Raw genomic sequence first — 55,886 nt, forward strand, 5'->3', positions numbered from 1 at the left:
GCAACCGCCTTGGCCATCTCCTGGTCGTCCATCACGGTGCGGGTGAAGGCGGTCAAGGGCGCGATCGCGGCGCGCTGGTCGGTGATCTCATGCAGGCGCCCGCGGCCCTTGCCGAGGTCGGGCTTCGCGTTGACGCTGCAAAGGACCAGGACGGGCACGGAATCCGAGAAGGCCTGGCCCAGCGGCGTCGCCGCGTTCATCAAACCGGGTCCCGTGATCAGGCAGCAGACCCCCGGCTTGCCGGAGGCGCGGGCATAGCCGTCGGCGATGAAACCCGCGCCTTGCTCATGGCGCACGCCGACATGGCGCATCCGCCGGTCGGCGATGCCGCGATAGAACTCCAGCGTGTGGACGCCGGGGATGCCGAATACCGTATCGACGCCATAGGTCTCGAGCAGGCTGATGATGGCGTGGCCGCCCAGCTGGTTGACCCGGGTTTGCGTCCCGGCGGTCTCTTGTGCAGTCATGTGCGATTTCCAACCCGAAGATTCTTGTTGCGGCGCCTGGAAAAGCGCGCGATTTGAGGCGGCATCTTAGCCCGGCCGGTTCAGCCCGGGCAAGGCGAGGGGGAATGCTCCAACAGCTTGCCGCGGTCATCCTGCCGGTCGTCGTCATCGCCGGGATCGGCTACGCCTGGTCTCGCCTGAAGCGGCCGTTCGACAACGCGCTGGTAACCCAGCTGGTCTCGATGATCGGCTCGCCCTGCCTGGTGGCGAGCGCGCTCACCAGCCTGCATGTCGAGCCGGAATCCCTCGGCGTCATGGCGCTGGCGACGATCCTGGTCTTCTCCGGGATGTTCGTGCTGGGCTTCGCCGTGCTGCGGTTCATGAAGCTGCCGATGCATTCCTATCTGCCCGCGGTGGTGTTCTCCAATGCCGGCAACATGGGGCTGCCGCTGGCGTTGTTCGCCTTCGGCGATTCCGGCCTCGCACTCGCCGTGGTCTACTTCGCCTTCTCCGCCACCCTGCAGTTCACCGCTGGAATGTCGATCGCCGCGGGCACCGCGAGCGTCAAGCATCTGGTGAAGATGCCGGTGATCTATGCCGTCGGTGCGTCTTTCGCGGTGATCGTCACCGGCATCGCGGTTCCGACCTTCATCGCCAACACCCTGCAGATCCTGGGCGGGCTCACCATTCCGCTGATGCTGCTGGCGCTCGGAGTCTCCCTGGGGAGCCTTCGGGTACGGTCCCTGCCGCGCAACCTCTTCCTGTCGCTGGTGCGGATGATCGGCGGTTTCGCCATCTCGTTCCTGGTCGCCTGGGCGCTCGATCTGTCGCCGATGGCGCGCGGCGTGCTGCTGATCCAGGCCTCGATGCCGGTTGCGGTCTTCAACTATCTCTTCGCGCAGTATTACAACCGCCGGCCGGAAGACGTGGCGGCGATGGTGATCATCTCGACCTTGCTGTCATTCGGAACGCTGCCGTTCCTGATCTACTACGTGCTCGCGACGGCACAGTAGCTATTGCACGGGAGCAGGCGTCACCGTCTTGCCGACCGCGCCGATCAGGGCGCCGATCATCTCGTTGCCGGCCTGCTCGACATCGAGATTGGGGTCGTTGCGCATCGCCGTGCCGCGCCAGACATAGAGACCGGTGTTGCGGTCGTAGATCGAAACATTGATCCGGTAGACCCGATCCGCCGAGCCGATCGGCTGCTGCGGGTTCAGCAGGCTGTTCTGGCTGGTCGAGAACAGCCGGGCCCGGACCTCGGCCTCGTCGTTGTTGGCGTGCGCCTGCCCGAAGGGATCGTCCTGCTTCTGGCCGCGGATCAGGTCGGATTCGATCACCATCACCAGCGGGGCCTGGTCCTGCGCGGCATAACCCTGATGGGCGAGTTCGGACTGCACCCGCTCGATCGCGCCCTGGCTGAGCTCGTCATCGGCCTGCACCTCGAAGATCGAGCCGGCGGGAATCGGCGCGTAGTCCACCGCCTGGATGCTCGGCCCGGGCGCGGGCTGCGATGCTGCGGCCTGGGCCAGGGCCTCGCCCGAGGCGAGGCTCACGGCTGCGGCCAGCGCAAAGGCGCCGACGAAAGGAAAACGGCGGGGTATCAGGGTCATGGGGGAGGCAAATCGCGACATGGGCCACCTACGCATTTCGCGATGACCGCGGGTTCAGCGGAAGCTACAGTAACCAATATGGAGTGGAGGCTGCGGTTCCACAACGGGCCTTTGGTGCACCATACCATTGTATAGGGAGTCCGGCATGGCGGATTCAACGGTACTCGAGCGCAATACAGCCACGCGACGGGCCCAAGACGGACCCCTGGGTGATGGTTTGCTGGTCAATCGTCAAAACCTGCCCTTCACCATGGACCAGGGCATCGCGCATCGCGCGGCCATCGGCGTGATCGTGCTGGCGACCGACCAGACGATCGAGCATGAATACCGCAAGATCTTCCAGATCGACGGCGTCGCGCTCTACCAGAGCCGGATCGCCAATGAAGCCGAGATCAACCCGACGACGCTGGCCCGGATGGAGGCCGGCATGACCGAGGCCGCGGCGGTGATCCGTCCCGGCGTGCCGATGGACGTCGTCGCCTATGGCTGCACCTCCGGCACCGTGGTGATCGGCGAGGAGAATGTGTTTCGGCGCATCCACGAGGCCTGGCCGCAGGCGAAATGCACCACGCCGATCACCGGCGCCATCGCCGGCTTCAAGGCGATGGGGGTGAAGCGCATCGCCCTGCTCACGCCCTATATCGATTCGGTGAACCGGCTGTTCCGCAAGTTCGTGCAGGATCGCGGCATCGAGGTGCCGGTGATCGGCTCGTTCAACCACGAGAACGACAACGAGGTGGCGAGGATCAGCGGCGATTCGATCCGCCGCGCCGCGCTGGAACTGGGCCGTCATCCTTCGGTCGATGCGGTCTTCGTCTCCTGCACCAGCATCCGCCTGGCGGAAACGGCGCGTGATCTGGAGGCCGAGCTCGGCAAGCCGGTGACTTCCTCCAACCACGCCATGGCCTGGCATGCCCTGCGCCTCGCCGGGATCAACGAGCCGATGCCGCAATGGGGCCGGCTCTACACGGTCTGACGGCTACTTGCTCTGAAAGCGGAAGCGGCAGACGTGCTGGCCGCGGGCCATGCATTCGACATGCTCGACCTTGGCGTTGGCGAATTTTTCCATGAAGCCGAGGTCGAACTCGCAGATCTCCGGATGCGCCGCCGCCAACTGGTGGAAGATGCAGTTATGCGCGACCAGCTCGCGGCCGCGGCCCTGCAGCGCGTCCTCCGTCTCGTAACCCAGGCCGCCCATCGCGCTGGCCAGTTCGCCGAGCCGTTCCTGCAGCGGGGCCGTCGCTGCCGAGCGCCGGTGCAGCGCGGTTGCCACCCCGGCGCCGACCGTGTGCAGCCTGGTCGCGAGCCCGTCCTTGCCGAGCTCTTCCTTCAGCAGGCCGACCAGCAGGTCGGCGAACCAGGAATAGCGCCGCGCGAACTGCTCCTGGCCCGCCTCGGTCAGCACATAGAGCACCTGTGGCCTTCCGCCAGTCGAGCGGGTGCCACCGCGCGCGACATGCCCGTCGCGCTCCAGGACGGCGAGGTGCTGGCGCACGGCGGTGCGCGTGACGTTCACCGCCTCGCCCAGGGCATCGATGGTCAGGCCGCCCTTGTTCTTCAGCAGGGCAGCCATCAGGCTCGATCGCGTATCGCCGAAATTGGCCATCATGGTCTTCTCGCTGCGCCGGACAGTTCGGAACATAGCCTCGCGCGGCGCCTGCGACGACTGATATCACAGTTTAGTGATTAAAAACATAAAAAGATGTCAAAAGTGATTTAACGATCTAGCCTCCAGGGGTCCGCTGCTTGAAGCGGATCCCACAGGAGGAACCGATGAAACACCACACTTCGCTCTTTGCCGCCTTTCTGACTGCCGGCCTGCTGGCCCTGTCCAGCGCCCAGGCCGAGACGATGCATATGGAAATGCCGACCCCGCCCGAGGGCTCGGCGAAGGTCGTCGCGACCGACGCCGCGCTACGCAATCTCTGGGTCAATCACATCTTCTGGGTCCGCAACGTCGTGACCGCGACCCTGGCGAAGAATGCGGCAGCGGCGAAGGTTGCCGAGGAAGAGGTGGTCGCCAATGCGCGTGGCATCGCCGACGCGATCAAGCCGTTCTACGGCGACCAGGCCGGCGACGCCCTGTTCGGGCTTCTTGCCGGCCATTACGGCGCGATCAAGACTTACCTCACCGCGACCGCCGCCGGCGACAGGGCCGGGCAGCAGAAGGCGACCGAGAATCTGCTCGCCAATGCCGACCAGATCGCGACCTTCCTGAGCGGCGCCAATCCCAACCTGCCGAGGGACGCAGTGCTCGGCCTGCTGCAGGCCCATGGCGGGCATCACATCGACCAGATCCAAGAGCTCAAGGCCAAGCAGTATGCCGAGGAGGCCAAGACCTGGGCCGAGATGCAGGCCCATATGTATGTCATCGCCGATGCGCTGGCCGGTGCCATCGCCAAGCAGTTTCCGGAGAAGTTCTGACGAGGGAACGGCCGGGCGCGAGGCCCGGCCGTTCTCAATACCGCGACAGCAGGAAGGGCGTGTCGTCGATCTCGGGCTGCTTGCCGAGCATGCGATCCACGACAAGCCGGCTGGAGCCGCAGGCCATGGTCCAGCCGATATGGCCGTGGCCGGTGTTGAGCCAGAGATTGGAAATCCCGCAGGGGCCCATGATCGGCGGACCGTCCGGTGTCATCGGGCGCAAGCAAGCCCAGTATTCCGGCCGGTCGAAGGCGGCGGCGCGCGGGAAGAGCTCGCGCGCCACTTTGAGCATGTGGACGAAGTCGCTCGGGCCGAAGCTGGTGTCATAGCCGGCGAAGTCCGCGGTCGCGGTCAGGCGCAGCCGGTCGCCCAGCCGGGCGAAGGCGACGAGATTGGCTTCATCGACGCCGAAATGCGCTGGGGCCGCCTCGCTGTCGGCGATCGGCAGGGTGACCGAATAGCCCTTCACCGGATAGATCGGCATCTTCAGGCCGATCGGACGGGTCAGCAGCGGGCTGTAGCTGCCGAGCGCCAGCACATAGGCGTCGCCCTGAACACGGCCCGCATCGGTCTCCACGCCGGTGATGCGGTCGCCGCTGCGCTCGATCCTCGTGATGGTCGCGCCGAGCTTGAAGGTGACCCCGCGCTGCTTGCAGGATTCGGCGAGGGCGAGGGTGAACTTCCGCGCGTCGCCGGATTCGTCATAGGGCGTGTGGATGGCGCCGGCGAAGCGGCCCTTCACATGGGCCAGCGACGGCTCGAAGCCCGCCAACTCCTCGGCCTCGAGTGTCTTGGCTTCGACGCCTTCATCGGCCAGCAGCTTGAAGTTCGCCTTGCCGGCGCGGAAGTGATCCGGATCGCGGTAGAGATAGAGGGCACCCGATTGCGAGCGATCCCAGGTAATGCCGGTCTCGGCGGTAACCTCGGCAGTCTGCGCCAGGCTGTAAGAGCAGAGCCGGACCTTGATCACGGTGCTCGCGCGGTTCTTCTCCGCGCTGCAATTGGCCAGGAACTTCAGGCCCCAGGCCCACATCCCGGGATCGAATTTAAGCCGCCAGCGCAGCGCGGTGTCGCTGCGCCAAAGCGATTTCAAGAGGATCATCGGCGCCCGCGGGCTGGCCCAGGCATAGGCATGGCCCGGCGTCAGCAGGCCAGCGTTGGCGAAAGAGGTCTCGCGTGCCGGCTCCTTCTGCCGGTCGATCACCGTGACCTGATGGCCTTCGCGCGCGAGGTAATGGGCGGTGGTGACGCCGAGCAGCCCGGCACCGAGGACGACGACATGCATGCGGGAACCTTGGGGAACTTCCGGGAACCAATGGGCTTGTTGACGGCTTCATAAGCTTGCCATAATTCGGGACGATTGAATATGCGGGGCAGGCCATTGGAGCGTTCGACGATGAAGAAGACCCTTCCTACTGCAACCGCGATTCTGCTGGCGACGCTGTTCCTATCGGGCGGCGCGGCCCAGGCGCAGTCGACGAGCACGCCGCTCTCGGTGCCGGAAATCCAGCAATGCCTCTGCCTGCAGCCCCGGCTGCAGCCGCTCCAGGATGCCTGGCTGGAGAAACAACGCGCCTATGACGAGCAACAGGCGCAGCTCGCCACGGTGGACAAGGAAGTGATCGCCCAGCGCCAGAAGCTCGACCCCAACGACGTGGTCGGGCAGCAGGTCCTGAAGGACCTGCTGGCGCAGCAGCAGGGCCTGCGCGATGCAATCAGCGCGCGCTACCTTCCGGAGGTCAACCAGGCGCGTGAGGCCTATAACGCGGCGGTGACGCAGTATAACGGCCTCTGCACCCGGCCGCGCTATTCCGGCGACGAAGCCGCGGCGCGGGCGACACCACTCGCTTGCCCGGCGCCGTAGTATTTTCGCGTCATGCCCGGGCTTGACCCGGGCATCTGCACCCAGGCGGTCTCGACCAGATGCGCGGATCAAGTCCGCGCATGACGATGAGGAATCAGGCTTCCTTGGACCACTGGCATTTGAGGTTCATCTGGCCGGCGGTGTTCGCCACGGTGGCGAGGCAGGCATCCGCCTTATCCGCTGGTACCCAGATCGCCATGCGCAGCAGGAAGCGGGCGCCGCTGGCGCCTTCGAGGCTCTCGGAATTCAGCCAGACGATGTTGGCGCCGAAGCCGGAGAAGGCTTCCGAGAGGCGGGCAATCAGGCCCGGGCTGTCGTCGCCGGTGATCTCGATGCGATGGGTGATGCGGGCGCGCTCGTCATGGCTGCCGCGATAGCCGAACGGCGTCACGGTCAGCTTCGCGTCCTTGAGCTCGGGCAGCGACTTCAATTCGCGCTCGAGCTCGGCGAGCGACAGGCGATCCGGCAGCTTCGCCAGCAAGGTGAGCTCGGCGCCGCCGCCCAATACTGCGAAGGCGGTGTCGCCGAGATTGATCTCCAGGTCGTAGAGACGGCCGGTGACGCCGGCAACCAGACCCGGCCGGTCCTCGCAAAGGATCGAGATCAGCGCGATCGACAACGGCGGTGTGACCCTCTGCTTAGACAACGTTGGCTTCCTTGATCAGCGCGCCGTTGAGCACGCGATTATAGGAAAGCCGGCTCAAGTCCAGCGTCCGGTACTGGCCGAACACGATCAGCTCGCTCAAGGCGCGGCCGATCGCCGGGCTCTGCTGGAGACCATGCCCGGAAAAGCCGTTGGCGAAGAAGAAGTTCGGGACCTGCGGCGCCGGCCCGATCAGCACGTTCTGATCGAGCACGTTGTAGTCATAATGCCCGGCCCAGGCCCGGATCAGCTTGATCGCCTCGAACATCGGGACTCTGTGCGCAAGCGTCGGCCAGATCAATTCTTCAAAAGGACGATAATCGAGCTCGAAATCCAGGCAGTCCGGGTCGTCCCAGTCCTCCGGCGAGACGCCGCAGATGAAGTTCGAGCCCTCGGGCCGGAACCAGACGCCCGAGGGATCGATGGTGAGCGGCATGGTCTCGTTTTCGACCTCCTCGCGGCAGTCGAAGACATAGACGTAACGCTTCCGGGGATGCACCGGCAGGTCGATCCCGGCATAGCCGGCGATGGTGCGGGCGTGATAGCCGGCGGAGTTGACCACGGCGGCGCAACTGATGCGGCCGCCTTCCTTCAGTTTCACCGCGGAGATCTTTGCGCCCGAGAAGTCGAAGCCGACCGCCTCATCCTGGATATAGGTGACGTCGAGCGACCGGGCCTTGCGCTTGAAGGCCTGCAGCAGGGAATAGGGATCGATCCAGCCTTCGTTCGCCGGGCCGAAGGTGGCGCCAGCGAGATCGGCGGTGTTGATCCAGGGGAAGCGGCTCTCCAACTCCTTCGGCGTCCACAGCAGGGTGCCGGCGCCCTGCTCGTGCTGCAGGCGGTGGTTGGCGACCAGCGTCTTCAACCCGGCATGGGTCGCGAGGAACAGATAGCCGTTCTCATGGAAATTGATCGCCGGCTTGTCGTTGCCGACCGCGAGATGCTGCTCGATCGACTTGTAGAACGAAGCCGCGAAGGCGGAGATCTGCACGTTCTCCGGCGTAGAGAATTGCTGGCGCACGCCGCCGGCCGAGCGCGGCGTCGCCGCGTCGGTATAGGTCGCGTCCTTTTCGATGACCGCGATCTTGCCGTCGAAATCCGGCTGGCTCGCCAGGAAATAGGCGGTCGAAGATCCGATCACGCCGCCGCCGACGATGACGACGTCAAATGTGCCTTCAGTCATGATCTAGCCGTTGAACTCCGCATCGAGCAGGCCTTTTACGCCAGGCTCGCATACAAACAGGCTTCCCGAGAGCGGCGCCTCGCGCAGCTGGTCGTCGGAGAGGCCGTCGCTGGCGCTGGTGATGAATAGCTGGTCCATGCGCGGGCCGCCGAAGCAGACCGAGGTCGGCCGCGGCACGGGGACTTTCAGCACCCGGTCGATCTCGCCGTTCTGGGCATAGCGGGTGACGCTCCAGCCGTCCCAGTTGCAGCACCAGAGATAGCCTTCGGAATCGACCGTCATGCCGTCCGGGAATCCCGCATCCGGGCTGCAGCGCACGAAGCTCTTGCGCTCGCCGATCAGGCCGGTGTCGAGGTCGACGTTGTAGCAATAGATTTCCTGGGCGAAGCTGTCGGTGAAATAGGCGGTACGCCCGTCGGGCGAGAAGGCGGGGCCGTTGGAGCAGATGATGCCGCTGTCGATCCGCCGGACCCGGCGCTGACCCTGGCCCTCGATCAGGTAGAGGCTGCCGCTCTGGCGGGTCTCGCCGATATCCGCGGTGCCGCTCCACAACCGCCCCTTGGGATCGCATTTCGCGTCGTTGAAGGCGTTGCCGGCGTCGGATTCCGGATTGACCAGCAGATTGCGATGGCCGGTGCTGCTGAGGTCGTGCACGCCCTCGGCGTCGACCACGATCATGCGGCCGTCGCGGGCAAAGACCATGCCGCCGATGGTCTTGCCGAGCGCCGCCGGGACCTGCCGGTTCTGCCGGGTGATGACGTCGAAGCAATAGATCGCCGGCGCCTTGAGGTCGATCCAATAGAGGGAATTTTCCCGCGGCCGCCAGATCGGTCCCTCGCCCAGGACCGACCGCTTCTCCAAAAGACATCGCACTTCGGTCATGGGAGCCCCCTCCGCCCCGAAAATTGACGCCTTTTCAAGGATTTGGTCGCGGGCGGATAACCTTTGACCTTGTCCTGGAATAAGGCAACTCTAAATAACAGAGGGAGGGAGTGAGCAGGATGAGCAGAGCTTTCGTCAAGGAAAACGAAGATCAGGTCCCGGAATTGCCGGAGCGGCCGCAAAGCCCGCATCCGAACTTCGTGACGCCGCGCGGTTTGGCCCAGCTCAAGCAGCAGCTGGCTGATCTGGAAGATGACCGTCACCGTCACCAAACCGAGCAGAACCTGCTCGACAAGGAAGCGCTGCAAGTCATCGAGCGCGACATTCGCTATGTCCAGGAGCGCATCACCCGCGCCATCCCCGTGGACTACGACCAGCAGCCGAAGGACCAGGTCGATTTCGGCGCCATCGTCGAGACCGAGGACGAGAACGGCACCAAGCGCAAGTTCGAGATCGTCGGCGAGGACGAGGCCGATCCCAATGTCGGGAAGCTCTCTTGGGTTTCGCCGCTCGCCCTGGCGCTCAAGGACGCCAAGGCCGGCGACACCGTGATCTGGAAGCGCCCGGCCGGCGACCTCGAGCTGGAGATCCGCTCGATCCGCTATCCGACGGAATAGAATTCTCCGACAATCGGTCGCGAAAGGTCGCCGCCGCGCAACCCAGGGACGCCGGCCGGCTTGCTGCTGAAACACAATCGCCACAAACTGGACTCATGGCGAAGGCGCAAAAGAAAACCAAGGTGAAGCGGGCCAAGTCGGCCAAGAAGAAGGTCGCAAAGCGCCCGGTGCGGCCTGGTGCGGCGCGGCCATTGCCGCGGCATCGCCAATATGGCGCCCTGGCCTTGCGCGTCGGCGCGCGCGACCAGCTCGAGGTCTTGCTTCTGACCTCGCGCGGGACCGGGCGATGGGTCATCCCCAAGGGCTGGCCGATGCGCAACCGCACCCCGGCGGGTACCGCGCGGCGCGAAGCCTTCGAGGAGGCCGGCGTCAAGGGCGAGCTCTGGTCGAAAAAGCCGATCGGCAGCTTCCGCTATATGAAGCGCGATGAGACTTTCACCGGCGAGATCCTGGTCCAGGTCTTCGTGCTCGGGGTGGAGCAGCAAAAGAAGAACTGGCCGGAAAAGGACCAGCGGCGGGTCCGCTGGTACTCGCTTCGGCAGGCCGCGGCCCTCGTCAAGGAGCGTGAGCTGGCGAGATTGCTGCGGAACATCCCCAAGCTTCTGTTCGGGCCGAAATCGGTGCGCGCCCGCCGGAAGAAGTGAGCGCGCCCTTCTCCAATTTCCAGGTTGTGAACCACTCACCAATAGCGGTATGGTTTTGGCCTGAAAATGGTTCCGCCAAGGGGTTGCCCCAATGACGGTTCTGCTGCCTAGACCGCGCTTCCGCGAGCCCGGCCTGCCGCGCCTCGACCCCGGGGTCGAGCGATACCGCCTGGCCGGCCTGGGCGGGCTCATCCTGCATCTCTCCGCCGGCGACCGGGTCGAGATTGTCGATCGCGAGGGACGGCAGGCCTGCGCTGTTGCCGCCTTCGGCCCCGGCGGGCGCCCCGATTTAGCAGCACTGGGCCTGAAGGCAGACGGCGATGCCCCGGAGATCACTGGCGGCATCAACCGTCTGCTGCAGGGTGACGGCGAGAATGGCGCCGAGATCGCGCGCAGCCTGCGGGCCCGCGGCATTCCGCTCGGCATCGACCAGGCGGCGCTCCTGCTCGGCGGAGGAAGACCCGGGGACAGCGCATCGCTCAGGGCCGAGCGCGATGTCGATGTGGTGTTCCATGCCCCGGGGCCGGAGCGGCTCGGCGAAAGCGATCTGCCGGCAACCGATCTTTCCGTCATCCTGCATCGCGCGCGCATCGTCGCCGGCGGCGAGATTCCGCTGCCCGAGCCCCTGGGCGACGTCGTCGCCGAGTTCCGGGTCAACCGCTGCACCGCGCTGTCCTACGAAGTGAAGGAAGGCCAGTTCATCCAGGTGATCGACGTCGCCGGGCGGCAATGCTCGGACTTCCTGGCCTTCGACGCCAAGCGCCTGCAACAGGGCGTCGAGCGCGGCCTCGACATGACGACGACGCGCACGCTGCTGGGCATGATCTATCCGGGACCGGGCCTCGCCTCGAAATTCTTCGATGTCGACATGCAGCCGCTGGTCGAGGTGGTGCGCGACACCGTCGGGCGGCATGACACCTTTGGCTTGGCCTGCACCAACCGCTTCTATGAAGACGCCGGCTATCCGGGCCATCCCAGCTGCTCCGACAACTTCAACAAGGCGCTGGAAAACTACGGCCTCGCCACGCGGCCGGGCTGGCAGGCGGTCAACCTCTTCTACAACACCGGCATCAGCGCGCAGAACGCGATCTTCCTGGACGATCCCTGGTCGCGGCCCGGCGACTACGTGCTGATGAAGGCGATGAAGGACCTGGTCTGCGGCTCCTCCGCTTGTCCCGACGACATCGACGCGACCAATGCCTGGAATCCGACCGACATCCATGTCCGCATCTACGCGGCCCAGAACAGCTTCTCAAGAGCGGTGGCCTTTCGCATGACACCCGATGCCGAACCGAGACTGACGCGCGAGAGCGGCTTCTATCCGCGCATGTCCGAGCTCACCCGCAACTTCACCGAATACCGCGGCTTCTGGCTGCCCAACCGCTTCAACAACGCCGGACCGGTTGCCGAATACTGGGCCTGCCGCGAGAAGGCGGCGGTGATGGACCTCTCGCCCTTGCGCAAGTTCGAGGTGCTGGGCGCCGATGCCGAGGATCTGCTGCAGGCCGCCTGCACCCGCAACATCCGCAAGCTCTCCGACGGGCAGGTGGTCTACACCGCCATGTGCTACGACCATGGCGGCATGCTGGACGACGCGACGGTGTTCCGCCTGGGCACCGACCGCTACCGATTGATCGGCGGCGACGAATATGACGGCGTCTGGCTGCGCGAACTCGCCGAGCGCCGCGGCTTGAAGCAGGTCTGGGTCAAATCCTCGACCGACCAGCTGCACAACATCGCGGTCCAGGGCCCGAAGAGCCGGGACATCCTGAAAGAGATCGTCTGGACGCCGCCGGCGCGGGCGCGGGTCGATGAGATCCAATGGTTCAACTTCACCGTGGGCCGGATCGGCGACTATAACGGCGTCGCCGTCGTGGTCTCGCGCACCGGCTACTCAGGAGAATTGGGCTACGAGATCTTCTGCCATCCGAAGGACGCGACGGCGGTCTGGGACGCGGTGATGAAGGCGGGCGAGCCGCACGGCCTGCAGCCGCTCGGTCTCGAAGCCCTCGACATGCTCCGCATCGAAGCCGGCCTGGTCTTCGCCAACTACGAGTTCAACGACCAGGTCGATCCCTTCGAAGCCGGGATCGGCTTTACCGTGGCCTTGAAGGGCAACGAGGACTTCGTCGGCCGCGAGGCCTTGCTGAAGCGCAAGGAGCATCCGCAACGGCAGCTGGTCGGCCTGGAGATCGAGGGCAAGGAGCCGGTCGGCCATGGCGCCTGCGTGCATCCCATTGGTTCGCAGGGCCGGGCGCAGGTCGGCGTCGTCACCAGCGGCTGCCGCTCGCCGCTCTTGCAGAAGAACATCGCGCTCTGCCGCATGGATGTGAGCGCCGCCGCGATCGGCACCGAGGTCGAGATCGGCAAGATCGACGGCCAGCAGAAGCGCCTGCCCGCCAAGGTCGTGCGCTTCCCCTTCTACGACCCGGACAAGCTGAAGCCGCGGAGCTGAACGCGGGAGCCGGGGCGCGTTAGTCCCTCTGCCGCAGCCATTGGATCGCGTTGTGAACGCCGGAGAACTGGCGGTGCTGCGACTTCGGGAACAGGACCGAGACCAGCTTCAGCAGCGCGGAGAACCAGGCGCTCTTGGTGACATAGGCGACCCGTGAAGGCCGGCCGGCTTCGCTCCCCCAGGGGATTAGGTCGGCGATCGCGTGGATCGCCGGCCACTCGACGCCGCCGGTGAAGTTCGAGAGATCGACCAGCGTCACCATGTTCGCCCGAACCGCGCCGGCCGCTATGGCCTCGCGGAAGCAGTCGACGATGCTTTCGTCGAGGGCTTCGCCGGCGACATCGACCCGCAGGAAGTTGCCGTCGATGCTGAGCGTCGCGCGGTTACCACCGTTCGAGCGGGTGAAGACGCGCACGGCCGCGGTGCTGTTGCTGTCAGCCTGCAATCTTAGAGTCTCCGCCCGCCCGCCGGTCCGAATATTGGGTTATGCTATGTCAGAATACTGACGCGGCGCGAACCGAACGGCAACCCGCTATTTCTTCTTGGCGACGTCGAGGGTCGATTGCAGGTCCTTGGTCAGATGCGTGATCTTCTCGGCCGATTCACCCGTGGCGGCGGCGAGCGACTTGATCTCCTGCGCGACCACGGCGAAGCCCTTGCCCATCTCGCCGGCCCGGGTCGCCTCGATGCGGGCGTTCAAGGCCAGCATCTTCAGGGCACCCAGCACCTTCAGGATATTGCCGGTGCTGGCAACGATCTGCTTGCTGACTTCGCCCAAGTGGTCGACCACTTGTCGGTTCTGCACTTCGAGCGCCTTGCGGTCGGCGATCGAGATGATGCAGCCTTCGAGGAACCTGAGCTCGCCGTTCTCGTCGAACACGCCGCCGCCGATCTCGTTGATCCAGACCGGCTTGCCGCCGCGGCTGACCAGCCGATAGTCGATGTCCCAGTTGGTCTTGCTCTCGAGCGCGGCCCCTACGGCCTTGTCCACCACCGAGAGATCGTCGGGATGGCAGATCGAGGTGAAGGCCCGGACGCGGTTGCCGATGAAGTCGCCGGCCGGATAGTCGGTCAGCGGCGTGATGCCATCGGTCATGTAGAGCATGGTGTAGGAGGCGTCGTTCTGGCAGCGGTAGAGGAAGCCGTTCATGCGCCGCGTGATGGAGAGCAGCGCGCCGAGCTCGGCTTCGGCGGCCGATTCGGGTATGGCGGTCTCCGGTGAGACGAAATTCATAGGCTCAGGGCTCCGCTGGTTGCGGGCGAAAGCCGCAACCGCGGCCTCGGCCGTCAAGTCTGCGAGAATCTATCGGCGCTCGATTAATAAAACCTTGCGCGCTAGCAACCCAAAGTTCGCGAACCGGCGTCCGGCTCCTTCACTTCGCAGCGGTCATCTTTCCAGCCGGCGAGCCGGACTCGTTGAGGTAGCTCTCCAGCGAGTCATCCATCGCCTTCAGCCAGGGCGTATGGTGCTTCGGCGACATCTTGCCGGTCATGATCGACTTATAGGCATTGTCGCGGAAGCCCATGATGTTCTCGGCCTTGTGGTGCTCCCATTCCATGAAGGTCTTGTTCACCGCCTCGACGTCGAAGCTCGGGTAGTCGGTGAGGTCGATCAGCTCCTTCACGTAGTCGCCCTGGAACCAGATGCAGGCCTCGGCGTCGGCCAGCGTTTCCTCGCGGGCGCGCCAGGCGGCGCTGTTCTTCTGCATCTCCTCGCGCGAGGGCAGCTGCTGGCGGCCGAGGATGACATCGCGCGAGTACCAGGCCTGGGCGTCGAACATGTTGAAGGTGTAGAACTGGTCCTGCATGCCGATGTAGTGCAGTTTCGGGTTGGCCTCCCAGACCACGCCGCGATAGAGGTCGAGCGGCCACATCCGGTTCGCGGTCTTGAGCCGGAGCGAATCCGGCAGGAACGGGAAGTGGTGCAGGTAGCCGGTGCACAGGATGATCGCATCGACGTCCTTCGAGCTCCCGTCCTTGAAATAGGCGGTCTTGTTCTCGACCCGCTGCAGGAGGGGCTTCTCCTCCCAGTTCGCCGGCCACTTGAAGCCCATCGGCTTCGAGCGGTAGGAGCTGGTGATCGACTTGGCGCCATACTTGTAGCATTGCGAGCCGACATCTTCCGCCGAGTAGGAGCGGCCGATGATCAGGATGTCCTTGCCCTTGAACTCGACCGCGTCGCGGAAGTCGTGGCTGTGCAGGATGCGGCCGTTGAAGGTCTTGAAGCCGGGGAACTCGGGCACGTTCGGCACCGAGAAATGCCCGCTGGCGACCACGACATGGTCGAACTCCTCCGAGGAGAGCTTGTCGTTGACCAGATCGTGGGCGGTGACGGTGAAGCGGCCGGTCTTCTCGCTGTAATCGACCTCGCGCACCGGGGTGCGGAAGCGGACCCAGCCGCGCACACCGGCCTTCTCGACCCGGCCCTTGATGTAGTCCCAGAGCACCGCGCGCGGCGGATAGGAGGCGATCGGCCGGCCGAAATGCTCGTCGAAGGTATAGTCGGCGAATTCCAGGCATTCCTTCGGACCGTTGGACCAGAGGTAGCGGTACATCGAGCAATGGACCGGCTCGCCGAACTCGTCGAGGCCGGTGCGCCAGGAATAGTTCCAGAGCCCGCCCCAATCGTCCTGCTTCTCGTAGCAGACGACCTCCGGAATCTCGGCGCCCTTGGCGGCGGCGGAGGCGAAGGCACGGAGGACGGCGGTGCCCGACGGGCCGGCACCGATGACGGCAACTCGCTTCTTCATGACGGCTCTCCCTGTATGCGTTCGTGACCGAAACGACACCGACCGGGTTTCGTTGGCCCTACATCGCGGGAGAGGGCGGACCGCTCTGGCAGCGCTCGGCCTAAGCCTTGAAAAAACACTATCGGAGCAAAGCCGCGTTGTCCATGCGGATAAGGCCCAAAGCTGGGCAATTTACGACCAATTCTGTACCTTTCGGAGGTCGTCATTGCCGGGCTTGACCCGGCAATCTCGTGCAGGCCGGAGCCAGATGCCCGGATCAAGTCCGGGCATGACGATTGAATTTGAACGGGGCAGTTACGGATGCACTTTGCCGTAGTTGCCGCGGAAGTAGAGCAGGGGCTTGCCCTGGGGGTCGTGCATGAAGCGCAGCACCCGGCCGACGAAGATCAGGTGGTCGCCGCCGTCATGCACCGCGTGTGTGGCGCAGTCGAACACCGCCAGCGCATGCGAGAAGATCGGCGCGCCGCTTTCCCAGGTTTCGAAGGCGAGGCCCTGCCACTTGTCGGTCACGGCCTGGGCGAAGACCTGGCTGATGTCCTGCTGGTCGTCGCGCAGCACGTTGATCGCGAAGTTCCCGGCCTCCTCGAAGGAGCGCAGGCTGTAGGCTTGGCGGTTCAGGCTGAACAACACCAGCGGCGGATCGAGCGAGACCGAGTTGAAGGAGTTGGCGGTGAGGCCGAGCGGCTCTCCCGTTCGGCTGCGCGCGGTCACGATGGTGACGCCGGTGGCGAAATTGCCGAGGGCGTTGCGGAATTCGCGGGAGTCGAAGGCCATTCACCGGCTCTGCTGGGCGTCGATCAATCGGGTGGAATCGGCGGCGATGTTAGCCGGTTCGCCCTCTGTGACCAAGGGCGGTGCGCCAAGCGTGATGGAGTTGCGACGCAGTCGAGCGGCGCTTGCCGCGAGGAACGGCAAACGCCGCTTTCAAGCTGTTACGGGATCAGTGATCGTCGTGGCGCGAGCCGTGATCGCGGCGCGGACCGCCGCCGCCGCCGCCGAAGGGCCGGCGGTTGGTTGCGCGCGGCGTCGCCGTGCTGGTGTCCAGCGTGATCACTTTCAGAACCTGGATCCCCTTGCGGCCCTGCCCAACCTGGCAATGGATCGTGGAGCCTTCCGGCGCGTCCTGAAGGCCGGCTTCCTTCAGCGCGGAGATGTGCAGGAACACATCAGCCGTTCCGTCCGCCGGCGAAACAAAGCCAAAGCCCTTTTCCGGATTGAACCATTTGATCCGCCCCCGGAGCTCAGTACCACCCTGTTGGTCGTTCATTGTATTCACTCTACTCCCTGTCGATCCTCAGGCGCCTTCAGCATTGGCCCGATTTTTGTTGCGTTCGCCGAATGTGGAGTTGCCACAGGTCAGCATGGGCGTCGAACTGCGGAAAAGCAAGGGTCGGTTGACTTACGCAAATGGAACCCGACCCGCCCCCAGCCGGAGATCAGCGCCGCGCGCACAGAACCTGCGGCCTATCGATAGTTGCGATCACACTCAATAGTTTGATGTGGGATCCAGCGCAGCGAACAAGGTCTAGTAGGCGGCGCAGCCATCCCGGATCCAGAATGATGCTAAGATCGGGGCGAGGCACTTAACTTTCGGCCGGACCAGGGCAATGGCTGAGGCGCAAGCTCCCGAACGCTGTCGCGGCTCCTCCCAAAGGAGGTTCCACGCTTTGGCCTGTGCCGGCCTCGCCGGGTTGCTGCTGGCGGGAACGGCCGCGGCCGAGGAAAGCAAGTACCAGAAAGCCCGGCGCGAGCATCCGGAACTGTTCAAGCTCTATTACGACGAAACCGTGATGGCCTATTGCGGCCTCCTGACCCCGGAATCCGAGGCCGGCTTCCGGCTGGAGCGCGATGCGCTGCTGCAGGCGGATCCGCTGGGCGGGGAGGCGTTGCGCACCCTGCGCGTTGCCAGCGACATGGCCGCCGACTATGCCTACCAGGACTACGGGCTCAATGGGCAGAAGCGCTGGTGCAAGAGCGAAGGGCTCGAAGCGTATAATCGCTTCGTCACCCGCTACCGCGCGCAGCCCCCCGAGACGCAGAGCGAATAGAAGACCATGTGGACCGCGTTCCTGATCGTTCTTGTCGGCGTCTATCTCCTGCTTCTGCTGCTCCTCTTCGTCAAGCAGCGCGGCATCGTGTTCCGCCCGGATCCGGCCCCGGCCGATCTCGCCGCTGCCGGCCTGGCGGAGCAGATGCGCGAGGTCGCGATCAAGACGCGCGACGGGCTGACGCTCACCTCCTGGTGGGCGCCGCCGCTGCGCCCCGATCGCCGGGTCATCGTCTACCTGCACGGCAATGCCGGGCATCGCGGCGGCCGCGCCGACCGGGTCCGCGACTATCTCGCGGCGGGCTATGGCGTGCTGCTGGTCGGCTATCGCGGCTATGGCGGCAATCCCGGCCAGCCCACCGAGGCCGGCCTCTATGAGGATGCGCGCGCCAATCTCGCCTTCCTCGCGCAGGAGAAGGTTCGCCCCGAGCAGACCGTGCTGCTCGGCGAATCCCTCGGCACCGCGGTGGCGATCCAGATGGCGACCGAGTTCAGGGTCCTGGCGCTGATCCTGGAAGCGCCCTTGGCCTCGGTGCTGCATTCGGCGCGGGCGCGCTACCCGCTGTTCGCCTTCGACTTCCTGGTGCGCGACAAGTTCAACTCGCTCGCCAAGATCGGCAAGGTGAAGGTGCCGCTGCTGCTGATCCACGGCGAGAAGGACAAGACCACGGCGGTCCGCTTCGGGCGCATGGTCTACGACGCCGCCAACGAGCCGAAGCGCGCGCATTTCATCGCCGAGGCCGGGCATACCGACCTGATGGACCACGGCTTCGCGAAAGCGGTGACGGATTTTCTCGATGAAATTCCGGCGCCGGGCGAAACTGGCGATCAGCCGGCGCTGCGTGCTTTCACGGCTTCGCCGGCCATGCTCGACATCACCTGATCGGCGGTCAGTGGCCGGGCGAAGCGATAGCCCTGGCCGTAGATGCAGTGGAGCGCCCGCAGGGCGTCGGCCTGCTCCTTGGTCTCAATCCCCTCGGCGACCACCTTCAGATCCAAACCTTCGGCGAGGCCGACGATGGCCTTCACCACCGCCATGCTGCGATGGTCGATGATCATGGTCTCGACGAAGCTCTTGTCGATCTTCAATTCGTCCACCGGCAGGCGGTGCAGGTAGCCGAGACTGGAATAGCCGGTGCCGAAATCGTCGATCGAGACCCGGAAGCCCAGCTGCTTGCAGCGCTTGATCCAGGTGATGGCACCCTCGGTGTCGTCGATCAGGACGCTTTCCGTGAGCTCGATCTTGATCTGCTTCGGCTTCAGTCCAGAGGCCTCGGCGCCGGCGGCGAGGTCGTCGAGGAATTGCGGGTCGTGCAGGTAGTGCTTGGTGACGTTGACCGCGACGAACAGATCGCGCGACGGGCCGAAGGCGCGCTGGAAGGTGGCGAAGTGCTTCACCGCGGCCCCCACCACCCAATGCCCGATCGCGACCATGAGCCCGGCTTCCTCGGCGAGCTTCAGGAACTGGTCGGGGCCGACCGCGCCGCGCAGCGGGCTGTTCCACCGAATGAGCGCCTCGAAGCCCGCCAGCGTCTCGTCGGCGAGATAGACCAGCGGCTGGAAGTAGAGCTCGAACTCGTCCTTCGCCAAGGCCTGCTTCAGCTCGTTCTCGAGCCGGAGCTTGGCGACCGCGCGGCTGTGGCTGTCGGGGCCGGTGGCGAAGACGTCCAGCGACGGCATGCCGGTGTCGCTCCAGCCGGTGATGTTGCGGGCGTCGCCGCGATAGGAGCGCAGCACCGAGCGCAGCAGCAGCGCGACGATCTCGTCGCCGGAATTGACCCGGTGGCGGATCTGCTCCTGGCTGATCAGGATCAGCTCGCATTCGGTGACGGCAATGGCGTTTGCCGAGCGGGCGAAGCCGTCGAGTGCGGCCAGCTCGCCGAACAGCTCGCCCGGGCCCAGCACCGCGATCGGAACGCGCTGGTCGCCATTGCCGGAGGAGATCTCGATCTGGCCGCGCTCGATGATGAAGGCGTAGTCGCCGAGCTCGCCTTCATGGAAGATCTGGGCGCCGGCCGGATAGACGCGGCGGAAGATGCCCTGGGTCATGGCTCCGCCGCCGCTTTCGGAGATTGTCGACTCATGCCCCGGACTATAGGCCGCCCGCGGGGATTTGCGCCATCAAAAGGCCGCGTCCAGGGCCTTGCCCAGGGCCTCGAAGGGCAGCAGCACGCAGTCCCGCCGGCTCTTCGCCGCATGGACCGGGGTGAAGACCCGCAGGTCCGCGAATCTCTCGGGCACCGCCGTGCCGTCCTCGATCAAGGCCTTGGCCGCCAGGGCCAACTCTCGCAGCGCCTCGGGGCTTCGGTCTTGCCCGAACGTGGCGATGGTCGCGGCCGCGGCGGCGCAAAGCAGGCAGCCCTTCACCTCGTGGCCGATCGCTTTCACCTTGCCGTCGCTCGTCTCGAGATCCAGCGTCACGCGGTCACCGCAAAGCGGGTTATCGACCGTGACGCTGGCGGTCGCCGTGGCGATGCGGCCCTCGCCGAAGGCCTCGCGGGCCCGCGCGACCAGTTCGGCGTGATAGAGCTCGGTGCTCATGACAGGGCCTTCGCCAGCAGCCGGTCGTAGGCTTCCGGCGTGTCGACATCGGTGAAGACGGCGGCGTCGTCGACACTGAGCTCCGCGACCTGGTCGTCATGGGCGCCGATCAGATGCCGCGCGCCGACATCGCCTTCGAGCGCCAGCATCTCTTCGAAATAGCGGCGGTCGAACAGCACCGGATTGCCCCGCTTGCCGTCCACCGTCGGCACCACGATGCTGCGGCCTTCGAGCGGGTTGTAGACGGCGACCAGGCGCCGGATCAGCGGCGCCGAGACTTGCGGCATGTCGCCCAGCATCACCAGCGCGGCGTCGGTCTTCGGCCCCAGCGCGCGGATGCCGGCCTTCAGCGAGGCGCTCATGCCGAGCTTGTGTTCGCGCGCCTCGACCACTTTCACCGCGCGGTCGCCCAAGGCTTCTCGCACCTTGCTGGCCTGATGCCCGCTGACCACGACGATCTCGCTCAAGCCGGCGCCGAGCGCCTGATCGACCGCATGGCAGAGGATCGGCTTGCCTTCGAGATCGAGCAGCAGCTTGTTGCGTCCCATGCGGCTGGAGCGCCCGGCCGCGAGGATGACCGCGGCGACGTTCGGCTTGCCGGGGACGGTGGCTTCCTCCGGCCGCTTGTCGCGCGGCTGCGGCCGGCTCGGGATCTCGCCCAAGAGGCCGCCGACGCCCATGGCGGCGATATCCGCGTTGCCGACCGGGAGGTCGGCCAGCACGCGCTGCAACACCCAGTCGAAGCCGTTGATCTTCGGCGAGCGGGCGCAGCCAGGCAGGCCGATGATCGGCTTGCCCGCGCGCTCCCCTAGCACCAGCAGGTTGCCGGGATCGACCGGCATGCCGAAGCGGGTGATCGTTCCGCCCGAAGCCTCGATCGCCGCCGGGATCACGTCATGGCGGTCGGCGATGGCGGAGGCGCCCATGACCAGGACGAGGTCGGCATCCTGGGTGGCGTTGATCGCCGCGGTCAGCGCGGTGCTGTCATGGGCGACGCGGCTGTCGGCCACCGGCGGGTTGCCAAAGGCGGCGAGCCGCTCGTTCATCACGCCCACGGCCTTGTCGAACAGGCTCGCCTTCATGCCGGGCAGCTGGGTCTGGATCAGCGCCACGCGACGCGCGCGATAGGGCGAGAGCCGCAAGCTGTGGTTTTGCCGCGCCAGGGCGACGCAGCGCTCCAGGTCCCCGCGCTTCACGCCAAACGGGATGATCTTCACCGTCGCCACCATCTGTCCCATGGTGACGGGGGAGTAGGGTGCCAGGGTGGCGAGGGTGATGTCCTCGCTCACCCGGTTGATCCGATCGACCTGGGCGACATCGGGCAGGAACACGCCATCGGACTTGGCATAGAGATTGGCGCGGCCGGTGAAGGAAGGGTCGAGCCGCAGGTGATCGGCAACCAGCGCCGTGGCCAGTTCCGCCGCGGCGCGATCCTCCGGCACGTCATCGGCTTCCAGCCGTACGACGGTGAGCTTGCTCAGTCCAGCTGCCTGCAACCTCGCCACATCCTCGGCGCTCAGGCGGCGGCCCTTCTTGAAGGCCTCGCCGTTGAAGCGCTGGGTGTGCACCAGGATCGTCCCGGCGCATTCCGCGATGGGCAGGTCGCCGAAGATCATTGTGAACCCGCGGCGCGCTGGCTTTGCCGATTCCGGCGCGCCGCGGTGAGCTGGGCGAGAACCGAGACCGCGATCTCGGCCGGCGATTTCGCGCCGATGTCGAGCCCGGCGGGGCCATGGATGCGGCCGAGATCCGCCTCGGTGAAGCCGGCCTTGGTCAGGCGGCCCAGGCGCGCGCCGTGCGTCTTCTTGCTGCCGAGCGCGCCGATATAGAAGGCCGGCGACTTCAATGCCGCACTCAGTGCCGGATCGTCGAGCTTCGGATCATGGGTCAGGGTGACGACGGCGGTGCGCACATCGGGGCTGAGCTTTGCCATCGCCTCGTCCGGCCAGTCGCCGCTCAAGGTCACGCCGGGAAAGCGATCCTCGGTCGCAAAGGCGCGGCGCGGATCGACGACGGTGACCGCGTAGCCGGCCATGGCCGCCATCGGCGCCAAGGCCTGGGAGATATGCACGGCACCGATGATGATCAGCCGCGGCGCCGGGTTGTGCACCTGGATGAAGCATTTCCGGCCGTCGAGTTCCACCTCGGCATTGCGATCCTCGCGGATCGCCTGCGCGACCGCATCGGCCGCCGCCGCGGACAGATTGAGCGCCGGCGCGCGGTGGCCCTCGGTGAAGAGGTCCTGCGCGCCGCTCGCCAGATCGGTGACCAGGGCCACCGGCTGCTTGCGGGCCTTGAGATCGAGCAGCTTCTCGACGGTGGCGAGCTTCACGGCCTCAATCCACCTTCTCGACAAAAACCTGCAGCTTGCCGCCGCAGGCCAGGCCGACTTCCCAGGCCTGCTCGTTGGTGATGCCGAAATCCAAGAGGCGCGGCTTGCCGTCGGCGATCACCTCCTGCGCCTCCTTGAAGACGGCGCCCTCGATGCAGCCGCCGGATACCGAGCCCAGCATCTTGCCGTCGGTCGAGACCACGAGCTGCGATCCCGCGGGTCGCGGCGAGGAGCCCCAGGTCGCGGTCACGGTGGCGAGCGCCACACCCTTGCCCTCGCGGCGCCAAAGCGCCGCGGCTTCCAGCACTTCCTGTTCTTCCATCATGCTGCCCTCGTCTCCTTTGCGTTCGGCCGCTCGCTGCGCGTGGTCGCCTTGCCGAGCGCGTCGGCCAGGCTCTGCATGCTGTCGAGATTATGGATCGCGCGGAAATCGTCAACGTGGCGGATCATCGCCTTGGCCCCCTGGCTCTGCGGCCGATAGGCTTCGTAGCGGAGCAGGGGGTTGAGCCAGATCAGGCGCCGGCAGGATTTCTGCAACCGGATCATCTCCTCTTCCAGGCCTTCGACGCCTTCCCGATCCAGGCCGTCGGTGATCAGCAGCACGACCGCACCCTGGCCCAGGACCCTTCGCGCCCATTTCACGTTGAAGTCGTGCAGGCAATGCCCGATCCGGGTGCCACCCGACCAGTCCTTCACATGGGAGCCGACCCGGTCCAGGGCAATGTCCACGTCGCGGTGCCGGAGATCCCGGGTGATGTTGGTGAGCCGGGTCCCGAACAGGAAGGTATGGACCCGGTCGCGGTCGTTGGTGATCGCATGCACGAAATGCAGCGCCATGCGCGAATAGCGGCTCATCGAGCCCGAGATGTCGCATAGGATCACCAAAGGCGGATGCCGGAATTTCGGCGATTTCAGCTTCAGCGGAATGGCGCCGGCATTCCTGAGGCTGGCGCGCAGGGTGGCGCGCATGTCCACGCGGCGGCCGCGGGGATCGGCGCCAAAGCGCCGTGTCGGCACCTCCATGATCGGCAGGCGGAGATTCGCGATCGCCTTCTTGGTCTCGGCCAGTTCGGCGTTGGTCATCTTCTCGAAATCCATCTCCTGCAGCATCTCGCGGTCGGAGAAGGTCATGGCGGCGTCGATCTCGACCTCTTCCTCGTCGGCCGGGACCTCATCCATGCCGCCCGCCCGGTCGCCCTGCAGCGCCTCGGCGAGCCGGGCCGCGAGCTCCTCCCGTTCCTCTTCCTCGCCCGACTTGTCGTAGCGGAACTGCGGCAGCAGCAGGGACATCATGCGCTGCAGGAATTGCGGATTCTTCCAGAAGATATGGAAGGCCTGGTCGAAGATCTCGCGCTGCTCGCGGCGCTGCACGAAGACCGCGTGCAGGGTCCAGTAGAAATCGTCGCGCGTGCCGATCCCGGCGGCCTTCACTGCCTCGACGGCGTCAATCACCTTGCCCGGACCGATCGGCAGGCCGGCGGCCCGCAGCGTGCGGGCGAAGAGCAGGATGTTCTGGGCGAGCCTGCTGCCCATTACGCACCCCCCATCACGCACCCATTGACACTTCAGTGCTGCAGCAGCTTGGCGGCCTTCTCGGCGGCGAGATCGGCGCGCACCTGTTCCAGGATCGAAGCGGCCTCGCTGCCGCGGATCCGCGCGATGTCGTCCTGGTACTTCAGCAAGGCGCCGAGGCTGCTGTCGATCGCGGCGCTGGTCAGCGCTACCTGGTCCAATTGCACCAGGGCGTCGGTCCAGTCGATGGTCTCGGCGACGCCCGGCAGCTTGAAGAGATCGCGCTTCCTGAGCTTCTGCACGAAGGCGACGACCTCCTGCGAGAGATCGAGGCCGGCGGCCGGCACCTTGGTCCTGAGGATCGCGAGCTCGCGCTCGGAATCCGGATAGTCGACCCAGTAGTAGAAGCAGCGCCGCTTCAAGGCGTCGTGGATCTCGCGGGTGCGGTTCGAGGTGATGACCACGATCGGCTTGGCGGCAGCCTTGACCGCGCCGATCTCCGGGATCGTCACCTGGAAGTCGGAAAGCAGCTCCAGCAGGAAGGCTTCGAACGGCTCGTCGGTGCGATCGAGCTCGTCGATCAGCAGCACCGGCGCGCCCTTGGGATCCGGCTCCAGGGCCTGCAACAGCGGCCGCTTGATCAGGAATCGCTCGGAGAAGATGTCCTGCGCGATCTTCTGCTTGTCGCCTTCATGCGCCGCCTCGGCGAGGCGGATCTCGATCATCTGCCGCGCATAGTTCCACTCATAGACCGCCGAGGCGATATCGAGCCCCTCGTAGCATTGCAGCCGCACCAGATTGCGGCCCAGCGTCTCGGCGAGGACCTTGGCGATCTCGGTCTTGCCGACGCCGGCCTCGCCTTCGAGGAACAGCGGACGGCCGAGCTTCAGCGACAGGAACACCGCGGTCGCAAGACTGCGGTCGGCGACGTAGTGCCCGGCCTTCAGCAGGTCCTGGGCCTCGTCGATGGAGCCGGGCAGGGCGGCCATCTCAATTGCCTTGAATGCGATCGGCTACTTCTGCACCCACTGGCCGGAGCTGTTCATGTAGTACATGCCGGGCTTCAGCTTCTGGGCGATGGTCTTCTCGGCGGCAAGCGCCCCGATTTCCTCGACCGGCACGCCCTTCTCTCCGGCAAGCTGCTGGTAGATCTTCCGCCGCTGGGCGTTGATGCTGTCCTTGAGCTGGACGATGTCCGGCGTCGGGTTCGCTGTCACGATGTCGACATAGCCGTCCGGCCGCTCACCCAGGAGCCCGGACGCGCGCGCGTCGTCCAGCGCATCGGCAAACGCGGCTGCCGGCAGCATGAGACAGAGGAGCAGCGCCGCAAGAGCAGTGCGAAGCCGGGCGATCGAGAAATGCGGGTTGTTCATCATTGCGGGTCTTCTTGTGTCGCCTGATGGTCAGAACAGGTTCGGGTTGTCGTTCACGAGGTTCTCGACATCCTTGTCGACCTTGATCCGGACTTCCTGCTCGATCTTGACGTTGAGGTTGATCACGATCGGTTTATCGGGCGCCTCGACCTTCACTGTCGGATTGCAGCCGGCGACAAGAGCGCCGACGGCAAACAATGCCAGCACTGCGGCCGCAGTGGCGCCCGAATGGATCCGAGGGGCGCTGTGCGCCCGGTTGGGAGAGGTTGACACCCGAAGGCCCTTTATTGGTTGAACGACTTCAGCCTCTCGCGGATCATATCCGGCACTTGGTAGCCGGCCAAGCCCTTGCGCAGAGCCTCGTCCAGTCGCCCGGCGACCGTGAGATTAAACTCCACCGGGTAACCATTGTAAAAGCTGGGATTGCGCCCGGCGATGTGCAAGCCCAGTTCGGTATCACCAGTCGCTTTGCGGTCCAAGTCGATCTCCAGCTTGTCGTAATGGAAATCGGACAGGGCGGAGAGGGCCATCTTGACGCTCTCCCCGGCATTGGCCAGCGCGGCAGGCCCCTGGTCCTGGTTGTACCGGAGGGTGCCCGGCCCCCCTGCGGTCAACTTTGCATGATCGATGGCGAGCCCGGCCGGGAACAGGGTGACCGGGATCTTGCCCGAGAGGATGCCGTCACCGGTCAAGCCGGCGATAGCGAAGAGCTCGAACAGGCGCCCCAGCGCGATCTTGTCCACGTTGAGCAGGATCTGCTGCGCCGGGGCGCCGAGCTTCAGCGCGACCGGGTCCAGCGTCACCTTGCCGCTCATCATTTCGAGCTGGCTTTGCTTGAGGCTCAGCGTCTGGCCGTCGTCGATCTTGAAGCGCACCAGCCCATTGGTCAGCGGCAAGCCGACATCGGCGAGCTCGATCGAGACGACCTGGTCGGGGGCCGTGGTGAGCGGCCAGGGCTTGTCGATCTCGATCACCGAATTGAGGTTGCGCAAGGCGATCGGCCCGAGCTTGCCGGAGAGGTTCTTCAGAGTGAGCGCGATCTGCGAGGTGATGCCGTTCTTCTCGATCAGGATCGGGCCTTTCGCGGCAATCGTTCCGCTCACCTCCTCTGTCGTGTGCGCGAGGTCGGCCATCAGCGCCTTGGGCTGCAAGCCACCCGGCGCGAAGGTGACGTCGGGCAGGTCGATGTCGAACTTGCCCTTGCCGGAACCGAGATCGTAACTGCCCTTGGCGGTCATGGTCGCCTTGGCGGCCGGAAGGCCGAGCTTGGCGGAGGCGGTGAGCTTGTTGCCGTCCAGCGTGGCCTTGCCGTCTAGATTGCCGGGGCCGATGCCGGACGGCCCGGTCCAGCTTCCGGCGCTGAGGGTGATGTCGATCTTGCCGTCCTGGCCCTTCAACGAGGCGCCGACATTCTTGGCGACGAGCGGCGGCTGGCTGGCGGTGACGGTGCCGTTCTTGAGGTCGAGATTGAACCTGGGCAGCCCGTCGGGCCCCACCGCAAATCCGAGCGTGCCGTTGGGCATGGCGACTTGCAGCGGCGCCGCCAGCGCCGGGGTCGTCACCTCGAGCGTGGTCAGGCCGATCGCCGCCGAGGCCGCGATCGGCGCCGTTTCGGTCGGGTGGAAGGGCAGGGTGAAGACGGTCTGGTCGGTCTTCTTGATCGTCAGCGTGGTCGGCTTGGTCAGCTTGACCGCGGGACCGAGCGCCGCCTGGGCGAACTTGATCGTGCCGTCGCGGCTCGGCCGGACCTGCAGCGCCTCATCCGAGTATAGAATCTGCAGCCCGACATCGAGCGCCGGCGACTTCAACTGCACCGCATTGACGTTGGCCGACTTGGTCTGCGCCTTCACGTCGAGCGTGGTCTGGACCGAGCCGTGTTCCGGATCGAGGTTGGCGAGGCTCGAGCCCTGCAGTTGCAAGGCGAGGTCCGGCGACCAGCCGCCGCTCGCCTTCACGGTGAAGCTGGGAACTTCGAGCCGCCGCTCCAACAGCACCGCGCGGCCGTTGCCGTCGATATCCATCGGCGCCGGCTGGGCCGGGAAGGACAGGCCGCTGCCGTTGAAGTTCCAGTCGGCGGCAAGAAACAGGGCGCCGGTCGCGATGCGGATGCCGCTGGAATTGGGATCGCCGGGCGGCGCCTTCAGCTGCGCGTTGAACTGCAAAGTTCCGGCCGTCGGCTGCGGCAGGCCCAGCATGGCCCAAAGTGCGGAATCCGCGGTCAGATCGACCGTCACCTTGCCCTTGGGCTGCGGCGCCTGGTCGCTCAACGCCGCGTTCAAATCGACCCGCACCGCGGAGCGCTTGTAGGCTTCGGTCAGCGCGAACTGGCTGTAGATGACGCCCTGGTCGATGGTCGCCATGCCGTCGCCGGCGAGACTGCCCATCGGCGTCTCCAGGTTCAGCACGATCTTGTGGAGGATGATCGAAGGTAAAGGCGTCGGCGCCGCGCCGTCTTCCCGCGGCGCCGTCAATTCCCGCAACAGGGGATCGAGCTCGCCGAGCGTCAGCGCGTGGCCGTCGTAGCGGGCGTTGATCTCGATCCGGCCGACCTCGACCCGCTGCAGCTGCATCGCCAGCGGTGCGTAATGCAGGCTGATATCGGTCGCCTTGACTTCGCCGCTGCCGCCCAGGGAGAGCGAGCCGATCTGGGCCTGGTCGCTGTCCAGGCGATTGATATCGAGCGCGCTGGAGATGCCGTATTTCATCTCCAGGGCCTTGGCCGCCGCCCAGGCCGCGAGATGCGTGCGCGAGAAGAAGCCGATCGCGGTCAGCAGGACCAGGAGCAGGACGACGAAAGCCGGCCATCGCCGGCGCCGCTTCCTCTGTTCCGGTCCCGGCTCAGCCATCGCTTGCCCTCATCCCACCGATCGGCACCCATCCGACCGGTCCCGGCCCCAATTCGATCCAGCCAGGGCCCGCGCGACGAACGGCGCCGCCGCGCGATTGGCCTGCTACTCGATCAGCCGGCGCCACCATCCGCGCCGGCGCGACGGATCGCCACTCTCCTCTGGCGCGACGGTGCGCACGCTCGGATCGGAGGATTCCCCGATCTCGATCACGGTCAGCCGGGAAGATGCGGTTTCGGTCTCATCGGCGGATTCGGATCTCTGCTCGGATCTCTGCGCGGCGGCCGGCAGGGCTGCCGGCTCCGGCGCATAAGCCGGCGCGACCGGCTCGTTGGCGGGCACTGAAGGCTGGCGCCATTGCGGCGGCAGCGCGTCGGAATCCTCCGGCACGGAGGGCTGCTCGCCCTGGTTTTCCGGCTGGTCCGCCGGAGTTTCATCTTGTCCTTCGCCCTGGGTCGCGCCCCGGGCTTCATCCTGGCCGCGCCGGGAGCGACGGCGGCCGCCGCGACGACCGCGCCGCCGCCGCCGGCGGCCTTCGCCGTCGCCGGATTCCTCGCCGCCCTCGGCTTCTTCACCGTCGTCGGCGGCTTCGGCTTCGCCGGCTTCCGCCGCGATCGGCGCTTCACCTGCGGCGGCTTCGCCCTGGATGACTCCCTCGGCCGGTGCTGGCGTCTCGCCGCCGCTGCGCTCCGCGGATTCGGTGAACTCGTCGGCGCTGAAGCGGTTGCCGCGGCCCCGACGCCGGCGGCGCCGGCGGCGGCCACGGCCACCTTGTTCGTCGTCGCCCGAAGCGGCGGCACCGGACTCGGCCGTCTCGGCCTCGCCTTCGGCTTCCGCCGCGCCCTCGATCTCGGCTTCGTCCTCGGCCTCCTCGACGACGTCGTCCTCGAGGTCGATCTCGGCATCGGTCGGCAGCGGGATCGGGGCCGGGGCGGGCGGCAGTTCCTCGCCCGGCGCCAGCTGCTTGATCCGCTCCAGGCGGAAGTCCGGCGGAGTCAGGCTGTCATCGCCGTTGACGTAGACGCGCACGCCGCGCCGCATCTCGAGCTGCGACAGCGCCATGCGCTTCTGGTTGAGGATATAGAGGGCCACCGCGGTCGGCGCGTAGACGCTGACGCCCGGGCTGAACGCCTTGGTGATCTCTTCCTCGACCAGGCGCAGCACGTGCAGCGCGGTCGAATCCACCGAACGGATGCGGCCCGACCCGCGGCAATGCGGGCAGATGTCGGTCGAAGCTTCCTGCAGCGAAGGGTGCAGGCGCTGCCGCGACATCTCCAAGAGGCCGAAGGAGCTGATGCGGCCGATCTGGATCCGCGCGCGGTCGTTCCTGAGCGCATCCTTCAGGCGACGCTCGACCGCGTTGTTGTTGCGGCCTTCCTCCATGTCGATGAAATCGATGACGATGAGGCCGGCGAGGTCGCGCAGCCGCAGCTGGCGCGCGATTTCCTCGGCCGCTTCCGAGTTGGTCTTGGTCGCGGTCTCCTCGATGTTGCGCTCTTTCGTGGCGCGGCCCGAGTTGACGTCGATCGCAACCAGCGCCTCGGTCTGATTGATGACGATGTAGCCGCCCGATCTGAGATGGACCGTCGGGTTGTGAATGGCCGCCAGCTGCGATTCCACCTGGTAGCGCTGGAACAGCGGGATCGACGGGTCGCGGTAGAGCTGGACGCGCTTGGCATGGCTCGGCGTCAGCATCCGCATGAAGGACTTGGCCTGGGTGTAACCCTCCACGCCGGCCACCACGATGTCGCCCATCTCGCGGGTATAGACGTCGCGGATCGAACGCTTGATCAGGCTGGCTTCCTCGTAGATCAGTGCCGGCGCCGAGGATTTCAGCGTGGTCTCGCGGATCTCGTCCCAGAGCCGCATCAGGTATTCGAAGTCGCGCTTGACCTCGGCCCGGCTGCGCTCGCTGCCGGCGGTGCGCACGATGACCGCCATGCCCTCCGGCACGTCGAGATCCTCGACGATCGACTTCAGGCGCTTGCGGTCGTTCAGGCTGGTAATCCGTCGCGAGATGCCGCCGCCGCGATCGGTGTTCGGCATCAGCACCGAGTAGCGGCCGGCGAGCGACAGATAAGTGGTGAGCGCCGCACCCTTGTTGCCGCGCTCTTCCTTGGTCACCTGGACCAGCAGGATCTGCCGGCGCTTGATGACTTCCTGGATCTTGTAGCGGCGCAGCGCGCGCTGGCGGCGACGCCTTGCGTTCTCTTCATCGACTTCCGGATCGTCGTCGCGCGCCGGCTCGGCGCCGCCGACGGTGTCGAACACTTCCTCGGAGACCGGGACTTCGACCAGCTCGCCCTGAGACGGCGGCGGCAGATCGGGATCGCCGGCCGATGGCGCGGCGTCCTCGTGGTGGAAACCGGAAGCCGACGCCTGGGCGCTCGGATCCTCGACCGGCGCTTCCGCTGCCGGCGTTTCGCTCAGGTCCTGGCGCAGGATCTCCTGATGCGCGAGCAGCGGCATCGCGACTTCGCCGGATAGCGGCTCCTCGGCGTGGTCGTGGTCCTCTTCGGCGCCCTCGAGATGATCGTCGCCGTCCGCCGCGTCCGACATCGGCTGGCTCGGCGCCTCGAAGAAGGAATCGCTCTCGCCATGGTCGTGATCGTGTTCGCCCTCGGCGAGATCCGCGGCGGCGTGATCGTCATGATGGTCTTCGCCGCCATGATCTTCAGCGGCGTGATCGTGATGCAGTTCCGCCGTCTCGTCGGCTGCGCCGCCGGCGGCGGCTTCCGAGCGCCGTCCGCCGCGGTTGCGCCGGCCGCGGCGCGGCTTTTCCTCCGGCTCGCCTTCAAGCGCCGCCTGGGTCTCGCGGATCAGCGCTTCGCGATCGGCGACCGGGATGCGGTAATAATCGGGATGGATTTCGCTGAAGGCGAGGAAGCCGTGGCGGTTGCCGCCATACTCGACGAAACAGGCCTGCAGCGAGGGTTCTACGCGGGTGACCTTGGCGAGGTAGATGTTGCCTTTGAGCGGGCGGCGGCCCGCTATTTCAACGTCAAATTCCTCAAGCTTCTTTCCATCCACCACCGCGACCCGCGTCTCTTCCGGGTGGGTGGCGTCGATCAACATTGTTTTGGCCATGCGGGAAATACTCCGGCGCGCGCCAGGCTCCGCCAAAGGCGGTGGGAGCCGGCGTCTGCGCGAATTGGGTTGGTGAATTCCAGGTGTTGGTCATGTTTACCTGTGACGAACAGCGTCGCTCTGCGTATTCCCGGCGGGCACAAGTCCCGCCGCGGGTCGCATCTGCGACGCCAAAGCAACCGGTTCGGATCGGGACCGCTCGGGCCATTACGCGCCGCTTGAGCAGATGCCCTGATGGCCGGACCGGCCAAGACCTGACTGCGATCGGGGCGCCCCCCCTTTTTCTTCGGCCCTTCCGGGCCAGCGGAGCGTCGTTAATCCTTCGTCAAGTCGCAGGCAGAATAGTGACCAAGGCCAACCAAGACAATGCCAATCCGCCCGGCTGGTCCGGGCCCGGCGCATGGGCTTGGTCGAATCAATGAATTGTGTTGATTCACAGGTAGTTACGGGGCTATACTTTGACTCCTTTCTCGGGAGTTCGGACTAAATGCGCGATCTGAGGCGGGTTTTTGCTGGGATGGCGAGGATCGTTTTCCTTGTCGCGATCGCTCTTGCGATCCCGGCCGCCTGTTCGATTCCGGCCTGGGCGAAACCCGCGGTCACCGGCGCCAAGCTCGGCGTCGAGCCCAACCTGACTCGCGTCGAGCTCGCGCTGAGCGGCGCCGCGGAATACCGGATATTCACCCTGGCCGATCCCAACCGCGTCGTCATCGACCTGTCCGAAGTGGCCTGGAAGGTGAAGGAGGGCAAGAAGCTGCAGGGCCGCGGGCTGGTGGCTGCTTTGCGCTACGGCCTGTTCAAGGCGGGCACTTCGCGGATCGTGCTCGACCTGACGGGCCCGGCCGCGGTGACCGATGCCCGGATCCTGCCGGCCGACGGCAAGCTGCCGCTGCGCCTCGCGCTCGACCTGCGTCCGACCGATTCGGCGGCCTTCAAGGCGGCGGCCCAGACCATTCTCTTCGCCTCGGCGGGCGCCTCTGCGCCGGGCGGCCCGGCGACGCCCGCCGAAGTCGCGCCCAAGGTTGCCGGGGCGCCGAAGCTGGCGGACGCCGCGATCCCCGGATCCAAGAAGGTGGATAAGGGCGGGACCGTGACACTTCAGGTGGCGCCCAAGGCGGAAGCCGTCGCTGCCGCGCCGCCGCCGGCCAAGCCGCTGATCGTGATCGATCCCGGCCATGGCGGCATCGATCCCGGCGCGCTCGGCTCCAACGCGATGGAGAAGAACATCACCCTGGCCGTGGCCAAGCAGCTCCGCCAGCAGCTGCTGGCGACCGGCCGCTTCCGCGTGGTGCTGACCCGGGACAAGGACGTCTTCATCCCCTTGCGTGACCGCTTCAAGATCGCCCGCGACAAGAACGCCGACCTTTTCATCTCGCTGCACGCGGATTCCAACCCGAGCGCCCAGGCGCGCGGCGCCTCGGTTTACACCCTCTCGGACAAGGCCTCCGACGCCGAGGCCGAGGCCCTGGCGGCCAAGGAGAACAAGTCCGACGTGATCGCCGGCGTCGATCTCTCCAAGGAGAACCAGACCGTCACCGGCATCCTGATCGACCTCGCCCAGCGCGAGACCACCAACATGTCGTCCCGCTTCGCCTCGATCCTGGTGAACGACCTCAGGAACGACACCCTGATGCTGAACAACAGCCACCGCTTCGCCGGATTTGCGGTGCTGAAAGCCCCGGATGTCCCGTCGGTCCTGCTGGAGATGGGCTATGTCTCCAGCTCTCAGGATGAGCAGCTGCTGACGAATTCCCGGCATCAGAAGAAGCTGGCCGGCTCGATCACCCGCTCGATCGAGAACTACTTCGACTGGCGGGACATGATCCGCCACACCGAGGTAACGGATTCCGACGTTTCCGCGACCGAGGTCGCCAAGCTGCCCTGATCCTCGTCGCGATCGGCTTCCGGCCCGGCAAGGGACCGGAAGCAGGGCCCTGCCCTGGCGTGATCGGCGACATAGCAGCCCCGGAATCAGCAACCAAAGTCGCAAATTTGCCTTGATCCGGCAGTAGGTTCCGCACTTATTCGTGACCGAACAGGACTGAAACGCTGGACCCTGGTTTTCCGGGACCGGGCAGGCTAGACAAAGCACCATGAGCAACGAATTTCCGCCCCTGCGCGCCGTGCGTCTGGACGACGACGCGGGCGACGCACTACCGCTCCGGCCGCTGCCGCTGGAACAGTTCGAGCCGAAGAAGAAGCGCGGCCGCGACAGGAAGAAGCGCCGCGGCGGGCTGGACGACGACGTGGGCGACGCACTGCCGCCCCCGCCGCTGCCGCCGGAACAGCCCGAGCCGAAGAAGAAGCGTGGGCGCGATCCGAAGAAGAGGCGCGGCGGCGGCTTCCGCCTGCCCTGGGTGATCTCCTTCCTGCTCAGCATCATCTTCGTCGGCGGCACGGTCGCCGCGATCGGCGGCTGGGTTGCGTGGATGCATTATTCCGAGGGCCTGCCGGATTACTACCAGCTCGCCAGCTACGACCCGCCGGTGGTCAGCCGCGTCTATGCCGGCGACGGTCGCCTGCTGGCTGAATATGCGGTGGAGAACCGGGTCTTCGTGCCGATCACCGCGATTCCGAAACGCGTGATCAACGCCTTCCTTTCGGCCGAGGACAAGACCTTCTACACCCATCCCGGCATCGACGTGCCGAGCCTGGTGAAGGCCGCCTGGATCAACATATTGAACTACGGGCGCGACCGCCGTCCGATCGGCGCCTCGACCATCACCCAGCAGGTGACCAAGAATTTCCTGCTCTCCAACGAGGTCTCCTACGGCCGCAAGATCAAGGAAGCGATTCTGGCACTGCGCATCGAGAAGGCCTTCTCCAAGGACCGCATCCTCGAGCTCTATCTCAACCAGATCTATCTCGGCTCCGGCAATTACGGCGTCGCCGCCGCCTCGATCAACTACTTCAACAAGTCGCTGAACGAGCTGACCATCGGTGAGGCGGCCTATCTCGCCTCACTGCCCAAGGCGCCGAACAACTACAACATGAAGCGCAATCACGAAGCGGCACTCGAGCGTCGCAACTGGGTGATCGACCGGATGCAGGAGAACGGCGCGATCACCGCGGAGGAGGCGACCGCCGCCAAGGCCGAGCCGCTGGAGCAGCGCGAGCGCGCCCAGACCGAGCGCGTCACCGCCGACTACTTCGCCGAGGAAGTGCGTCGCGAGCTGGCGCAGCGCTTCGGCCAGGATGCGCTCTACAAGAAGGGCCTGACGGTCCGCGCCACGGTCAATCCGGACTTGCAGATCGATGCCGACAACGCGCTCCGGAAAGCGCTTACCTCCTATGACCGCACCCGCGGCTATCGCGGCCCGCTGAAGCACCTCGAGGTCACCGACACGTGGAAGGACGAACTCGCCAAGCTCGAGCCGATGCCCTGGCTCTATCAGTGGCAGCAGGCGATCGTGCTGGGCGTCGACAAGCAGGCGGCCAAGATCGGGCTCAAAGACGGGACCGAAGGCAGCATTCCCCTGGCGGAGCTGGTCTGGGCCAGGAAGCAGATGCCCGACTTCAGCCGCGGCCCGCAGATCAAGTCGGCCGAGGACGTGCTCAAGGTCGGCGACGTCGTCGCCGTCGAGCCGGTCGAGAAGGACAAGGACGACAAGCCCTATCCCACCGGGACCTATGGCCTGCGCCAGGTGCCGGAAGTTTCCGGCGCCTTCGTGGCGATGGACCCGCATACCGGCCGCGTGCTCGCCATGAGCGGCGGCTGGAACTACCAGCAGAGCGAGTTCAACCGCGCGACCCAGGCGATGCGCCAGCCCGGCTCCTCCTTCAAGCCGATCGTCTATCTCGCGGCGCTCGAATCCGGCTTCACGCCCTCGACCGTCATCCTCGACGCGCCGATGATGATCAGCCAAGGCCCCGGCCTGCCGATGTGGCAGCCGGAGAACTTCAAGCAGGAGTACTTCGGCCCGGCGACCTTGCGCGTCGGCCTCGAGAACTCGCGCAACCTGATGACTATCCGCGTCGCGCAGACCATCGGCATGGCCAAGGTCGCCGAGATGGCGGGGCGGCTCGGCGTGATGGACAACATGCAGCAGACGCTGGCGATGTCGATCGGCGCCGGCGAGACCACCGTGCTGCGGATGGTCTCGGCCTATTCGATGATCGTGAACGGCGGCAAGAAGATCGAGCCGACCTTCATCGACCGCGTGCAGGACGGGCAGGGCTGGACCCTCTATCGCCACGACCAGCGCAAATGCGATGGTTGCGCGGGTATACCCTATGACGGCCAGCCGCCGCCGGATCTGCCGGACGACCGCCCGCAGGTGCTGGACCCGATGGTCGCCTATCAGATGGTCTCGCTGATGGAAGGTGTGGTGCGCCGCGGCACGGGTTCCGCCGTCAGCAAGGTCGGCAAGCCGCTCGCCGGCAAGACCGGCACCACCAATGACGGCCGCGACGTCTGGTTCGTCGGCTTCTCGCCCGATCTCGCCGCCGGCGTTTATGTCGGCTTCGACCAGCCGCGCACCCTCGGCGAGAAGGCAACCGGCGGCACGCTCTCGGCGCCGGTGTTCCGCGACTTCATGATGGCGGCGCTCAAAGACAAGCCTGCCACTCCATTCCGCGTCCCGCCCGGGATCCGCCTGGTCCGCGTCAACTACAAGACCGGCCAGCGGGTGCAGCCGGGCGACGAGGGCCGGGTCATCTGGGAAGCCTTCCGCCCGGGCACCGAGCCCAACGGCGCGCCGATGCAGATCGTCGAAGGCGACAGCAGCTACAGCCAGGACGCGGGCTACGGCACGGTCATCCCGTTGGAAAGCCAGATGCCGCAGCAGGCGACGGATTCGATGCCGCAGGACACCGCCACCAGCATCCTCGACATGCCGACGCAGGCGCCGCAAGTGACCTACACCCAGCCGCTCTACGGCCCGGGCGAGGGTTCGAATCCGGCGGACTATCACCCGACCAATGTCGCCCCGCCGGGCGTCGGCGTCACCCAGCCCGCGGCGGACGCGACCGGCACCACGCCACCGGCACCGGTCGACGGCAACATCGCGCCGAACCAGCTGGGTGAACTCGGCACCGCACCGCCGCCACCGCTGCCGAACACGGTGGACCAGCTCGACAGCCCGCCGCCGGCCCCGACCATGCCGCTGTCGAACGAGGACCTGACCCGTCCGCTCGATCCGGCGCTCGGCGGCACGCCCCCGGCGGCCCCGCCGGCCCAGGCGCCGGCGCCGGCCGATTCCTCGGGCGGTCTTTACTAGCGGAAACCGTGGGAAGTTGACGCGGCGGCCGGATTCCCCCATGTTCCGGCCGCTTTTCTTGAAGGAATGGAATTAGGCCATGCGCGCTGAGATCGAGCAGGCGGCGACGGAGATCAGATCCTCGCTGGCGCTGCTGAGGAGGCATCTTTGACTGGGACAACGCGCTCCGACGCCTCGACGAACTGAACGCGCTCGCCGAAGATCCGACGCTCTGGGACAAGCCTGAAAAGGCGCAGAAGATCATGCGCGAGCGCACGCATCTCTCCGATGCGATCGGCGCCTTCCGCGCGATGGAGCGCGAGCTCGACGATGCCCTGACCCTGGCCGAGCTGGGCGAGGCTGAAGGCGACAGCGCTTCGGTGGACGAAGCGCAGCGCAATCTCGCCGCCTTGAAGGAGCACGCCGCCAAACGCGAGCTGGAATCGCTGCTCTCCGGCGAAGCCGACATGAACGACTGCTATCTCGAGGTCCATGCCGGCGCCGGCGGCACCGAGGCGCAGGACTGGGCGCAGATGCTGCTGCGCATGTATGTGCGCTGGGCCGAGCAGCACGGCTACAAGGTCGAGTGGCTGGAAGAGAGCGCCGGCGAAGAGGCCGGGCTGAAATCAGCCACCATCGAGATCAAGGGGCCGAACGCCTATGGCTGGCTGAAATCGGAATCCGGCATCCACCGCCTGGTCCGCATCTCGCCTTTCGATTCCAACGCGCGGCGCCACACCTCCTTCTCGTCGGTCTGGGTCTATCCGGTGATCGACGACGACATCCAGATCGAGGTGTTGGACAAGGACCTGAAGGTCGACACCTTCCGCGCCTCTGGCGCCGGCGGCCAGCACATCAACAAGACCGATTCCGCGATCCGCATCACCCATATCCCGACCGGCATCGTCGTCTCCTGCCAGGCCGACCGCTCGCAGCACCGCAACCGCGCCATGGCCATGGACATGCTCAAAGCCCGCATGTACGAGGCCGAGCTCCGCAAGCGCGAGGAGGCGAGCGCCGCGATCGAGGCGCAGAAGACCGACATCGGCTGGGGCCACCAGCTCCGCTCCTACGTGCTGCAGCCCTACCAGATGGTGAAGGACCTCCGCACCGAGGTCGAAACCAGCGACACCCAGGGCGTGCTCGACGGCGATATCGATCGGTTTTTGTCCGCGGCGCTGGCGGCGAAGATCCAGGGCGGGCCGGGGGCGGAGAAGGCATAGCCGGACGCCGCCGCGCCCGATTCTGCATCTGAACCTCTCGCGCCTGCCTGCGGCACTAGGGCGACTTGCCCTTTACGGGCTGGTGGATGATCCTTCGCTTAAGGGTTGCTGGACCTTTCTAGTTCAAACTGAGGTCGGAACTGACGGCTCGGTGACCCGGTCGTCGCATCCGTGCAGGGGAATCCGATATGGGCTCCTTCCTCAATGCAGCTGCAATCCTCGCCGCGCTCAAGGATCAGGCAAGCAAGGTGCTTGCGCCAGCACTCGATGCAACGCCGCTGGAGACCTTCGCGGTAACCGATCGCGGCACCTTTCCCTACAACTGGCAGGATCCGGTCGATGAGAAGCGCTTCAATCGCCTCACCTACGAGTGGATCGCCGCCAATCTGAAGGCCCGCGCGAGCCCGCTCCAGCAGGATGGCTCGTTTACCGATCTCTATATCCGCGCTCTCGGCAATGTCGCCTGGGAGTTGCCGGTATGGGACCAGGCGAGATTGAACCAGGTAATGGCTGGCGCGTCGCAACAGGCGGCTGAGCTGCTGAATGCCTGGATCCATACATTCGGGGCGGGCTGGTCTATCGATGCCATAGCCGAAATGATGACAACTTGGACCAGCAAACAGCCGACGAGCTTAGTCGATATTCAGAGCTCGCCTGCACCCTACGAGCTGTTCGATCAGAGACCTGCCGCCGGAAGCTGGGTGATTCCGCCCTTCCTGCGCTGGCTCAATGCGCTGCATGAAGCTCTGCCCCTGTATGAAAGGATCCTCGTCAACAACAGGCATCTGCGTCTCGCGATCAAGGCTGCCCGGGAGCCCTCAGCGGGCAATGGAGGGCTTATGCTCGACGACGGGTCCGTGGTGCCCCGATACCAAATTGCGAAACCGATGCTCGCCATCCGGAACGCGCTGCAAACCGGTCCCAGCATCACGCTGTCGATGTCCGTCAAGCGGCGCTCAGCCACCGCCTTCGGTCTTTCGGTCTCGGGCGGCGCCGAGTCCAGTATCCCCACCGACTTCCTGTCGATCGACATTGGGGACGGCAATAACTTCTTCGCCAGCGATTTGGCGGTCGAGGGCAACGAGACCGCGGTGGATATGTGCTTCACCGGCGTCAATTTCGTGAAGTGCGGGCCGGTGCCGTCTCAGCGCGACGTAGAGGGCTCGTCCTGGTTCTGGATCGAGCCGATCATCCAGGCCATCAGTAATTCTGGCCAGGATATCGCAGGCTTCCGGTTCAGCGCGCCGCCGGGCATCGATTTCCGCCGTTCCGGTCCCTTCGGTCTGATCGCAGGTGTAGCCGTTTCCGCCTATCCGACAATCAAGATCACTATCAGGTCAGCGCGTTGCCGGGAGATCCAAAGGGCGTTCGAGCGGGCGGTTGCATCGCGCGTAAGCTTTCTCCGGATCAGGCTGGCGAGCCCAACCGAGCAGAACTATTCCAATCAGGTAGCAGTCGACACTGCCAGCGACACCGCGACGGTCATCCTTTCGCCGCCTCCGACCCTCGTTGCTGGCGCGGACAAAGCGTCTCGCGCCTGGGTCCTCGGTGTGCAGCCCGACCATCCCACGGCGGCGGCGGCGGCACGCAGCCGGTTGCCGACCGAAGACGAGGATATCGCCGACGCTTCGATCTGATCTGCCGATCGCAGGAGCGGCGTCTTCAAATGCCGGCGGATGCTTCAGCCCCGACTAGAAATTGAGCACCGCCGCTTGCGCTGCTCAGTTTTGCATCATCGCCCTTTAGGCACCCTGCGGCTTTCCCGCTGCAATCCGCGCGAGGGCTCGCTGGCACCCTTCTTGCTGTTTCACCCTCAATCGCACGCCGGTGAACGGTGGCGGTTGAACAGGAGAGACTTGCGACTGCGGCGGCCTAGGGTCCGTCCGTTGAAGCAGAAGGCCGGCTGCCGCGCTGACGCAGCGCGGCGGCCGGCGCTCTCCTCCATCGGCGCAGGGGGCAATGAACGGAACGCTCGAACTGGCCTTCGACAGCAGCGGGGTTGCCGGTGCGACGCGGCTGGCGCACCTGCACCAGGCCGCACCCTTGCGCGCGCTCTTTCCGGAATCCTGCCGCATGGATCTGCCGGTGGTGGCGCTGACCGCGACCTGCGGCGGCTTCACCGGCGGCGATTCCATGTCGACCGCGATCGGTATGGGCCGCGGCACCAAGGCCATGGCGATCGCCCAGGCGGCGGAGAAGCTCTACCGCTCGGCCGGCGGCGAGACCCGGATCGAGATCGCGCTCGATGTCGAAGCCGGCGGCTGGCTGGAATGGCTGCCCCAGGAAACCATCCTGTTCAACGGCGCGCGCATGCGCCGTCGCACCGCCATCGATCTCGCGGAAGATGCCGCGGTGTTGGCTGGAGAGATCCTGGTCTTCGGCCGCTCGGCCTTCGGTGAGACCATGACCCGCGGCTTGGTGCACGACGCCTGGTCGGTCAGCCAGGACGGCGTGCTGGTCTGGGCCGACCGCTTTCACGCCGCCGATGCGCTGCTGATCGAGGCGCTCGAACACCCGGCGGCGCTGAAAGGCATGCGCGCCGCGGCGATGCTGGTCCATGCCGGCCCCGGCGCCGATCGGTGCCTCGCCTTGCTGCGCGACCTGATGCTGCTGGCGCCGGCGGAAGTGCGCTGCGCAGCGACTGTGGTCAACGGCGTGCTGGTCGCGCGCTGGCTCGCGGCCGATGCGCTGGAGCTGCGTCCGTCTTTCGCCGCGGCCTGGATGGCCTTGCGCAATGCGGCGCAGGGGCTGGCGCCGCGGCTCCCGTCATTCTGGGTGCACTGAAATGCGTCTGACCGAGCGAGAGAAGGACAAGCTGCTGATCGCCATGGCCGCGATGGTGGCGCGGCGGCGACTGGAGCGCGGCTGCAAGCTCAACCATCCGGAAGCGATCGCGCTCATCGCCGACACCGTGGTCGAGGGTGCCCGCGACGGCCGCAGCGTTGCCGAGCTGATGCGCGATGGCGGCACCGTGCTCACGCGCGCGCAAGTCATGGAAGGGATCCCGGAGATGATCAAGGAGATCCAGGTCGAGGCGACGTTCCCCGACGGTGTCAAGCTCGTCACCGTCCATCACCCGATCCGCTGAGGTGCCGCAATGATCCCAGGCGAGCTCATGGTGCTGCCGGGCGAGATGGTGCTGAACGAGGGCCGCGACACCATCCGCTTGACCGTCGCCAACACCGGCGACCGGCCGATCCAGGTCGGCAGCCATTTCCATTTCTTCGAGACCAACGCCGCGCTCGACTTCGACCGGGCCGCCGCGCGTGGCTTCCGGCTCGACATTCCGGCCGGCTCGGCGGTCCGCTTCGAGCCCGGCCAGTCGCGCAACGTGACGCTGGTGAAGATCGCCGGCGCCCGCATCATCCACGGCTTCGGCGGCAAGATTTCAGGGAAGTTGGACTGACCATGGCCTATCGGATGGATCGCCAGACCTATGCGCTGACCTATGGGCCGACGGTCGGCGACCGGCTGCGCCTCGCCGACACCGATCTCATCATCGAGATCGAGAAGGACCATGCGATCTACGGCGAGGAGGTGAAGTTCGGCGGCGGCAAGGTGATCCGCGACGGCATGGGCCAGTCGCAGCGCAGCCGCGCCGAGGGCGCGGTCGACACCGTCATCACCAATGTCGTGATCCTCGACTGGTGGGGCATCGTGAAGGCCGATGTCGGCCTGAAGGATGGCCGCATCGCCGCGATCGGCAAGGCCGGCAATCCCGACGCCCAGCCCGGTGTCGCCATCGTCATCGGTCCCGGCACCGAGGTGATCGCCGGCGAGGGCCGGATCATGACCGCGGGCGGCGTGGATTCGCATATTCACATGATCTGCCCGCAGCAGGCCTGGGAGGCGCTCTATTCCGGCGTCACCACCCTGGTCGGCGGCGGCACCGGCCCGGCCGAAGGCACCAGCGCCACCACCTGCGCGCCGGGACCCTGGCACATCGCGCGGATGCTGCAGGCGGCCGAAGGCATGCCGGTGAACATCGGCCTGCTCGGCAAGGGCAATGCCTCGCTGCCGGCCGCGCTGCGCGAGGAGGTGAAGGCGGGCGTTGTCGGCCTGAAGCTGCACGAGGACTGGGGCACCACGCCGGCCGCGATCGACTGCTGCCTTTCGGTCGCCGACGAGATGGATGTGCAGGTCGCGATCCACACCGATACGCTTAACGAGTCCGGCTTCGTCGAGAACACGATCGCCGCCTTCAAGAGCCGCGTCATCCACGCCTATCACACCGAAGGGGCCGGCGGCGGCCACGCGCCGGACATCATCAAGGTCTGCAGCCTGCCTTACGTGCTGCCGTCCTCGACCAACCCGACCCGGCCCTTCACGGTCAACACGCTCGACGAACATCTCGACATGCTGATGGTCTGCCACCATCTCGACCCGCGTATCCCGGAAGACGTCGCCTTCGCCGAGAGCCGCATACGCCGAGAAACCATCGCCGCCGAGGACATCCTCCACGATCTCGGCGCGATCAGCATGATGTCCTCCGACAGCCAGGCCATGGGCCGGGTCGGCGAGGTCATCATCCGCACCTGGCAGACCGCGCATAAGATGAAGACCCAGCGCGGCAGCCTCGCCGGCGACCCGGCCGAGAACGACAACAACCGGGCGAAGCGCTATGTCGCCAAGTACACGATCAACCCGGCGCTCGCCCAGGGCATGGCCGACAGCATCGGCTCGATCGAAGTCGGCAAGCTCGCCGATCTCGTGCTCTGGAAGCCGATGTTCTTCGGCGTGAAGCCGGACCTGATCCTGAAATGCGGCATGATCGCAGCGGCGCCGATGGGCGATCCCAATGCCTCGATCCCGACCCCGGAGCCGGTGCATTACCGCCCGATGTTCGCCGGTTTCGGCCGCGCCCGGCAGGCGAGCTGCGTGACCTTCGTCAGCGGCGCTGCGCTGGCGGACGGTGTCGGCGAGAAACTCGATCTGAAGCGGGAGCTGGTTGCGGTCAAGGGCACGCGCAGCGTTATGAAGCGCGACATGAAGATGAACGATGCGACGCCTGCCCTCGAGGTCGATCCCGAAACCTACGAAGTTCGCGCCGACGGCGAATTGCTGGTCTGTGAGCCGGCCGGCGTGCTGCCGATGGCGCAGCGCTACTTTCTGTTCTGAGCCGCGGAGGTGTTCTGTGGAATTCATGCGCTGGTCACGCCGCTCGCTTTCATCATGCCGGATCGTCCGCGGATGCGGACCGCGATCCGCCGTAGCCGGATCCCGATAACCATGCGCCATGCATTGCAGTGGCATCGCGCCGGCGCGTGGCCCGAGGCGGAAGTCGCGGGCACGGTGACGCTCTCCTATGCCGATCGCTGCAAGCGTCGCATCCAGATGACCGACGATGCCGGCGCCGGCTTCCTGCTCAGCCTGCAGCGCGCGGTGCGTCTTTCCGACGGCGACGGGCTGCAGCTGGACCAGGGCGGCTACCTGCGCGTGGTCGCCGGGCCGGAGCCGCTGGTCGAGGCCGTCGCACAGGATGCGCAGCATCTGGCAAAGCTCGCCTGGCATATCGGCAACCGCCATGTGCCCGCGGAGATCGTCGATGGATTGCGGCTGCGCATTGTCGCGGATTCCGTGCTGGAGGCGATGCTGCGCCAGCTCGGCGCCCAGGTCAGCCGAATCGAGGCGCCGTTCTCGCCGGAAGGGGGTGCCTATGCGCAGCTCGGGATCCACGGCCATGCGCATTGACGCGCATTCGTCCGGCGGCGATGCGGGCGAATCCGGCCTGCTGCTGTTACAGACCTGGCTCTCTCCGGCCTTTCCGGTCGGCGGCTATTCCTATTCGCACGGGCTGGAATACGCGGTCGAGGCGGGGGCGCTGCCGGATCGCGCCGCCCTGGGGAACTGGATCGAGGGCATTCTTCTCTTCGGCGCCGGCCGCAACGACGCGCTGCTGATCCGGGAGACTCATCGCGCGGTGCTGGCGCAGGAGTTCGACCGCTGCGACGAGATCGCCGCCTTCGCCTCCGCTTTTCGCGGCACGTCGGAGCTCGCGCTGGAAGCCTCGGCGCAGGGTGCCGCCTTCCTGAAGGCGCTGATCGCCGGCTGGCCGGAACTAGCCGCCCGCGAGCCCTTGCGCCAGTGGAAGCGGCCGGTCTATGCGGTTGCCTTCGGCGCGGCGGCGGCGGTCGCCGGCATCGACGCCCGGCAGGCGAGCGTCGCCTATCTGCACGCCTTCTGCTCCAACCTGGTGTCGGCGGCGCTGCGCCTCATGCCCATTGGGCAGAGCGACGGGCTCGCCTGTCTCGCGCATCTTTCGAAGACGCTGCCCTCCCTGGCCGACGCGCTGGAACTCACGCCGTTCGACGACATCGGCGCCTCGGCCCTGATGGTCGACGTCTTCAGCATGCGCCATGAAACCCAATACACGAGGCTGTTCCGCTCATGATCGCACCCCAGCTCAGCAATCTTCCCGTGCGCGTCGGCGTCGGCGGGCCGGTCGGCTCCGGCAAGACCGCGTTGCTGGAGCGGCTCTGCCGCTGCATGGCCGGCAGTTACGACATCGCCGCGATCACCAACGACATCTATACCAGCGAGGATGCCGCTTTCCTCACCCGCTCCGGCGTGCTGCCGGCCGAGCGCATCCTCGGTGTCGAGACCGGCGGCTGCCCGCACACCGCGATCCGCGAGGATGCCTCGATCAACCTCGCCGCCGTCGATCAGATCAGCGGGCGCTTTCCCGGCCTCGAATACGTCTTCGTCGAATCCGGCGGCGACAATCTCTCCGCCACCTTCTCGCCGGAGCTGGCCGATCTCACGATCTACGTGATCGACGTCTCGGCGGGGGACAAGATCCCGCGCAAGGGCGGACCGGGCATCACCCGCTCCGACCTGCTGGTCATCAACAAGATCGACCTCGCCCCCCATGTCGGCGCCGATCTCGACCTGATGGCGCGCGATGCCGCGAAGATGCGCGGGGTGAAGCCGGTGGTCTTCGCCAATATGCGCGACGGCACGGGACTGGAGGCCATCGTCGACTTCCTGCTCGATGCCGGCGGTTTCCCGCACCGGAAATCGGCCTTCGCCGAGAGCCTGCCGCCGCTCACCGAGTGGAGCCGGGGGGGGGCGCGGTGAGCTTCACGGGCCTGTCGTCGAGCCGCCTAGAAAAACATCACCGCCCTTTGGCCTGCCTATTTGCTGTGCAGAATTTTCAGGCAATCGAACTAAGTCCGCTGGATTCCTTCGCTTTTCAGGTTGGCACGGCGGTTGCTCTTACTGTTGCGCTGCAAAAAGAAAACGGAGGGGCGGCATGAATCGGGCTGAGAGACAGTGGGGTCTCGATATGGATTTGAAGCGGATCCTGGCATCCGCCTTGGGGGTCGGGCTGATGATGCTGCCCGCTCTGGCACTGGCGCAGGATGCCGCCGCGCCGGCTGCGGATGCAGCAGCGGCCGCCGCTCCCGCCGCGCCGCCGCCGGAGATCAGCAGCGGCGACACGGCGTGGATGCTGGCCTCGACAGCGATCGTGCTGATGATGACGACGCCTGGCCTGGCGCTGTTCTACGGCGGCATGGTTCGCAAGATGAACGTGCTCGCCACCATCATGCAGAGCTTCGCGATCCAGTGCCTGGTCACCATCGTCTGGTTCATCATCGGCTACACCTTGGCCTTCAGCCCGGGCAACGAAATGGCGCCGGGCTTCTTCGGGAACTTCGATCGCTTCATGCTGAACGGCATGGGCGTGGACGCGCTTTCCGGCACCATCCCGGAATCGGTCTTCATGATGTTCCAGATGACCTTCGCCATCATCACACCGGCCCTGATCTGCGGCGCCTACGCCGACCGCATGAAGTTCAGCGCCATGTGCCTGTTCTCGGTGCTGTGGTCGATCCTGGTCTACTCGCCGATCGCTCATATCATGTGGCAGTCCGACGGCTATATGTTCAAGGCGGGCATCCTGGACTTCGCGGGCGGCACCGTCGTGCACATCAATGCCGGCGTCGCCGGCCTGGTCGCCTGCCTCGTCCTCGGCAAGCGCATGGGCTATCCAAAGAACGCGATGGCGCCGCACAATCTTGTGCTGGCGGTGATCGGCGCGGGTCTGCTCTGGGTGGGCTGGTTCGGCTTCAACGCCGGCTCGGCGCTCGGAGCCTCTGGACGCGCCGGCATGGCGATGACCACAACCCAGATCGCCACCGGTGCGGCGGGAGTCGCCTGGATGTTCGCCGAGTGGATGACCAAGAAGAAGCCCTCGGTCCTGGGCATCATCTCGGGTGCGGTCGCCGGCCTCGTCGCCATCACCCCGGCTTGCGGCTTCGTGACGGCGAGTGGTGCGCTGATCATCGGCCTTATCGCCGGCGTGGCCTGCTACTTCGCCGCCACCGCGCTCAAGCATGCGCTCGGTTACGATGACTCGCTGGATGCCTTCGGCGTGCACGGCATCGGCGGCATCATCGGCGCATTGCTGACCGGCATCCTGGCGAACGAAGCGATCGGCGGCGTCGCCGGCGGCATGAGCCAGCTTTGGATCCAGATTCAGGGTGTGGCCCTGACGGTGGTCTGGACGGGTGTCGTGAGCTTCGTCATCTTGAAGGTGATCGATCTGGTGATCGGCCTCCGGGTCTCGGAGGATGTCGAAAGAGATGGTCTCGACCTCGGGCTGCACGGCGAGACCGTGCAGTAAGAGGCGCGACGACCGGCGTCGCGGACGGCACTCCCAGACCGCCCGCGACGCCGGACCAATCCGGAAGACCCGGCTGCGACAGACCCCTCGCAGCCGGGTTTTCTATTGCATGTAGTAGCCGGCGGGCATCCCGGCGGCAGCGCGGGCGGTGTCGTTGAACGGCGGCTTCAGCACGCCGCGGAAATGCTGCTTCAGCAGCGTCTGCCAATGCGCTTGCGGGTCATGGCCCGCTGCTTTCGCGAAATGCTCGAACCAGCGCATGCCTGCGGCGACATGGCCGATCTCGTCCTGGTAGATGCGATCGAGCAAGGCGGCGGTCACGTCGTCGCCCGCGCGGCTCATGTCGGCGACAGTGGCCGGGGTCACGTCGAGGCCGCGCGCCTCCAGCACCAACGGCACGATGGCGAGGCGGGCGAGCAGGTCCCGCGCGGTGACGGTGGCGGCTTCCCATAGGCCGTCATGGGCGGGAAGATCGCCATAGGCGGCGCCCAGTTCCTGCAGACGCGCGGAAAGCAGCTCGAAATGCAGCGCTTCTTCGTCGGCGACCTTGACCCAGTCGTCGAAGAAGGCGCGCGGCATGTCTTCATTGCCGAAGCGGGCGATCAGGTCCCAGGCGAGATCGATCGCGTTGAGCTCGATATGCGCGAGGGCGTGGAGCAGGGCGACGCGCTTGGCGGCATTGCCGCCGGCCTTGCGCTTCGGCATTTCCTTGGGTGCCAACAGCAGCGGGCGTTCGGGGCGGGCCGGGCGATCGGGCGGCGATGCCACGCCGATTGCCAAGTCACCCGCCCGCCAGGCATCGGCCGCGCGGTGGCTGGCCGTGGCCTTGGCGGAGGGGTCGGCGGTCGCGAGGACTGCGACGGCGGCGCCGAGCAGGCTCAATCCAGTGCCTTCACGGCCTTCAGCACCTCATCGACATGGCCGTCGACCTTCACCTTCCGCCAGATCCCGCGGATGATGCCCTTGCCGTCGATCAGATAGGTGGCGCGCTCGATGCCCATGTATTTCTTGCCGTACATGCTCTTCTCGACCCAGACCTCGTAATCCTCGGTGACCTTGCCGCTCTCGTCGGCGCCGAGCTGGAAGTTGAGGTCGTACTTCTTCTTGAACTTCTCGTGGCTGGCGACCGAATCCCGCGAGACGCCGAGCACCACCGCATCCATCTTCTTGAACTTCGGCTGCTCGTCGCGGAAGCCGCAGGCCTCGGTGGTGCAGCCCGGCGTGTCGTCCTTGGGGTAGAAATAGAGCACAATGTTCTTGCCCTTGAGCGATGCCGAGGTGAGCTTGCTGCCGCCGTCGGTCATCAGGGTGAAGGCGGGCGCCTTGTCGCCGACTTTGAGAGTCATGGGTTTCTCCTTCCTTTTGTCGTCATGGCCGGACTTGATCCGGCCATCTGTTTCAAGAGTTCACTCGGCGGGAGATGCGCGGGTCAAGCCCGCGCATGACGTCATGGAGAAGGCTCCTCGCCGATAATCGCGTGATAGGCACTGTGTACGGCAGCGGCCCGCTTGCGGATCAGTTTTTTCAGCGCCTTGAAATCGTCGGCGCCGCCGCTTTGGGCCAGCTGGCGGCGGGTCGGTTCGCGCAGCTGCGCTTCCTCGACCTTGGCGCCGACCACCAGGCGGATCGTCTGCTGCAGTTGGCGCCAGAGCCGGCCGATCGCCATCAACTGGTCGGCGGTCTTGTCGTCGAGCAGCTTCAAGTCACGGGCGCGCTCCAGCACCTGGCCGCCGTCGCGCGCCAGGATCTCCGGATGGTCATGGCCATGGCGGAGCTGCAGATATTGGGCGATGAAGTCGAGATCGATCTGGCCGCCGCGGAGGAATTTCAGGTCCCAGATGTTGTCGCCGCGATATTGCTGCGCCATGCGCAAGCGCATGTCGAGAATGTCGGCGGCGAGCTTCGCGGGATCGCGCGGGCGGGTGAGGATCCGCTTGAATACGGTTTCGCAATCGGCCGTCAGGCCCGGATCGCCGCAGATGACGCGGGCGCGGGTGAGCGCCATATGCTCCCAGGTCCAGGCCTCCTCGGTCTGGTATTTCTCGAAGGGCTGCAGGCCGCTGGCGATCGGGCCGGAGGCGCCGCTCGGCCGCAGCCGCATATCGACCTCGAACAGCCCGCCTTCGCCGGTCATCGCCGAGATCGCGTTGATGAAGCGCTGGGCGATCCGTGCGTAATAGGTGATCGGCGCCAGCGGCTTAGGCCCGTCGGAAAGCGTGGTGTCCCAGTCGGCGACGCCTTCCGGGATGTCGTAGATGAAAATGAGATCGAGATCGGAGGTGACCGTCATCTCGCGGCTGCCGAGCTTGCCGAGCGCCACCAGGGCAATGCCCCGGCCGGGCAGCTTCCCGTGCTGGCGCTCGAATTCCGCAATCGCGCGCGGGAAGAGCTGCGAAAGCGCGATGTCGGCGATGTCGCTCAAGGCCGAACCGGCTTCCTCGCCGTCGGCGGTCCCGCGCAGCAGCCGCACGCCGATCTGGAACTGGCGGTCCTTGGTCCAGCGGCGGACGATGTCGAGCGCATCCTCGAAGTTCAGCGCCTGTTCGAGCTGGCGCTCGATGTCCTCGTTCAAGGCCTGGCGCTGCGGCACCGGCTCGAAGAAGCCGGCGGTGAGCACGCTTTCCAGCAAGGCCGGGCGTCGGCTGAGGCGGTCGGCCAGCAATGGCGCCGAGCCCATGATCTCGGCCACAAGGTCGAGCAGGCCGGGATTGGAATAAAGCAGGGAGAAGATCTGCACGCCGGCGGGCAGCGCCTGCAGGAAATTGTCGAAGCGGCGGATCGCGAGATCGGCATCGGCGGTGCCGGCCAAAGCCTGCAGCAGGCGCGGCATCAGCTCGGTCAGCAGCTCGCGGGCGCGGGCGCTGCGGGTGGCGCGGTAGCGCCCGCGATGCCAGTCGCGCACGAAGCCGGAGACGAGACTGCCGTCGGGGAAGCCCATTTGCTGCAGCGACTGCACGGTGCCGGGATCGTCCTCGGTGCCGGTGAAGACCAGGTTGCTCGGGCCGCCGAGATCCGGCGCCTCCTCGAACAGCTCGGCATAGTGGTCTTCCACCTTGGCCATATGCTCGAGCAGGGTCAGCTCGAAGTCGTTGGTGTCCTTGTGGCCGCAGAACTTCGCCAGCACGTCGAGGGTCGGGCCGACTTGCGGCAGGGTCTGGGTCTGCTGGTCCTCCATCATCTGCAGGCGATGCTCGACATGGCGCAGATAGCGATAGGCGGCGCCGAGATCGTCGGCGACGTCGCGCTTGGTACGGCCGAAAGCGACCAGGCCTTCCAGGGTGTCGAGAGTCGCGCGGGTGCGGAGATCGGGGTTGCGGCCGCCCCAGATCAATTGCTGCGTCTGGGCGAAGAACTCGATCTCGCGGATGCCGCCGCGGCCGACCTTGATGTTGTGGCCGGCGACCGCGACGTTGCGAAAGCCTTTGACCGCGTGGATCTGGCGCTTGATCGAATGGATGTCCTGGATCGCATAGAAGTCGAGATGCTTGCGCCAGACGAAGGGGCGGAGCTGCAGCAGGAACTGCTTGCCCGCTTGCGCGTCGCCGGCCGAGACGCGGGCCTTGATCATCGCCGCGCGTTCCCAGTTCTGCCCCATGCCTTCGTAATAGGTCTCGGCGGCGAGCGCCGACATGACCAGGGGCGTCGAGGCGGGATCGGGGCGCAGGCGCAGGTCCACGCGGCAGACATAGCCGTCGGGCGTCGCGTCCTGCAGGATGCGCACCAGGTTGCGCGCGAGCTTGACAAAACATTCCTGTGCGCTGCGCCGGCCGACATAGCGGACCTTGGCCTGGTCGTAGAGCAGGATCAGGTCGATGTCGCTCGAATAGTTGAGCTCGTGGGCCCCCAGTTTTCCCAGGGCGAGCACGAAGAAGCCGCTGTCGCGTTCCGGATCCTCCCGGTCGGGGAGGTCCAGCTCGCCGCCGGCGGCACTCCGGTAAAGCAGATGTGAAACCGCGGCGCGCACCGCGGCATCGGCAAATTGGCTGAGCGCGCCGGTCAGGCGTTCCAGGTGCCAGAGTCCGCCGATATCGCAGGCCGCGATCAGCAGGGCCGCTCGGCGCCGGGCGATCCGAAGGCGTTGCATGAGGACGGATTCCTCAAGGTCCATCAGCGCCTTGGGGTGCAGTTCCTGAATCAATGTGCTAAACAGCGACTCGGGATCCGAAAAGGCAAGCTGACGGGCAAAAGCCGGGTCTCGCAGCAGGCATCTGGCGAGGAAGGGGCTGTTGCCGAACACCGATTTCAGCAGGCTAAGCCCGGTCGGATCCGCGGCAATCTCGGCGAGCCCCGGCTCGGTGCATTGCGACAGGTGGAGCTCCGCCTGGCTCGGATCGCCCGGCTCCGGCAAGGGCCGTCCGGCCAGCAGGCTCAATAAGGTCGGCATGAATAGGCGGTCGGTCCGGATTGCATTCGGCGCTGAGACTGATGGACGCGTTCGGGCCGGTCAAGCGCTCGACGCTGCCTGCGGGAAAATCCAAAGTTGATCCGGCGCACCACCAAGATCGCGCTGGAAGTCTTGGGCGCGCTGCTGGCCGGGATCGCCCTGCTGGTCGGCTTCCTGGCCTGGCGCCTGATCTATGAAGGCCCGATCCACATGGCCTTCCTGGCGCCCTATGTCGAACAGTCGATCGCCGAGGCCAGCCGCGACTTCCGGGTGGAGATCGAGGACACGGTCCTGACCTGGGCCGGCTGGCCGCGCGGGCTCGACCTGCGCGCCGTCAACCTGCATGTGAAGGATCGACGTGACCGCGACCTCGCGGTGCTGCCGCAGGTCTCGCTGACCCTGAGCGCCCGCGCCATGCTGCACGGGCTGATCGCGCCGTCGAAGGTGGAGATCATTGCGCCGGACCTCACCCTGCGCCGCCGCAGCGACGGTGTGCTGATGTTCGGCCTGCAGAAGCTCGAGCAGGATGCTACCCAGAATACCGCAGAGGGCAATGCCGCGACGATGCCGAGCCCGGCGGAGGTGATCGAGGAGTTGCTGGACGACAGCGATCCGAACAAAACCGCCGGCTACCTGCGCTCGATCTCCATCGTCGACGGCAAGGTTGCGATCGACGATCAGCGCGCCGGCATGGTCTGGGCGGCGCATCACCTCAATTTCGAGATCTCGCGCAAGCCCAACACCACCAATCTGGGTGGCAACCTCAGCGCCGATCTGCCGCAATTCGGCGCCCCCGCGCTCGCGCAAGCCAGCGTCATCATCGACCCCAAGGCAAGCACGATCGAGGTCGACGCCGCCTTCCAAGGCCTCGACATGGCCTCGCTCGGTCTGATCGAGCCGGCGCTGTCGGAGCTCTCCAACTCCGAGGTGATCCTGAGCGGCCGGATGAGCACGCAGGGGCCGATCGGCGGCCTGCCCGGACCGATCGATTTCCAGGTCAACACCGCGAACGGAACGCTCAATCTCTCGGGCAAGACCAAGGAGCCGGTACCGCTGAAGCTGATGCAGGCGACCGGGCGGATCGACTTCAACAAGGACCTGCTGCACCTGGAGAAACTCTCGCTCGATATCGGGGGGCCGACCATCGAGGCCAGCGCGGAGGTCGATGGCGCCCTGTCGGGTGCGGCTTCCGACGGCGGCGCGCCGCTGCTGAAGCTTGCATTGCGGGCCGAGAAGTATCCGGCGAGCTGGATGGACCGCTTCTGGCCCGCGGGTGCGGCGCAGAACACCCGCGACTGGCTGGTGCCGAACATCCCCGAGGGCATGGTCGAATGGGTGACGGCCGACCTGGCGCTGCGGCTGCCGAGCGAGGCCAGCGGCGGCGCGAAGCTCGAGAATCTCAAAGGCGAGATGTCGACCAGCGGGTTGACGGTGCATTACCTGCGGCCGATGCCGCCGATCACCGACGGCGTCGCGACCGCGACCTTCGACGCGGACTCCTTCGACGCGAATATCACCGGCGGCCGGGTCGGCGACATCAAGGTGCAGAAAGGCTATCTGCATATCACGGGCCTCGACGTCGAGGACCAGTTCATCAAGGTGGGTGGCGACGTCGGCTCCTCGCTCAAGGACGCGCTGAAGCTGCTCGATCATCCCAGGCTCGGCTATGCCTCGAAGATCGGCTTGAACCCGGATGAGGCCGGCGGCGAGGCGCAGGCCGCGCTCGACTTCGACTTCCCGGCGGAGAAATCGCTGACCTTCGCCCGGGTCAAGATCAAGGTCGATGCCCAGGTGAAGAACGTGGCGATGAAGCGGATCCGCTTCGGCCAGGACGTGACCGGCGGCACGCTCGACCTGAAGCTCGACGAGAAGGGCATGACGGTGAGCGGGCCGGTCAAATATGCCGGCGCCGACCTTGACATCAAGTGGTCGCAGGCCTTCGCCGACCAGGTCGACGTGCGCGAGGTTTTCCAGGCCAAGGGCCGCACCTCGACCGGCAGCCGCGCCCTGGTCGGCTACGATTTCCGGCCTTGGGTCGACGGGCCCAGCGACGTCGATCTGAAGTTCAGCCGTCGCGATGACGGGCGCGGCACGCTCGAGGCGAAGTTCGACCTGAAGGATGCCGTGCTGGCGATGGATTTCCTCAAGTGGCGCAAGCCCGAGGGCGTGCCGGCGCAGGGCGCGCTGAAGCTCCACCTCAACGGCGACAAGCCGATCGACATCACCGATCTCGCGATCGACGGGGAGGGCTTCTCGATCGCCGGCGGCGCCACCTTTGCGCCGGACGGCAGCAGCATCGGCAAGCTTGCGCTGAAGAAGGCGCAGTTCGCCAATAGTGCCATCACCGACCTGGTCGCCGACTTCTCCAACAACGCGACCAATGTCTCGGTCGGCGGCGGCGTGATGGACGTCGAGCCGTGGATGAAAGAGCGAGACCAGCCGGTCACACCGGCGGAGCTCGACGCCGAGGAGCTGAAGCCGCAGAAGCCCTATTCCATCGCCGGACAGCTGGCCAAGGTCCGGCTCTCGGAGGGCGACGAGCTCACCAACATCACCTTCGACATCCGGCATGATCCGATCTGGTGGGACAAGATCTATTTCAACGGCGCGCTGCCGAGCGGCACGCCGATCGTCTTCTCCTATGCCCCGATGCCGGAGGACGGCACGCACCGGCTGCAGGTCGAGACCAACGATGCCGGCGGCGCCTTCAAGACGCTGGGCGTCTACGATTCGATCAAGGGCGGCCAGCTCTCGATCACCGGCACGGTCAAGGACGGCGAGCCGCACCGGCCGGTGAAGGGCCAGATGCGGATGACGTCGTTCCGCCTGCTGCACACGCCCTTCGCTGCGCGCTTTCTCTCGGTTGCCACCCTGACCGGCCTGGTCGACGCGCTGACCGGCGAGGGCTTCCTGTTCGCCGGGGCCAGCGCCAAGTTCACCAAGACCCGCGGAAGGGTCGATGTGAGCGAGTTCCGCACCGCCGGCCCTTCGATCGGCCTCACCTCCAAGGGCTCGATCGACATGGACGCCAACACCATCGATCTCAGCGGCGCGCTGGTGCCGGCGTATGCCCTGAACAGCATCCTCGGCAACATCCCGATCATCGGCGAATGGCTGCAGGGCGGAAAGGGCGAGGGCTTGTTCTCCGCGACCTATTCGGTCTCCGGCGACTTGAACGAGCCGAAGATCGACGTCAACGGCTGGTCGGCGCTGGCGCCCGGCTTCATCCGCAACCTGTTCGAGGGCGAGGATACCGCGCCGCTGACCGAGCGGAAGGCCAACCGGGCGACCAAGTGAGCCTGAATCTGGAACCTGTCCTCGCGCCGACGCCGGAGATCTTGGCGCTGCTCGAAGAACTGAACGCCGCGCTCGATGTCGGCTATGCGCCGGAGCAGAAGCACGCGCTTTCGCTCGACCAGCTGTTCCAGCCGAACATCCGCTTCTTCGTCGCGCGCGCTGGCGGCACGGCGGTGGCCTGCGGCGGCATCGGCTTCTACGAAGGCTATGCCGAGCTCAAACGCATGTATGCCAGGCCCGAAGTCCGTGGCAAGGGCGTCGCCAAGGCCTTGCTGGCGCGGCTGGAGGCGGAAGCGCGCGAGGCGGGCGTCGCGGTGGTCCGCATCGAAACCGGCAATCTTCAGCTCGAGGCGATGCGCTTCTACGAACGCGAGGGCTACGCGAAGTGCGCCGCGTTCGGGCCCTATGCGGCGATGCCGCCGAACGCGATCGCCACCAGCGTGTTCTTCGAAAAGAGTCTCTGACGCCGACCGACGAGAAACGAAAGAGCCGCCGGATGCTGAACCGGCGGCTCTTCTTCCTCCCAGATACTCTTTTCCGTCAGCTGGCGCCGGCCGCAGCCCGTGCCGCGAGGGTCGAAATCAGCGCCGCGCGGTATTCCGGCGAGCCGTGCAGGTCGCCGTTGAGGCCGTTGGCGCTGACCTTCACGCCCTTCGCGGCATCGGCCGAGAAGTTGCCGCCGAGCGCGTCTTCCAGCTCCTTCGAGCGGAAGACGCCGGGGCCGGCGCCGGTGACGGCGACGCGGACCCCGCCCTTGGTCTTGGCCACGAAGACGCCGACCAGGGCGAAGCGCGAGGCCGGCTGGCGGAACTTCTCGTAGCCGGCCTTCTCCGGCTTCGGGAAGTGCACCGCGGTGATGATCTCGCCTTCTTGCAGCGCGGTCTCGAACATGCCCTTGAAGAAGTCGTCGGCCTTGATCTCGCGCTTGTTGGTCTTGACGGTCGCGCCGAGGCCGAGCACCGCGGCGGGATAATCCGCCGCGGGATCGTTGTTGGCGATCGAGCCGCCGATCGTGCCGCGATGCCGCACCTGATGGTCGCCGATCAGCGAGGCCAGTTTGGCGAGGGCGGGGATGGTCTTTTGCACATCGGCCGAGTTCGCGACCTCGGCATGGGTGGTCATCGCGCCGATGGTGACGCCGTCACCCTCGATCTTGATGCCTTTCAGCTCGGCGACCGCGGAGAGGTCGACCATGTCCGAGGGCTGCGCCAGGCGCGAGCGCAGGGTCGGCAGCAGGGTCTGTCCGCCGGCGATGAACTTGCCGTCGGCAGCGGCGCCGATCGCCTTGGCGGCGTCGGCGACCGAGCTCGGGCGGTGGAATGCGAAGTTATGCATGGCTGCGTCCCCCTTATTCCGCCGCTTTTTTCGCGGTCTGGATGGCCTGCCACACGCGGTGCGGCGAGGCCGGCATGGTGATGTCCTTGACGCCCAAAGGCAGCAGGGCGTCGAGCACGGCGTTGATCACCGCCGGCGTCGAGCCGATCGCGCCCACCTCGCCAACGCCCTTGGCGCCGAGCGGATTGTGGGTGCAGAGCGTCACGTGGTTGCCGACCGTGATGTTGGGCAGGTCGTCGGCCCGCGGCATGCAATAGTCCATGTAGGAGCCGGTCAGCAGCTGACCGCTCTCCTCGTCATAGGCCGCGGCCTCCAGCAGCGCCTGGCCGATGCCCTGGCAGACCCCGCCATGGATCTGGCCTTCGGCGATCATCGGGTTGATCACCCGGCCGATATCGTCGATCGCCGTGAAGTTGACGACCTTGACCACGCCGGTGTCGGGATCGACCTCCACTTCGCAGATATGGCAGCCGCCCGGGAAGGTGAAGTTCAGGGGGTCGTAGAACGCGGTCTCTTCCAGGCCCGGCTCGAGCTCGGTGATAGGATAGTTGTGCGGCACATAGG

At 66.1% G+C, this 55,886-nt stretch carries 52 protein-coding genes (2 of these 52 running past the window's edge); 24 read left to right on the forward strand and 28 right to left on the reverse strand.

The annotated features are described in order from the left end of the window. Positions 1-467, reverse strand: the start of a protein-coding gene (locus ACYQ4T_RS03575; protein WP_459850903.1) for a 5-guanidino-2-oxopentanoate decarboxylase. It extends 1,156 nt beyond the left edge of the window; 467 of the gene's 1,623 nt are visible here — the first part of the coding sequence; it begins with the start codon at positions 465-467; its stop codon lies beyond the left edge, outside the window. Between the two features lie 104 nt (positions 468-571). On the opposite strand from ACYQ4T_RS03575, the gene ACYQ4T_RS03580 reads away from it, so the two are divergent. After that, entirely contained in the window at positions 572-1,459 is an 888-nt protein-coding gene (locus ACYQ4T_RS03580) for an AEC family transporter (RefSeq protein ID WP_459850904.1), read from the forward strand. On the opposite strand, the gene ACYQ4T_RS03585 is transcribed toward ACYQ4T_RS03580, so the two are convergent. Further along, entirely contained in the window at positions 1,460-2,059 is a 600-nt protein-coding gene (locus ACYQ4T_RS03585; protein ID WP_459850905.1) for a hypothetical protein, read from the reverse strand. It abuts the gene before it with no gap. A 145-nt stretch (positions 2,060-2,204) separates the two neighbouring features. Here ACYQ4T_RS03585 and ACYQ4T_RS03590 point away from each other — a divergent pair, with 145 nt between their 5' ends. Further along, positions 2,205-3,035 carry a maleate cis-trans isomerase family protein gene (locus ACYQ4T_RS03590; RefSeq protein WP_459850906.1) on the forward strand — a complete coding sequence of 277 codons (831 nt, stop codon included), beginning with the start codon at positions 2,205-2,207 and terminating at the stop codon, positions 3,033-3,035. Positions 3,036-3,038: 3 nt separating this feature from the next. On the opposite strand, the gene ACYQ4T_RS03595 is transcribed toward ACYQ4T_RS03590, so the two are convergent. Continuing rightward, positions 3,039-3,668: a helix-turn-helix transcriptional regulator gene (locus tag ACYQ4T_RS03595; RefSeq protein ID WP_459850907.1), complete on the reverse strand. Its 630-nt coding sequence runs from the start codon at positions 3,666-3,668 to the stop codon at positions 3,039-3,041. 164 nt (positions 3,669-3,832) lie between these two features. On the opposite strand from ACYQ4T_RS03595, the gene ACYQ4T_RS03600 reads away from it, so the two are divergent. Beyond that, positions 3,833-4,483 carry a hypothetical protein gene (locus tag ACYQ4T_RS03600; RefSeq protein ID WP_459850908.1) on the forward strand — a complete coding sequence of 217 codons (651 nt, stop codon included), beginning with the start codon at positions 3,833-3,835 and terminating at the stop codon, positions 4,481-4,483. Between the two features lie 34 nt (positions 4,484-4,517). On the opposite strand, the gene ACYQ4T_RS03605 is transcribed toward ACYQ4T_RS03600, so the two are convergent. Next, the gene (locus ACYQ4T_RS03605) at positions 4,518-5,768 is read right to left on the reverse strand and encodes a D-amino acid dehydrogenase (protein WP_459850909.1); all 1,251 of its coding nucleotides are present in this window, start codon (positions 5,766-5,768) and stop codon (positions 4,518-4,520) included. Positions 5,769-5,879: 111 nt separating this feature from the next. Between ACYQ4T_RS03605 and ACYQ4T_RS03610 the strand changes: the two genes are divergently transcribed. Next, positions 5,880-6,347, forward strand: a complete 468-nt coding sequence (locus ACYQ4T_RS03610) for a hypothetical protein (protein WP_459850910.1) — start codon at positions 5,880-5,882, stop codon at positions 6,345-6,347. A 94-nt stretch (positions 6,348-6,441) separates the two neighbouring features. On the opposite strand, the gene ACYQ4T_RS03615 is transcribed toward ACYQ4T_RS03610, so the two are convergent. Genes ACYQ4T_RS03615 through ACYQ4T_RS03625 form a run of 3 tightly spaced genes read right to left on the reverse strand, consistent with a single transcriptional unit; the run spans position 6,442 to position 9,055 of the window. Beyond that, positions 6,442-6,993, reverse strand: a complete 552-nt coding sequence (locus ACYQ4T_RS03615; RefSeq protein WP_459850911.1) for a glycine cleavage system transcriptional repressor — start codon at positions 6,991-6,993, stop codon at positions 6,442-6,444. Then, the gene (locus tag ACYQ4T_RS03620; protein WP_459850912.1) at positions 6,986-8,173 is read right to left on the reverse strand and encodes an NAD(P)/FAD-dependent oxidoreductase; all 1,188 of its coding nucleotides are present in this window, start codon (positions 8,171-8,173) and stop codon (positions 6,986-6,988) included. Before ACYQ4T_RS03620 ends, ACYQ4T_RS03615 begins: the two co-directional genes overlap by 8 nt. Positions 8,174-8,176: 3 nt before the next feature. Beyond that, entirely contained in the window at positions 8,177-9,055 is an 879-nt protein-coding gene (locus tag ACYQ4T_RS03625; protein WP_459850913.1) for an SMP-30/gluconolactonase/LRE family protein, read from the reverse strand. A gap of 119 nt (positions 9,056-9,174) precedes the next feature. Here ACYQ4T_RS03625 and ACYQ4T_RS03630 point away from each other — a divergent pair, with 119 nt between their 5' ends. From ACYQ4T_RS03630 to ACYQ4T_RS03640, 3 genes are all read left to right on the forward strand, one after another. Then, positions 9,175-9,672 (forward strand): GreA/GreB family elongation factor, encoded by a 498-nt coding sequence (locus tag ACYQ4T_RS03630; protein WP_459850914.1) that lies wholly within the window; start codon positions 9,175-9,177, stop codon positions 9,670-9,672. A gap of 95 nt (positions 9,673-9,767) precedes the next feature. After that, positions 9,768-10,316 (forward strand): NUDIX hydrolase, encoded by a 549-nt coding sequence (locus ACYQ4T_RS03635; RefSeq protein ID WP_459850915.1) that lies wholly within the window; start codon positions 9,768-9,770, stop codon positions 10,314-10,316. A 91-nt stretch (positions 10,317-10,407) separates the two neighbouring features. Continuing rightward, positions 10,408-12,771: a DUF1989 domain-containing protein gene (locus ACYQ4T_RS03640; protein ID WP_459850916.1), complete on the forward strand. Its 2,364-nt coding sequence runs from the start codon at positions 10,408-10,410 to the stop codon at positions 12,769-12,771. 19 nt (positions 12,772-12,790) lie between these two features. Here ACYQ4T_RS03640 and ACYQ4T_RS03645 read toward each other — a convergent pair whose 3' ends face one another. The 5 genes from ACYQ4T_RS03645 to ACYQ4T_RS03665 all read right to left on the reverse strand — a co-directional run bounded on the left by ACYQ4T_RS03645 (position 12,791) and on the right by ACYQ4T_RS03665 (position 16,788). Next, positions 12,791-13,216, reverse strand: coding sequence for an STAS/SEC14 domain-containing protein (locus ACYQ4T_RS03645; RefSeq protein WP_459850917.1), 426 nt, complete (start codon positions 13,214-13,216; stop codon positions 12,791-12,793). Positions 13,217-13,303: 87 nt separating this feature from the next. Beyond that, entirely contained in the window at positions 13,304-14,005 is a 702-nt protein-coding gene (locus tag ACYQ4T_RS03650) for a PAS domain-containing protein (RefSeq protein WP_459850918.1), read from the reverse strand. A 139-nt stretch (positions 14,006-14,144) separates the two neighbouring features. Then, positions 14,145-15,521 (reverse strand): NAD(P)-binding domain-containing protein, encoded by a 1,377-nt coding sequence (locus tag ACYQ4T_RS03655; protein ID WP_459850919.1) that lies wholly within the window; start codon positions 15,519-15,521, stop codon positions 14,145-14,147. A gap of 294 nt (positions 15,522-15,815) precedes the next feature. Then, positions 15,816-16,295, reverse strand: coding sequence for a flavin reductase family protein (locus ACYQ4T_RS03660; RefSeq protein ID WP_459850920.1), 480 nt, complete (start codon positions 16,293-16,295; stop codon positions 15,816-15,818). A 166-nt stretch (positions 16,296-16,461) separates the two neighbouring features. Further along, positions 16,462-16,788 carry a cold-shock protein gene (locus tag ACYQ4T_RS03665; protein WP_459850921.1) on the reverse strand — a complete coding sequence of 109 codons (327 nt, stop codon included), beginning with the start codon at positions 16,786-16,788 and terminating at the stop codon, positions 16,462-16,464. Positions 16,789-17,188: 400 nt separating this feature from the next. Here ACYQ4T_RS03665 and ACYQ4T_RS03670 point away from each other — a divergent pair, with 400 nt between their 5' ends. Together ACYQ4T_RS03670 and ACYQ4T_RS03675 are read left to right on the forward strand one after the other, a co-directional pair. Further along, complete coding sequence (locus ACYQ4T_RS03670) at positions 17,189-17,569, forward strand: hypothetical protein (protein WP_459850922.1); 381 nt, start codon at positions 17,189-17,191, stop codon at positions 17,567-17,569. Between the two features lie 6 nt (positions 17,570-17,575). After that, positions 17,576-18,451 carry an alpha/beta hydrolase gene (locus ACYQ4T_RS03675; protein WP_459850923.1) on the forward strand — a complete coding sequence of 292 codons (876 nt, stop codon included), beginning with the start codon at positions 17,576-17,578 and terminating at the stop codon, positions 18,449-18,451. Here the strand turns inward: ACYQ4T_RS03675 and ACYQ4T_RS03680 are convergent. The 11 genes from ACYQ4T_RS03680 to ACYQ4T_RS03730 all read right to left on the reverse strand — a co-directional run bounded on the left by ACYQ4T_RS03680 (position 18,397) and on the right by ACYQ4T_RS03730 (position 31,259). After that, positions 18,397-19,617, reverse strand: coding sequence for an EAL domain-containing protein (locus tag ACYQ4T_RS03680; protein WP_459850924.1), 1,221 nt, complete (start codon positions 19,615-19,617; stop codon positions 18,397-18,399). The genes ACYQ4T_RS03675 and ACYQ4T_RS03680 overlap by 55 nt on opposite strands. Positions 19,618-19,689: 72 nt before the next feature. Beyond that, entirely contained in the window at positions 19,690-20,109 is a 420-nt protein-coding gene (locus ACYQ4T_RS03685; RefSeq protein ID WP_459850925.1) for an iron-sulfur cluster assembly scaffold protein, read from the reverse strand. Then, positions 20,106-21,725: an NTP transferase domain-containing protein gene (locus ACYQ4T_RS03690; protein ID WP_459850926.1), complete on the reverse strand. Its 1,620-nt coding sequence runs from the start codon at positions 21,723-21,725 to the stop codon at positions 20,106-20,108. The genes ACYQ4T_RS03685 and ACYQ4T_RS03690 overlap by 4 nt, the downstream gene beginning before the upstream one ends. After that, entirely contained in the window at positions 21,722-22,441 is a 720-nt protein-coding gene (locus tag ACYQ4T_RS03695; protein ID WP_459850927.1) for an XdhC family protein, read from the reverse strand. The genes ACYQ4T_RS03690 and ACYQ4T_RS03695 overlap by 4 nt, the downstream gene beginning before the upstream one ends. Positions 22,442-22,445: 4 nt before the next feature. Next, positions 22,446-22,766, reverse strand: coding sequence for an XdhC family protein (locus ACYQ4T_RS03700; protein ID WP_459850928.1), 321 nt, complete (start codon positions 22,764-22,766; stop codon positions 22,446-22,448). Continuing rightward, on the reverse strand, positions 22,763-23,974 hold the full coding sequence (locus ACYQ4T_RS03705; protein WP_459850929.1) for a vWA domain-containing protein: 1,212 nt from the start codon (positions 23,972-23,974) through the stop codon (positions 22,763-22,765). The genes ACYQ4T_RS03700 and ACYQ4T_RS03705 overlap by 4 nt, the downstream gene beginning before the upstream one ends. A 32-nt stretch (positions 23,975-24,006) precedes the next feature. Then, positions 24,007-24,942 (reverse strand): AAA family ATPase, encoded by a 936-nt coding sequence (locus tag ACYQ4T_RS03710; RefSeq protein ID WP_459850930.1) that lies wholly within the window; start codon positions 24,940-24,942, stop codon positions 24,007-24,009. Positions 24,943-24,966: 24 nt separating this feature from the next. Further along, on the reverse strand, positions 24,967-25,329 hold the full coding sequence (locus ACYQ4T_RS03715; RefSeq protein WP_459850931.1) for a YdbL family probable chaperone protein: 363 nt from the start codon (positions 25,327-25,329) through the stop codon (positions 24,967-24,969). Between the two features lie 27 nt (positions 25,330-25,356). Continuing rightward, positions 25,357-25,533 (reverse strand): YnbE family lipoprotein, encoded by a 177-nt coding sequence (locus ACYQ4T_RS03720; RefSeq protein WP_459850932.1) that lies wholly within the window; start codon positions 25,531-25,533, stop codon positions 25,357-25,359. A gap of 77 nt (positions 25,534-25,610) precedes the next feature. Further along, positions 25,611-28,172: an intermembrane phospholipid transport protein YdbH family protein gene (locus ACYQ4T_RS03725; RefSeq protein WP_459850933.1), complete on the reverse strand. Its 2,562-nt coding sequence runs from the start codon at positions 28,170-28,172 to the stop codon at positions 25,611-25,613. A gap of 105 nt (positions 28,173-28,277) precedes the next feature. Beyond that, on the reverse strand, positions 28,278-31,259 hold the full coding sequence (locus ACYQ4T_RS03730; protein WP_459850934.1) for an Rne/Rng family ribonuclease: 2,982 nt from the start codon (positions 31,257-31,259) through the stop codon (positions 28,278-28,280). Positions 31,260-31,776: 517 nt separating this feature from the next. Here ACYQ4T_RS03730 and ACYQ4T_RS03735 point away from each other — a divergent pair. The 13 genes from ACYQ4T_RS03735 (at position 31,777) to ACYQ4T_RS03795 (ending at position 46,306) form a co-directional block, all read left to right on the forward strand. Beyond that, positions 31,777-33,144, forward strand: a complete 1,368-nt coding sequence (locus ACYQ4T_RS03735) for an N-acetylmuramoyl-L-alanine amidase (protein WP_459850935.1) — start codon at positions 31,777-31,779, stop codon at positions 33,142-33,144. A gap of 208 nt (positions 33,145-33,352) precedes the next feature. Beyond that, positions 33,353-36,478 (forward strand): penicillin-binding protein 1A, encoded by a 3,126-nt coding sequence (locus ACYQ4T_RS03740; RefSeq protein WP_459850936.1) that lies wholly within the window; start codon positions 33,353-33,355, stop codon positions 36,476-36,478. A 79-nt stretch (positions 36,479-36,557) separates the two neighbouring features. Then, positions 36,558-37,680, forward strand: a protein-coding gene (gene prfB / locus ACYQ4T_RS03745; RefSeq protein ID WP_459850937.1) for a peptide chain release factor 2 whose coding sequence is annotated in 2 segments (ribosomal slippage) — positions 36,558-36,626 and positions 36,628-37,680 — 1,122 coding nt in all. Because the reading frame shifts where the segments join, the coding sequence is not laid out codon by codon here. A gap of 188 nt (positions 37,681-37,868) precedes the next feature. Next, the gene (locus tag ACYQ4T_RS03750; protein WP_459850938.1) at positions 37,869-39,317 is read left to right on the forward strand and encodes a hypothetical protein; all 1,449 of its coding nucleotides are present in this window, start codon (positions 37,869-37,871) and stop codon (positions 39,315-39,317) included. Positions 39,318-39,639: 322 nt separating this feature from the next. Continuing rightward, complete coding sequence (locus ACYQ4T_RS03755; RefSeq protein WP_459850939.1) at positions 39,640-40,464, forward strand: urease accessory protein UreD; 825 nt, start codon at positions 39,640-39,642, stop codon at positions 40,462-40,464. A 1-nt stretch (position 40,465) separates the two neighbouring features. Then, a complete protein-coding gene (locus tag ACYQ4T_RS03760; RefSeq protein ID WP_459850940.1) occupies positions 40,466-40,768 on the forward strand; it encodes an urease subunit gamma in 303 nt (100 codons plus the stop codon). 9 nt (positions 40,769-40,777) lie between these two features. Next, entirely contained in the window at positions 40,778-41,086 is a 309-nt protein-coding gene (locus ACYQ4T_RS03765; RefSeq protein ID WP_459850941.1) for an urease subunit beta, read from the forward strand. Between the two features lie 2 nt (positions 41,087-41,088). Continuing rightward, positions 41,089-42,798, forward strand: a complete 1,710-nt coding sequence (ureC, locus tag ACYQ4T_RS03770) for an urease subunit alpha (protein WP_459850942.1) — start codon at positions 41,089-41,091, stop codon at positions 42,796-42,798. Between the two features lie 111 nt (positions 42,799-42,909). Further along, on the forward strand, positions 42,910-43,371 hold the full coding sequence (locus ACYQ4T_RS03775; RefSeq protein WP_459850943.1) for an urease accessory protein UreE: 462 nt from the start codon (positions 42,910-42,912) through the stop codon (positions 43,369-43,371). After that, positions 43,361-44,071, forward strand: a complete 711-nt coding sequence (locus ACYQ4T_RS03780; RefSeq protein WP_459850944.1) for an urease accessory protein UreF — start codon at positions 43,361-43,363, stop codon at positions 44,069-44,071. Before ACYQ4T_RS03775 ends, ACYQ4T_RS03780 begins: the two co-directional genes overlap by 11 nt. Then, positions 44,068-44,757, forward strand: a complete 690-nt coding sequence (ureG, locus tag ACYQ4T_RS03785; protein WP_459850945.1) for an urease accessory protein UreG — start codon at positions 44,068-44,070, stop codon at positions 44,755-44,757. Before ACYQ4T_RS03780 ends, ureG begins: the two co-directional genes overlap by 4 nt. Continuing rightward, positions 44,754-44,936: a hypothetical protein gene (locus tag ACYQ4T_RS03790; RefSeq protein WP_459850946.1), complete on the forward strand. Its 183-nt coding sequence runs from the start codon at positions 44,754-44,756 to the stop codon at positions 44,934-44,936. The genes ureG and ACYQ4T_RS03790 overlap by 4 nt, the downstream gene beginning before the upstream one ends. 29 nt (positions 44,937-44,965) lie before the next feature. Beyond that, positions 44,966-46,306 (forward strand): ammonium transporter, encoded by a 1,341-nt coding sequence (locus ACYQ4T_RS03795; RefSeq protein ID WP_459852030.1) that lies wholly within the window; start codon positions 44,966-44,968, stop codon positions 46,304-46,306. 102 nt (positions 46,307-46,408) lie between these two features. Here ACYQ4T_RS03795 and ACYQ4T_RS03800 read toward each other — a convergent pair whose 3' ends face one another. The 3 genes from ACYQ4T_RS03800 to ACYQ4T_RS03810 form a co-directional block, all read right to left on the reverse strand. Further along, on the reverse strand, positions 46,409-47,188 hold the full coding sequence (locus ACYQ4T_RS03800) for a ferritin-like domain-containing protein (protein ID WP_459850947.1): 780 nt from the start codon (positions 47,186-47,188) through the stop codon (positions 46,409-46,411). Further along, complete coding sequence (bcp, locus tag ACYQ4T_RS03805) at positions 47,185-47,652, reverse strand: thioredoxin-dependent thiol peroxidase (protein WP_459850948.1); 468 nt, start codon at positions 47,650-47,652, stop codon at positions 47,185-47,187. The genes ACYQ4T_RS03800 and bcp overlap by 4 nt, the downstream gene beginning before the upstream one ends. A 101-nt stretch (positions 47,653-47,753) precedes the next feature. Then, positions 47,754-50,690, reverse strand: coding sequence for a bifunctional [glutamine synthetase] adenylyltransferase/[glutamine synthetase]-adenylyl-L-tyrosine phosphorylase (locus ACYQ4T_RS03810; RefSeq protein ID WP_459850949.1), 2,937 nt, complete (start codon positions 50,688-50,690; stop codon positions 47,754-47,756). A gap of 96 nt (positions 50,691-50,786) precedes the next feature. Between ACYQ4T_RS03810 and ACYQ4T_RS03815 the strand changes: the two genes are divergently transcribed. Both ACYQ4T_RS03815 and ACYQ4T_RS03820 read left to right on the forward strand, forming a co-directional pair. Then, positions 50,787-53,987 carry a YhdP family protein gene (locus tag ACYQ4T_RS03815; protein WP_459850950.1) on the forward strand — a complete coding sequence of 1,067 codons (3,201 nt, stop codon included), beginning with the start codon at positions 50,787-50,789 and terminating at the stop codon, positions 53,985-53,987. Then, complete coding sequence (locus ACYQ4T_RS03820; protein WP_459850951.1) at positions 53,984-54,451, forward strand: GNAT family N-acetyltransferase; 468 nt, start codon at positions 53,984-53,986, stop codon at positions 54,449-54,451. The genes ACYQ4T_RS03815 and ACYQ4T_RS03820 overlap by 4 nt, the downstream gene beginning before the upstream one ends. A gap of 76 nt (positions 54,452-54,527) precedes the next feature. On the opposite strand, the gene ACYQ4T_RS03825 is transcribed toward ACYQ4T_RS03820, so the two are convergent. Both ACYQ4T_RS03825 and ACYQ4T_RS03830 read right to left on the reverse strand, forming a co-directional pair. Continuing rightward, positions 54,528-55,322, reverse strand: a complete 795-nt coding sequence (locus tag ACYQ4T_RS03825; RefSeq protein WP_459850952.1) for an FAD binding domain-containing protein — start codon at positions 55,320-55,322, stop codon at positions 54,528-54,530. 13 nt (positions 55,323-55,335) lie between these two features. Continuing rightward, positions 55,336-55,886 carry the 3' end of a xanthine dehydrogenase family protein molybdopterin-binding subunit gene (locus tag ACYQ4T_RS03830; protein WP_459850953.1) on the reverse strand. 1,822 nt of this gene lie beyond the right edge of the window, so only the last 551 of its 2,373 coding nucleotides appear in the window; its start codon lies beyond the right edge, outside the window; the stop codon is at positions 55,336-55,338.

It is taken from the genome of Dongia sp. agr-C8 (genome assembly GCF_054658695.1).

Excerpts from the sequence above, each read along its gene's own strand:
- ACYQ4T_RS03665 (WP_459850921.1), bottom strand. The coding sequence starts at position 16,788 with ATGAACGACCAACAGGGTGGTACTGAGCTCCGGGGGCGGATCAAATGG.
- ACYQ4T_RS03795 (WP_459852030.1), top strand. The coding sequence starts at position 44,966 with ATGGATTTGAAGCGGATCCTGGCATCCGCCTTGGGGGTCGGGCTGATG.
- ACYQ4T_RS03705 (WP_459850929.1), bottom strand. The coding sequence starts at position 23,974 with ATGGGCAGCAGGCTCGCCCAGAACATCCTGCTCTTCGCCCGCACGCTG.
- ACYQ4T_RS03585 (WP_459850905.1), bottom strand. The coding sequence starts at position 2,059 with ATGACCCTGATACCCCGCCGTTTTCCTTTCGTCGGCGCCTTTGCGCTG.
- ACYQ4T_RS03655 (WP_459850919.1), bottom strand. The coding sequence starts at position 15,521 with ATGAAGAAGCGAGTTGCCGTCATCGGTGCCGGCCCGTCGGGCACCGCC.
- ACYQ4T_RS03775 (WP_459850943.1), top strand. The coding sequence starts at position 42,910 with ATGCGCCATGCATTGCAGTGGCATCGCGCCGGCGCGTGGCCCGAGGCG.
- ACYQ4T_RS03715 (WP_459850931.1), bottom strand. The coding sequence starts at position 25,329 with ATGATGAACAACCCGCATTTCTCGATCGCCCGGCTTCGCACTGCTCTT.
- ACYQ4T_RS03750 (WP_459850938.1), top strand. The coding sequence starts at position 37,869 with ATGGGCTCCTTCCTCAATGCAGCTGCAATCCTCGCCGCGCTCAAGGAT.
- ACYQ4T_RS03765 (WP_459850941.1), top strand. The coding sequence starts at position 40,778 with ATGATCCCAGGCGAGCTCATGGTGCTGCCGGGCGAGATGGTGCTGAAC.
- ACYQ4T_RS03685 (WP_459850925.1), bottom strand. The coding sequence starts at position 20,109 with ATGAGCACCGAGCTCTATCACGCCGAACTGGTCGCGCGGGCCCGCGAG.
- ACYQ4T_RS03620 (WP_459850912.1), bottom strand. The coding sequence starts at position 8,173 with ATGACTGAAGGCACATTTGACGTCGTCATCGTCGGCGGCGGCGTGATC.
- ACYQ4T_RS03700 (WP_459850928.1), bottom strand. The coding sequence starts at position 22,766 with ATGATGGAAGAACAGGAAGTGCTGGAAGCCGCGGCGCTTTGGCGCCGC.
- ACYQ4T_RS03635 (WP_459850915.1), top strand. The coding sequence starts at position 9,768 with ATGGCGAAGGCGCAAAAGAAAACCAAGGTGAAGCGGGCCAAGTCGGCC.
- ACYQ4T_RS03780 (WP_459850944.1), top strand. The coding sequence starts at position 43,361 with ATGCGCATTGACGCGCATTCGTCCGGCGGCGATGCGGGCGAATCCGGC.
- ACYQ4T_RS03690 (WP_459850926.1), bottom strand. The coding sequence starts at position 21,725 with ATGATCTTCGGCGACCTGCCCATCGCGGAATGCGCCGGGACGATCCTG.
- ACYQ4T_RS03740 (WP_459850936.1), top strand. The coding sequence starts at position 33,353 with ATGAGCAACGAATTTCCGCCCCTGCGCGCCGTGCGTCTGGACGACGAC.
- ureC (WP_459850942.1), top strand. The coding sequence starts at position 41,089 with ATGGCCTATCGGATGGATCGCCAGACCTATGCGCTGACCTATGGGCCG.
- ACYQ4T_RS03640 (WP_459850916.1), top strand. The coding sequence starts at position 10,408 with ATGACGGTTCTGCTGCCTAGACCGCGCTTCCGCGAGCCCGGCCTGCCG.
- ACYQ4T_RS03675 (WP_459850923.1), top strand. The coding sequence starts at position 17,576 with ATGTGGACCGCGTTCCTGATCGTTCTTGTCGGCGTCTATCTCCTGCTT.
- ACYQ4T_RS03730 (WP_459850934.1), bottom strand. The coding sequence starts at position 31,259 with ATGGCCAAAACAATGTTGATCGACGCCACCCACCCGGAAGAGACGCGG.
- ACYQ4T_RS03600 (WP_459850908.1), top strand. The coding sequence starts at position 3,833 with ATGAAACACCACACTTCGCTCTTTGCCGCCTTTCTGACTGCCGGCCTG.
- ACYQ4T_RS03595 (WP_459850907.1), bottom strand. The coding sequence starts at position 3,668 with ATGATGGCCAATTTCGGCGATACGCGATCGAGCCTGATGGCTGCCCTG.
- ACYQ4T_RS03660 (WP_459850920.1), bottom strand. The coding sequence starts at position 16,295 with ATGGCCTTCGACTCCCGCGAATTCCGCAACGCCCTCGGCAATTTCGCC.
- ACYQ4T_RS03755 (WP_459850939.1), top strand. The coding sequence starts at position 39,640 with ATGAACGGAACGCTCGAACTGGCCTTCGACAGCAGCGGGGTTGCCGGT.
- ACYQ4T_RS03735 (WP_459850935.1), top strand. The coding sequence starts at position 31,777 with ATGGCGAGGATCGTTTTCCTTGTCGCGATCGCTCTTGCGATCCCGGCC.
- ACYQ4T_RS03680 (WP_459850924.1), bottom strand. The coding sequence starts at position 19,617 with ATGACCCAGGGCATCTTCCGCCGCGTCTATCCGGCCGGCGCCCAGATC.
- ACYQ4T_RS03630 (WP_459850914.1), top strand. The coding sequence starts at position 9,175 with ATGAGCAGAGCTTTCGTCAAGGAAAACGAAGATCAGGTCCCGGAATTG.
- ACYQ4T_RS03725 (WP_459850933.1), bottom strand. The coding sequence starts at position 28,172 with ATGGCTGAGCCGGGACCGGAACAGAGGAAGCGGCGCCGGCGATGGCCG.
- ACYQ4T_RS03610 (WP_459850910.1), top strand. The coding sequence starts at position 5,880 with ATGAAGAAGACCCTTCCTACTGCAACCGCGATTCTGCTGGCGACGCTG.
- ACYQ4T_RS03760 (WP_459850940.1), top strand. The coding sequence starts at position 40,466 with ATGCGTCTGACCGAGCGAGAGAAGGACAAGCTGCTGATCGCCATGGCC.
- ACYQ4T_RS03625 (WP_459850913.1), bottom strand. The coding sequence starts at position 9,055 with ATGACCGAAGTGCGATGTCTTTTGGAGAAGCGGTCGGTCCTGGGCGAG.
- ACYQ4T_RS03710 (WP_459850930.1), bottom strand. The coding sequence starts at position 24,942 with ATGGCCGCCCTGCCCGGCTCCATCGACGAGGCCCAGGACCTGCTGAAG.
- ACYQ4T_RS03810 (WP_459850949.1), bottom strand. The coding sequence starts at position 50,690 with ATGCCGACCTTATTGAGCCTGCTGGCCGGACGGCCCTTGCCGGAGCCG.
- bcp (WP_459850948.1), bottom strand. The coding sequence starts at position 47,652 with ATGACTCTCAAAGTCGGCGACAAGGCGCCCGCCTTCACCCTGATGACC.
- ACYQ4T_RS03590 (WP_459850906.1), top strand. The coding sequence starts at position 2,205 with ATGGCGGATTCAACGGTACTCGAGCGCAATACAGCCACGCGACGGGCC.
- ureG (WP_459850945.1), top strand. The coding sequence starts at position 44,068 with ATGATCGCACCCCAGCTCAGCAATCTTCCCGTGCGCGTCGGCGTCGGC.
- ACYQ4T_RS03650 (WP_459850918.1), bottom strand. The coding sequence starts at position 14,005 with ATGAATTTCGTCTCACCGGAGACCGCCATACCCGAATCGGCCGCCGAA.
- ACYQ4T_RS03825 (WP_459850952.1), bottom strand. The coding sequence starts at position 55,322 with ATGCATAACTTCGCATTCCACCGCCCGAGCTCGGTCGCCGACGCCGCC.
- ACYQ4T_RS03605 (WP_459850909.1), bottom strand. The coding sequence starts at position 5,768 with ATGCATGTCGTCGTCCTCGGTGCCGGGCTGCTCGGCGTCACCACCGCC.
- ACYQ4T_RS03580 (WP_459850904.1), top strand. The coding sequence starts at position 572 with ATGCTCCAACAGCTTGCCGCGGTCATCCTGCCGGTCGTCGTCATCGCC.